Here is a 49165-nt window from a genome sequence, read left to right on the forward strand (position 1 = left end):
TCGCTTTTCCATTCAGGATCCTTTCTATCCTCTTCATTATAATCAAGAAGACACTCTTTCATTATTTTTGTATCTCTCGGTAACCTTTTTTCTAACTTGGACCATCCGTCGAAGATCATTTTGTTTGGCAAAGGACACACAAATCCTGTAATACAATCCCAAAAAACATCCCAGTTTTCCCCGTACAAATCAGGAAACTCAAGCTTCTCTTTAAGAAGTAAATGCAATTCTTTTGCATTATAAATGTTGCTTACATCTATGACAATAATTGATTCATGTTCATTACTCAATTATATATAAATCATGCTTAGTTAAATTGGGTTGATTTTATAAGGAGTAAAAACCTCTAAATGTTTATTTTATACGTGTATAAATAATCCTAACATCTCCAAAAATTGATATAATGATACAGTTATTAATAGCAATCAGGGAGATATACAGCATGAACTATACACATATGCCAAAAGAAATAGGAATGATTAAGCGGACTCCATTCGCTTCGATACCGAAGAAATCCAGCGGTATTGGTAAGATTGTTAAAAAACAAACAAAAGTGAAGCGCCCTACATTAACCCAAGACGAACAAGAAATTATTGAAAACAAGTTACTATGTTCATTTCTTTCTGAAGAGAAGATATTGATTACTTATTATAGAGATGGTCATTTGCTTACTAGATATATGACTGTAACTGACATAAATCCGATAAAGAATTTAATAACTTGCACTGATGCATCTTATAACAGAGTTTTCCTTAAATTTATAGATATAATTGATTTGAGATAAAAAACATACAGTTTTTCAAATATATCCGGGAATAAAAATGAAAGAATCTTGTATTCAAGGTTACATACAGATAGAGAAAGCTAAAGAAGCATTTAGATAATAGTTGAAGACGCCCGATTAAGGACGGCTTCAACTATTATCTAACTTTGATATATTCATACCACCATTTACCACCTGATCAAGTATCCATCCACCAAGTAATCTTATCTAACTCTGTATTAGGTAAGACATCGGTTTGGATATAACATAGTCCCCTGAATAAAATTCAATATTCCGTCAATACTGTAGACAACCGATTAAGTTACTTTCTCCTTGTTCCCCCTTGGAGAACCGAGCAGTTAGCTTTTGCTGACTGTTCTTTTGTTTGAAATTAAAATAACGTTTTTGTTCCAAATGATGCCCTCATTCATTTGGACACATTTACCAGTATTTTTACCAAAAAATTCATGATATCGTTAATTAGTCGAGTACGTCATTACTTGACGATTACCCTTAGGAGCCCCGCAGACAATCGGGGTTTCTTTTATTTAAATCCATTTTCTCTTTTAGGGTGATATAGTTCTTAAGATCTTGTTAAACCTGTGCAATTACGGTTGGAACTTCATTCTGTTTGACACATATCCCCAGGCTATCTGGACATGATAAAAGATGAGGTGACTGACATGAAGGATAAAATATTAGAATTAGTACCAGGATCGGTAAAAAAATTACTCCAGAAAAAAGTTAAAGATGGAAACCGATGCATCATTGATTTGGTCGTGGATGATGCAACTGCTTATGGATTTGAACCTGAGCAAGTAATCCCTTGTATCATGGCGGGTTATTATGTTTATGAATCTACCACCTATCCCAGTGAAATGGAGGAAGAATGGAAGCTGAACTTGGTTTTTCATGCGGCCAATCGCTCGGCAATGAAGCTTCTGTCTTATGGGAAGTATAAAGCGAAACAATCTGAAAGTGGATGGATGAGATATACAAATCCATAAGGTTTACTTGACATACACTAACTAGCTTGGTGAGCATGAGGCAACGTCACATGCCCATCGACTTGAGATTTTGAAATACCCCCAAGTATTTTGGTGAAAAAAAGCAACATTTAAGTTCCTTATGACATTTTTCTTATATAAGTTGTAACATTGCCTAAACAACAACTACCTTGTGGATTGTTTACTTCACAACCACATCGATTTTCTCTTATATTTTCGCGAATATGCTCTACTGGATTAGGAGTAAGTCCATTTTTCACATATTGTTTGATTTTTTCTTTTGTCCAATCAAAACAATAACAAATGGGTGTAGTTGCTGAGTCATCTTTTTGATTTACAGCTACCTTTATGTCAGATACAAAGTATTTTTTATTATTCGTATCAAAATAGACTACATCACAATCTTCGTTTGAACAAAAATAGTGATTTTCTTTAGCATTTAATGTTTCTAATGCAGATGGTTTAAGCAATGATTTTAGTGTAATCAACTTTACATTCTTAGCTTTATTTTTACATGATGGACAATGACCATTATTTTCAATTTTTATTCCTTTAAGGTTAATACAACAATCTTCCATTATTCTTCCGCCTTTACAATTTATTATTTTTATAAATATTCTTCTGCTTTCTTTTCTAAATCTATTAAAGTTTCGATAATAAAATATTGCATCTATCTCACCTCATATAAAGTATAAACCCTATACCATAGTACAGGGTCAAGGAAAGTATTATTTACTATATTATCGATTTACTTTCTTAAAATAAACTGTCATTATTCAATAAGCCTTTTTCAAAAATATACTCCGATTGCGAAATTCTAAAACTACATTTAGGGCGATTAACCTTTATCACCTCGTAACTCTTTACTACAACGTTTTACAAAAAACGCTTTTATTAAAATAATAATTCCTATACTCAAAACAAGTAATTGATCGAGTGCAATCACATCACGAAAAATTCAACGAAAAACAAAACCGAAGCTAGACATGCACACACATATAAAACCATGAAAAATCTTACTGAGTAGTAATAGGAAGAAATTCGTCATACCCCCTCCATATGGTAATTATTTCATAAAATATTTTAAATCTATAAATTTCCCTGTATAATTTTTGTAAGAATCTTAATCTTTAGAAACGGAGTGAAAAATATGAAAAGTTTTGGTACGTTAGTAATTTCTACCGTCCTTTCAGCAGGCTTATTATATTATAATGTCGATTCTTTTTATAAAAAGTTCACATCAGGGAATACATATTACTGGGTAAACGGTATCCTAGCTGCTGGATTCCTTATATCCTTAATTATCAACATAAAAGATATTATCAAGAAAAACTACACAACTTCTGAATCGAACTAAGGAGCCTATTATGGTTCCTTTTTCTATGCAAAATAAAAAAGCAGCTGTTAAGCCACTTTGAATTCTTCTTATCCCCAAATGAAATGATATATATATTCTCCCGTTACACGTTCATTAATTCCAGCAATCCTAGCGAATCTCATTAATTCCGCCCCTTGAAGAAAATACACCGAAATCGTAACTGGTACTTGTGACCACATGAATTGATAAAGCTCATTCACTCTCTGATTCGTCGAAACGATTAAATCATTTACAGGTCCATGATTCCATGCAGAGGTTTGAACTGAAGTGAACGGAAGGTCTTTCCCATTAACCACTATTCTTGCCACACTTTGAGTTATGTCCACAACAATCCCCTCCACCATTACAAAAATTAGACCTGTTTCTATACTCATATTCTTGATTAATAATAAATGTTTAAGGCAAACACCTATTTTCATTTCTACTCAAAAAAATTTATATAAAATAAAAAAGCAGCGGATTCGCTACTTTAAAGTAAATTAAACTATTCCCTTTTCTTTTGCTATTTCATACAAAACAGTACGGCTAACTCCAGTTTCATTACATATCTTCTTTACGGTATAACCGTTATTCTTACGATCTTTAAATAATCCCAAAGCTTGTTTCATACTTTCATTTGTCTCAGTGTATTTCTTAGGCTTTCCTTTATACACACCACTTTATAAACACTATCTTTTTCTTATATTTTCCATTAGAATTTAATAGAAATATTTCGATAACAAAGGAGCAACGTATGAAGCATAATATAAATCTATGGTCCTTTATTTTTTCATTCGTTTGCATTGCTTTTTTTCTTTTATATCTTGAATTATGCACACCTGAAATGAATGCATCTTTTATAAACGTCGTTTATTTTCACCCTTTATTTTTCGTACTCATTTTTTCAATAGGAACTTTTTTTGCTGGTATTATAGGATTCTCTAAAGTAGATAATTGGATAGCAATGCTTAGAAGCATAGTAACAGTTCTACTAACATTGTTATTATCAGTGTTTTTAACACTAACTTTGATCGTTGGCTATGCATTAAGTTAAACGTAATTCTTCACGAATAAAACTCAATATTCCGTCAATACTGTATATGACATTAGATTTTCTCCTTGTTCCCCCTTGGAGAACCGAGCAGTTAGCTTTTGCTAGCTGCTCTTTGTTTGTAAAAAGCACTCAATTAACTGGGCATACATATAATATTCTGTGTTCCTTTCTCTATATATTGAAATTGTCTTTACAAATGGATAATCTCGTCACGAGAGCACTTTATTAAGTACTCTTTTTGGGTTTTAAACTAATGAAAAATGAAATTTTTACCATGAAGGTAATTGTTAAATATTTTACTCTTATACAGTATAATGGGATAGTTATTGTGTATTGGCATTAAGAGGAGCGTCCTGATTAAGCGCTTCTCTTTTTTTATAAAATAGCTCCAAATTACTTGGACACATTCACCAATTTATTCACCTCGAAATTCATGTTAAAATCCCTTGTGAGTACGACATAACTCAACCCTATGAAGCTCTGCAATATTTGCGGGGCTTCTTTTTTTAACAAACCGTTAGTTGATTACGCTGACTACCTTGATGTACAAAATAACGATTTTGTTTGACTTTAGTTCTTAGATAAAACCGACTAGACACTAACATTTTTATGTAGTACAATTCCTATCAGAAAAATGTTAGGAGATTTATTTATGACTTTTGAAGATAATCGTAAATTAGGAATTCAACAAGGATGTATAGTATTAACAGATCAATCACAATATCTTGTTGTTAAAAAGAATGAAAATTATTCTTTATTAAACATCGCAACTGCGGAATGCATAAACTTTGAAGTTTCACTTGAACATCTTGAAGAAATGGTCCAAGTAGATTTAAAAGAAAAAATTCAAGATATCATTCCACCAGAGAATATTAAAATCGTAGCTCAAAACAGAATATAAAATGTATTTTCTAAGAGCACTTTCGATAGTGCTCTTTTTTCATGAACAGTTTCAAAACAACTATTTTGTTCGACTTTCTATTAAGTTTTTTAATAAACCTTATAAATTTGTAATGCTGATGTCACCTAAATGAATGGTCGCTTGGATAATATTTGTTTAACATGTAAATTGTTAACTTGATTAAACAAAATATCATTAGTAGGTGACACTTTATGAGAAGATCCTGAATTAAACGCAGAAGAAGATAAGATCGTATCCGAAGAAGAAAAAAATATAATGGCTTTAATCGAAAGCCTTCCAGAAGAGGAACGAAAGCTTGGGAGCAATTAGAAATGTACGTTACTTATATGAAAAATAAAAAGAATGACTAATCACAGAAGACAGCCTCACAATGGCAGTCTTCTTTTTATGTATTTTCTTTATATGACTCTTCAAGACATACCTTTAAAATTTCCTCCGCTTTTACTGAAGTCCCCAATTTCAAGCCTAATTTTATTGTTTCTCTAGCTAATTATTCTTTCGTCATCATAAATTCTCCCTGCATCCTCTTTGTAGTTTATGAATTTTCCACTTAAATTAAGTAAAAATCGGATTTCTCCAGTAAGTACGAAAATGAACATGAATTCTTTTTTTACCCATATTATACATGGATGTCTTTTCTTTATGCGTTAAAAAGCCCACCTATTTCCGTAGGTGGGCCTTATCTTTATTACACAATATCAAAGTATACTCTCTTTTTCTCATAAACTTTATGTAATTATACATATTCGTAAAAATTACACCAAATAAATATTACATGTAGTAAAATATAACTTGTGGACACGTTCTATAAAGCAGATTCTCCGATTAGAAGGCGTAACACATCTCACCCATATAGATGTGGCGTTGCTTTAATCTAGCTAGCCAAACAAACGATCTCGATTCTCTTGTATTTGTACACTAACAATCTGGTAAAAATAAATGATTCTGTTTTATAGGGCGTGTTTACTTGATGTCCAATACATATTATTAAAATTAAAGTGGTTCAAGTCAGAGAAAGGCACCTTAAGGTGTCTTTTCTTTATTTTCAAAAGGACCTGCTCAATTATTGTGTAAAAAACATAAAGTAATTTGAATCCGTTAAAATGCATGAATGTACCCTTGTTTTCCCCTCTTATTAAAGGAGGAACTATTATGGGATTTGGTGGTAGTTGTAGTAGTTGTGGCGGCGGCTTTGCTTTACTAGTTGTATTGTTTATTTTATTGATCATTGTTGGAGCTTCTTGCTTCTGCTAAAAAACTATTGGAAAAGACACTCTTATATGGGTGTCTTTTCTTTATAATAAAAAAGCTCTCCATAAAGGAAAGTTTTTAGGTTTATACATTCAAGTCATCCAAATTAGTTATTTACACAACACTTTATCACTTTCGGTCTTTAGTATGAAATACAAATAATCCTTCCGCTATACAAAGTTGCTCAACTAACTTTAATTCCTTAGATTCAAAACTTAAATAGTTAAAAAGGTCGATTAGTGTGTGTGGATTAAAGTTTCACATTATTTCTTCGCATCTTTCATGCTGTAATATCCTAAATTAATAATAATTAAGAAATACCCACCCATAATTCCAGCAGCAAATGTCCACATGAACTTATGATGTTCAATTTCATACATAATAATCGCACCGAGGATCGCGGCTGCAAACCGGTTCATCATTCCAAGCATCGGTGCTTTTTCTTTTTTACAATACTATCCCCAAACTTTTCAATACGCCTTCCTAAAATCCAGGCGCAGTACATACTAACTAGAAGGCCAATGCTTATCCCTACAAAATAGGCTGGAAAAGGTGTCATAAACCACCCCAATAACATCACGCCTAGCAAGCAATACATTTGTATGTTAAATGATCTTAGTGCCATACGAATCATGTTATGCTCCTTATCTTTCTCATTATATTTACGTATCATCAATCCCATCTTTCAGACTTCAAGCTTTCCGGCATATCTTTTTTAAAATGAGGGAATTTGATTTTACTTACCATTAAATAAGCGAGTATGCATGTGCCAAGCGCCACGGAAACTGGATTATTCGAAAAGCATAAAATGAGAAGACACATTGCTGCGAATGGAATGGGCATTCCTATAAAAGTCGGGAGTTTGCTTTGTTGTGTGTTAAATCTAGCAAGCCGCAGCATTCCGCAAATACTGTAAGCCAGCGCACATATCATCCCGATAAACTGTAAATCTTTTAAAGCGACACTATATGCAAGAATAGACGGTGCCACACCAAAGGTAACTAAATCCGCAAATGAGTCTAACTCTCCGCCAATTTCCGACACAGAATCAAGTTTCCGAGCGACCATGCCATCAAAAAAATCAAATAACATTCCTGTAATAATAAAAACTGCTCCCAAATACATATCGTGAACGAAAACAGCATAAATAGCCAAAAGCCCACATACAAAATTTGCTATCGTAATCATATTTGGTATGTAACTCATAACACGCTCCTCCTCCTCTCAACTATCCACTTCATATAGACTTTCTTACTCATTCGGATCAATGTCCTTCTGTTTTTCTTCCAATATAACTTTATTTATTTTCGTTAATGTATCAGTCATTTGCTGCAAAGCTTCGATATCAATTTTCGAGAAATATTTCTCAATTAATACGTCATCTAACTCAGACAACCGCTCTATATACTTACTACCGTTTGGACCAAGTGTAAGGAAATACTCCCGTTTATTATTAGGGTTTACTTGTTTCGAAATCATCTTCTGTTTGTCCAATTTCGATAAAACTTGGCTCACAGCACTTTTAGATATATTAAAAGTACTCGCAATGTTATTTGCTTTCGTGTTTTCATTTAAATTGATATAAAATAGCATGCTCTCTTGCTGCCCTGTAAGACCGAACTCATCCTTTAACTCCTGAAATAGTAAAATGTAGAAGTCATTGTAGGCTCGATTCATTTCATTAATTACTTCTTTATACGATCTAGTCATAGCATTCTTCCTCCAGTCATGCTGTTATTTCGTTTCGCTATATAGTTTAGTTAACTTAACTAAACTATATTACACCTTTATGTTCGTGTAAAGGGAAATATCGCTCCATACTTTTCTACACAATTTGTGTAAATTATGAAATAGGGTACGCTCCCTTACCTTGTTTACTGCTTTTAATGGATCAAATCCCAACATAATATATTATATCTATCATTCCGAATAATCGAACGTACCCATTACTTAAATTCCATATAGACCCATTATTGGTTAAAATGTTATAATTAAATCATCCTACATAGTTACTCATGTTCAGGATGAGTAACTAACGTCTTAATAAGCAATGCGCATAACTCAAATAAAAAAGACACTGCAAAGTGTCTTTTTTATTTACATTAAGTTTCCTTTTTATTCCAAAACCGATATAATAAGATGTAACATTCAATACATATAAAGAGAAATATAGATTTTCCAAATCATTATCCCCCCTGAAAGTACTTCTATTTTGGAGGAACAGAATATGAACAAAAAGTTATTAACATCATTAGTATGTAGCACATTCTTATTTGGATTATCAGCTTGCAGTTCACATGATACATCCAGCAATAACACGAAAAACGAACAAGAGACTTCTAAAAAAACAAAGAATGATGAACTTAGCAACAAGGATCCTCAAAAAGAACTTCCAACCAGTGGAGATTTTTCTGGTATATACATATCTATAGGCCCAGTAGATTCATTAGATGTTATCGGTAATGGAGAAGTTAAAGCACAAGGCGTATTTAAAGTATTAGACCTCCGAGTGCATAATGGTCAAGAGGAACCCATTACACTAAATAGCGACAACTTTACATTAATTGACGGAACCGGAAGAGAATATCACATTTCTAATGAATATCAATTAGTACTTAAAGCTGCTAATACCGCTACATTTAAATTTGGTGTTCTTAATCCTCTTGAAAATTTGGAAGGGAACATTGTATTCGATGTGCCGAAAAATACGCAAGGATTAACTTTAAAAGTTAGTGGAGATACGTTGGGTAAAGGGATCGAGTTAAAAGTGGAATAGTCAAAATAGATAAATCACCTAACATAACAAAAAGTACAGCCTTTGTATTAACTACAGTAGACTGTACTTTTTTATTTGTGATTTTGTGTAACTTACTATCACATTATCCCTTAATTCTTTTGAGAAGATGCTCTCCAATCACGAAACGATGTTGGGCGTCCAGAATAAGCTCTTTGCTTTGGAGCAGCTGGTTTTTCTTCAAGAATAGTTGATTTCTCCTCAGGAGTAGTTTGTTTTTCTTCAAGAATAGTCAAAGCTGTTTGCATTTTCTCCAACTGCTCTTTTAAAGCTTGCTGTTCAATCTTTAAATCCGTAAGTAAACGTAAAATCATTTCAGAATTAGCCATAAAGATCCTCCTTCCCCCAATACACAGAATAAAATAACATATGTAATAAGCGGAATACTCGTGACAAAAATACGCTCGTCAACTCTCTTAAAATACCGAGTACTTTTATTTTTCCAAGGGACCTGCTCAAGTTTATCCGTAAAAACATAAAGTGATATAAATCCATTAATATATGGACTTTATGGAAGGAGGAGTTAATATGGGCTATGGCGGTAGTTGTGGTGGAGGCTGTGGTTTTGGCGGTGGATTCGCTTTACTTGTTGTGCTCTTTATCTTATTAATCATCGTTGGCGCTAGCTGTTGGGGCGGCGGATTCGGCTGCTAATAAGAGGCACTCTTGAGAGTGTCTTTTTTTTATTTCTCAATATGCGACTAACCTATTTGTGTTACTATCAAAGTGCGAGATTCTCTAAGCGTAATATAGTAGTTTACCAACTATGAAAGCCACTGTCACAAGAAAACAGTAGGCTTTTATTTTGTTATTTAAAAAGATGAAAACAGGGATCACCCTTTGCACCAATCAACATTTTAAAATTGACATAGCACTTCATGCACCATATACTGTTAACAACAGTATACTGTCATTAACAGTATAAATTCTAATTCATTTTAGGAGGTATATTCATGAAACATACAGGAAGACATACAGGTGCATTTCTTTTGTTATTTTTAGCAGAAGGTGATAATTATGGCGGGCAACTACTTCAAAAATGTGAAGAAGAACTTCCGGTCAATCCAATCGATAGTGCCATTCTTTACCGCACGCTGAAGAAATTGGAAAACGAAGGTGCGATTGAATCTTACGTAAGTACATCCGTTCCAGATAAACCGAGAAAAATGTACAAAATTACTACAGTCGGCAAAGAACAATTAGCAGATTTCCAAATAGATATTGAGGAAAAAATGAAAAACTTAACCTTTTTCTTAAACAAATATAAAGACTTAAAGGAATCTAACCATGATTAATGGCGCTATTCTTTACACTTTGGCCATTATTCTTACGGGGATTTCTTTTATGAAAGATCGGAATAAAACGAAAGCTGCCCTTTTAAAATCATGGAAAATATTTCGAAACCTCCTCCCTGCCATGCTATCTATTATGCTTTTCGTTGGCTTATCGCTTTCTATCTTAACGCCGTCCTTCATCTCTTCTATCATTGGAGAACAGTCCGGATTGTTAGGTATTGTTTATTCAGCAATACTCGGCTCCGTTGCACTTATTCCAAGCTTTATCGTATTTCCTCTTGGTAATACTTTAGTCCAACACGGCGCAGGCCTTCCTCAAGTTGCGGCACTTATGTCTACACTCATGTCAGTAGGAATTACAACCTTGCCGATGGAACAAAAGTTATTCGGACGAAGCTTTGCTTACGCACGTAATGCATCTGCATTACTCATGTCACTCCTATTCTCATATATCATTTGGGTGGTGATGGTATGAAGGAACTAAAAAGATATCGCTTCTTTTTCATATTACTGCTTGGGCTCCTCTTATTAACTTTTATAAACCAATCTTTAGGATGGAGCGCATTACAACTAACAGGGAATAGTATTTTAGATATGCTATTTCTACTCCCCCCTGTCCTAATATTTGTAGGATTACTTGATCAATGGGTGAAAAAAGAAACGCTCATGAAATATATGGGGGGAAAAAGTCCGGCATATATGGAATCTTATTCTCTTTATTATTAGGCGGAATTGCAGCTGGTCCCCTCTATGTTGCCTTTCCGATTGCAGCACTACTATTAAAAAAAGGCGCAAGCATTAGGTACATCGTATTTTTCTTAGGCGTTTGGACAACTGCGAAATTACCAATTATGGTGTATGAATTTTCTTCATTTGGAGCGACTTTTACACTGATTCATATTGGCTTCGGTCTCGTATTCTTCTATATTATGGGGATTATTTTTGAGAGATTTTATGATCAGGGGCAGATGCTGCAGTATGATATTACGAAAGAAATGTAAAAAGACATCTTTAATCGTAAAGATGTCTTTTTATATAAACCTTAATTCTCGTTCTATAAAATCTGCGCTGCCTTTACTTCCTTTTTCTCTTCTTTTAAGAACAACGATACAACAAAAGCAATAACAATAAAGATTAACCCTAGTGTAAATGCACCTTGGAATCCAGATGTTAAACCGTTTAACTTCTCTACTGGATCCATTGGGTTTGCGGAGCTTTCCATATACTTAGTTGTTCCTGAAGACATTTTCGAAATAAAGATAGCCGTACCAATTGCGCCAGCTACTTGCTGCAACGTATTAAATAGTGCTGTTCCGTGTGGATATAAATCTGGTGTTAATTGATTTAAACCATATGTTTGTGCTGTCATGACAAACATGAGTCCAACCATTAATACGCTATGCATGACAATAATTTGTAGCATTGATGTTTCAGGAGTAATGCCTTTAAATAAGAACATTGCAATCCCTACTAACACAATACCGGGAACGATAACAACTTTCGGACTAAATTTATCAAATAGTTTACCTGCGATTGGTCCCATTATGGCGCTAATAATACTTCCTGGAAGCATTATTAGTCCTGATTTAAAGGCTGTAACGAGTAAAACTGTTTGCAGGAACATCGGTAATAAAGTCATCGTTGAAAATAACGACATCATCACAATGACGATTAATCCAACTGATATTGTAAACATCGGAACTTTAAATGCACGTAATTCTAAAATTGGATTATCGATTTTTAATTGTCGAACGACAAAAATACATAGTGATATAAGCCCAACAATTAAGGCGCCATACACTTTCGCATCCGACCATCCTAAATCACCTGATGCACTAAAGCTATACACAATCCCGCCGAAACCTAATGTCGATAAAAGAATAGATGGATAATCTACTTTCGGCCTTGTTAACTCTGAAACATTTTTAATGTACTTCATTCCAATCATAATTGAAATAATCACGATAGGAATAACAATGTAGAATAACCAGCGCCAATTTAGTGAATCAACGATTACTCCAGATAATGTAGGGCCAATTGCTGGAGCTGACATCATAACGAGTGCGATTAATCCCATTGTGGCACCACGTTTTTCAGGTGGACAAATAATTAAAATCGTATTCATTAATAACGGTGAAATTAACCCCGTCGCTACTGCTTGGACGATACGGCCGACTAATAAAACGGAAAATGTCGGTGCAAATCCCGCAATTAATGTTCCGACTAAAAACGTTACCATAGCGATCAAGAACATTTGTCTCGTTGTGAGCCATTGCTGAAGTAACGCTGTAATCGGGACTAAAACACCAACTACTAACATGTAAGCTGTAGAAAGCCATTGAATAGTTGAAGCTGTTACATCAAATTCTTTCATTAATACCGTTAACGCATTACCAAGTAACGTTTCGTTTAATAATGCAACCATTGCCCCTAAAAGTAACGCAATTAAAATGGGGGTATGCTTCATATTAGAAGTATCAACTTTGCCATTTGCGGGGCTCTTAGTTGTTATATTCATTTGCAAATTCTCCTTCTGTTTTTTTACTTAAAAAGCTTTAAATACACCGGAACACATGTAATATAATATACATATGTAGATTAAAAAGGGAGAATCAATTTTCATCCTTTGTATATTTAATCTACAAAAAAGGAGAATTGTAGATGAACGATAATGAAAAACAACTTGATTTACGTATTAGACGTACACATAAATTACTATGGAATTCCTTATTTGAATTAATGACGCAACCAAAACAAAAATATAGTGCCATCACCATTAACCAAATATGCGATCGCGCGATGGTACACCGAACAACCTTTTATAAACATTTTGAAGATAAAGATGCTTTATTAGCATTTGGATTTAAACGCTATGGCGAAATGATTGCTGAAATACCACTTTTAGATCGATTAAGTAAACCATTTCAAGTGATGGAACAATTCCTACATCATGAAGAAATCTGTAAAATATTTGAGGCACAAATGTCTGATGAACAATTCAATAGCCGCATGTATTATTTAAGTCACGAAACAAGAAAACAAGAAACAGAAGCGCTAAATCGCCTTTGTAAAAATCATACGATGCCAAATGATTTAATAACGGAATTTTATTCAGGAGTAATCACCTCATTAAGTGCGTGGTGGTTTCAAAACGAAAGAAAAGTTCCTGCAGCAGAAATGGATAGGCACTTCCACCAACTTCTTAATCGGGATATTTTTCAGTTTGAAAAGGAATAACTTCAACATCAAAAAAACGCCCATATGAAATGGGCGTTTTGCATACTACTTATTCTTTTTTAACTTCTCTAACTCCAGCTGTACTTCTTCTTGCAAATTTTGATCTAACACTTCTTGTTGATTAGGAGACTTCAAATTATAAAAATAGTTACTAGCAGCTGTTTCTGCTTCTAGTTTTTGCACATAAGATTCAATGCGTGCAAAGCCTTTCGCTGTACTTTCTGTATGGAAAGAATCAATTGCCGTGTTGCTCTCTTTTATCGCTCGCGCCGCATTTAACCGCGAAACAAGAACTAGTTCTTTATATTGCAACTCTCCATATTTCTTTTGCAATTTGTCAATTTGTTCATAAAGCGTCGCTGTCTGCTCTTTTGTTATTTCGTACTGCTTGCGATATAGCTCCGCTTTTTTCTCATTCACGATTTTTTCTTGCAGGGCTAACTGTGCCATTTGATCTTCTTCGCGTGATACTGCAAGCTCAGCTTGGCGAGTTCTCTTCGCAATAAGGGCATCCGTTTCTGAAATTAATGCTTCATATTTCTTCTCTAAATAATATTGATGAGCAAGTGCTTTTTGAGCTTTCGTAATTTGCTGTTCTGTTTCGCGAAGATATTGCTTTAACATGCTAACAGGATTTTCTACCTTATCTAACGTTTGATGCACATCCGCTACCACAATATTTTTAATACGTTTTAAAATACCCATTATTACTTCTCCTCCTTACGAATATTGCGTTCCCATTGATCTAAAATATCTACTTGTTGTTGTACTTGAAAATCGCTGTATAAATCTATATCAGTTGCCATTCTTTTTTCTTTAAACTTTTTATATGCCCAAACAATCATTGCAACAAATGCAAGCATCGGAAGGACCGGTAATAAACCAATAACTAGAAGCAATATGCCTGTCCACTTTTTAACCATATTCCCTTCAGACTTACGAAGCATGAACCATCCGAAAAGAACAAATCCAAACGCTAACAGGAATGGTACAAAGAATAAACCTTCAAACTCTTTTTCATGATGTTTTTCATGATGCTGATTTCGTTCAAAGTTATTAACCTTTTCTTTTTGCGCGATGAAAGCTTCTCTTTCTTTATCGTGAGAAACAGTATACGCCGCTTGCTTATGCTTCTCATGATCCCATCTTTCAAACTTCATACTATGTAATCCAAACAATAGTAATGCTAGAAGTAACGGAAGGATCAAAATCCATTTTAACCAACGCAATTTTTTACGTTTATTCTTTTTCATCTGCTCACCACCATCTATCATTCGTTTTGAAATAAGTAAAAAATGTATTACCTCCCTTTACCTTTGATACATATGAGTGTAAAACTTAGACGTGAGAAGAGAATGAAAGAAACATGATGAATATATGAGAAATATATAAGAAATTTCTCATAATCATTTCAAAACGAAAGAACCCAATCTCTCCATATAAAATAGAGAAATTGGGTTCTTTTTCATTATTTCTATTCACTTTAGAAACTTACATACCGATTTTCTTCAGGTCCGAACTTTCAATGATCGAATGGGAACATCCGTCTTTGCCAATATTTTCGCGACAGATAACGTTTAATGGTACGTAACTTTTTTATATTCATCTTCTTTCATACCTTGAGAAATAACTTTCTTTACAAATTACCCTTGTTTAATATATAGAACAGAACTTTCGAACTAATACACTTGACAGCCCCACCCAATAATGAACGAAATAATTGCAAATCTTATCACTCTAATCATATCAACATACTAAAATAGAAATTTGCCATTCAAACTAAAAAGAAAACAATAACTGAACTAAAAATAAAGCCCCCCTATGAGAAAAAGAATCCCTAATTTGTAAAATTATTGACTGTACCAGCCTCTTTCAGAATCACCATTTCTTTTCATTTGTTTAATATATAATACGAATTTATCTAGGAGGTATCTAAATGATTTCAAATCAAAAAAATGATATATCTAAAGTTAAATTATTTAATAGAGATTCTATCCCTTCGAAATCTAGGAAGTCTTCAAATGTTCTATCAAAAACATCGAAAGGTACTAAAACCATATCAAAACCCGCCAGTTTTCTTAATAATTCATTAGAAACAAATTCGTTATTTAAAGAAAAAGACTTATGTTGTAGACATATTTTAGAACATAGAATCGAGTTGGTTCCTCCCGCAAAAAAAGGAACGACTAATGTTAAGAAGCACTTATTCGCCACAATTAAAAAGGTTTGTTCGGAGGTAGTTGTCATTAGTGGTTTTCTACGTAAGACTATTACTTATACTGCTGTAATGAATGGTCAAGAAATTCCACATCACAAAATTGAAGATGATATTTCATTTGAATATCTTATAGAGTCAGAACATATTCAAGAGAACGATCAATTTGAAATTATTGAACAAAGAATATTAGGGAATGTAATATCTTATGAAACAAATTTTGGCGGAACAAATTATTACCAAGGTATTAAAAATAACCTCACTTTTAATATTCTTGAAAAAGATATTATAAAAATTAGTATAGAAATTTTACCTACTTGTTAAGAGACTAAATAAAGTATACTTGAAACTTTCATATATCCCCCAAAACCAAAATACTTCATCAATAATTATATACTCCTATTAAATTCCCAACATATACGGTGAAGCTTTGTAAACAAAGAAGAACTTTGTTCATTCTCTCTTTTTATTTCTACTTAGCATAGGGCTAAAAAAAGCCACGGTCGCTTCTATGTATGGAAAAATGCTCTCTTATACCTAAAAGATTAGTTTTATATTTCTTATTTGTATTTATAGTAGATTCGCCGTTTCACTTTCTTTCATATTGAATAACTTTAAAAGTAATAGAACTTGTAATAGTTTTTGGTATGTTACAAATCTATTTGTTCTTTCTAGTGTATTAAAGATGTATCTATTATAAAAATTAAGGAGTGAATTCATTAATGGTATGTCCCATAGCTAACCCAACAACTTGCTGTCAAGTCATGATTGAACACAAAACAGATTTAGTTCCGCCAGCACTCGAGAACACAGTTGTTGTTACACAAACCGTTGAAGCTGATATCGAAAATGTTATTCCGGAAAAAGTTGTAATTTGTGGGGTAGTGCATAAAACCTTAACTTATACGGCCGTTTTAGAAGATGATACCCAAGTTCCTAATTTTCAAGTTTTTGATGATATTCCGTTTCAGTGTGCTATTGATCGCGAAGATGCCAATGAAGGGGATCTTTTCGAAGTGACAGGTGCGATAATTCTTGGAGAAATTACTCTTCAAGAACAAAATTTCGGCTTTATTAATGATTCGCGAGTTGCATTTAACTTTAAAGAAAAGGAAATTATTAAAGTCTGTATAAAAAAAATAATTGATTCCTCTGAATTTTGCATTCCAACTGTTGAAGGTAGTAAACCCAAAACAAGTCCAGAAGAGAAAATTAATACTATTATCAAAAACAATCAAGTTCCAAGTGTATTGGCATCCTCTTTTTTTCAAATGGCTCGTCGTTATTTAAAAGGCCTTAAGCCTGTTGATTCTATTGAGACGGCTGCATTTAATGTTTTTCGAAATCTTTCCCCGGCTGTACGTAATGTACTATCATGTTCCGTGAGAAGAGTTGATGCTTTACCAAAAGAAATTCGTAATCAGCTTCTTTCTCCTGGTTTTTCAAGAAACGAGCCAGTAATTCCGGATAAATTAGCTCAACTACTCTCCCAAGAATTGCTTCAAAAAGCAAGCTTGGTAACTTTCGGTGATTCTGAAGGTTTAACTAATGAAAGGCCTGGACGGCCAAGAATTATTAGAGGACCGGATAATGAACCATTTGTACCACCAAGTGTTTGTATTGTTAACGAATATCGTACCAACTCTTTTTCAGTTGATCCCAATTTTTTTAGACCCGACGAGTTCCAACAAGTATGTCGAATTGATTCCAATAATCAAACAGTTTGCGAAATTCAACCTCCACCATGCCCTGGGAATAGCATTATTCCTGGTCTTGGACAACCCCCAATCTGTTTACGTGTACCTGATGTTTCTCCAGGTAATGCTGTAAAACTACAAGGGGTCAACTTTATTGATGTTAATGGACAAGTTCGTATCACTTCTAAATCAGGAGCCGTTGCGCCCCGCTTAGTTGATGCACATGTATGGGGAGATGTTACAACCCCTGTAACTGAGATAGTCGATGGACAAGAACGAATTATCAATGATTGTAGAGTCAAAGATGTCATTACTTTCAAAGTCCCCGAAGATCTCATTCCAGGTATTTATAGCATCGAAGTTATTATACAAAATAATACAGGTGTCGGTTTGCCTGGACAACATGTATCCGAAAAACAATATATAAATATTTTACCTCCTCCAACAGCTACTTTTCAGGTCTCTAGCGTAAGATTGGATATCCCTGAAGAAACAAGTGGCCCTGGTTCTGATGAGGTAGGCATTCGTGTTTTGTCGATTCCAATTTCCAACGATTTAACTCCTGGTGAGATTATTACAAATAACTTTAGATTTAATGATGTTGATTCAGGAGAAAGTCGTGATATGACTCGAAACCTTATTCAAGGTAGCAATCTTGGTGGAATTTCTTTGGCTATTATTGGTTATGAAATTGATAGTGAGGATGCTTACGAGGCACAAATCCAAGAATTTGCAGACGCCTTTGAACAAGTTATAAAAAGTAGCTGGAATCTAGTTGCAGATGCAGTTGGAGCAGTAGCAGGTCTTGTGGCTGGTGCACTTCTAACAGCAACTTGGGGTTCTGTTATAGGCGCTGCGATTACTTTAGCTATATTAATCTTTGCCGCATTATGGGCTCCTGCTGATCTTATTATTGAAGATTTTATCGGCTTAAGTATTCTTGATTTGGCTACTATGACAAGTGCTAATTTTCCTATTCAACCAAATCGCCAATTCACCTCACCAGGTGGGATTGATGTAAGTATTGGAACAGTTAGTAAAAATGCTACACAAACTGTTGAAAAACGTGATTATCATAGTGATGAGGAAGATAGTCATTATCAAATTACTCTTCGTTATATTCGTTTAGTTTAAATATAAATATTTTATGTAAAGAGGATACAGACCATAAACAAAATTCCCTGTCGAGGAAATATTAAATATCTTAGTTGGAGTTTGGGTACTCTGCAATTAGATAATGAATCCACTGACGACGGCAAGATTTCATCCATGTCCTCTTTATTGTTTAATACGACGTTGGGAAGTGCTTCAAATAAGTAACGAAGATAATGATAGGGACTTAAATTGTTCTCTTTTTTAGCTTCAAAGCACACTATACATGATGGCACCTCGCAGTGAATTTGAGAACATCCAATTTTTTCTCCCGATTACAAATGGTTTAATAGAACGCTCACTTCTATAGTTATCGATTTCTAAACGACCGCCTAATAAGAAATCTTCAAGATGATTCCCATTGATTCAAACAATAAGTGATGACCTTTCCTAACGCACTTTTTGGTAAAACACAATCTTTCTGTTCATGAAACCATGCTGAAAAAAGCCCAGGATGGGGCTGCTTTTTTCAAGTCTCTGCCTATATCATTCGGTAGGAGACATGTTTGAGCGTCCTTTCAATCGAATAGAGTTGATTACAGAAGTGTAAACCTTCACTCGCGTCACTTTTTTCCTCTTCTTTGAATCAGGTAAAACCTTTAAAGGTTCATCAAACTTTCGTCTGGTATGTACCCAACATCCCACAAGGATGACATCCGGTACTTGATTATCCATCTGCTTGTAAATACCCTTGAAAACCAGTTAAAAACGTTTCGGATACACTCCTGCTCTTGTAGGCTAATAGTCATAGAGGAGTGTCCTGTACGGTATAACCATAGATAAGGCGTAATTGTTGCTGTGGGTTATAAGAAGAATATAGAATAGGTATCTCATTTATTGAATAGGCACTATCTTCCCTTCTCCTAGCCAAAACTCAACTAAAGAATATCATATATAATTCCTTTTGATGGAGAAAAAAACGTCGATAAATTTCTATTTAAAATATTCAGAATTGATATTAAAATAAACGATAGGGATAGGGGTATGGAATCATAAATTATACATAACGAGGGACTAGAAATGAAAATTCAATTAAAAGCTGATTTAATGCTACTACTAGTTACATTTTTTTGGGGTGCATCCATCCTACTTACAAAGCTTGGACTTGATGGTATAGAAGAATATAATTTAATCGCATTACGATTTATTATCGCTTTTCTTTTATCAGGTTTAATATTTTACAAACATTTATTCAAAATCGATTTTAAAACTGTAAAATATGCATTTATATTGGCCTCTGTTTTATTTATCGTTTACATTTTTGCGACGTTTGGCACAAAGTATACAAGCGTTTCTAATGCTGGTTTCTTACTATGTCTCACAGTCATTTTCATTCCCATATTATCAGCTATATTTTTAAAACACATTCCTGAAAAGAAAGTTATATTAGGAATTGTGTTAACGATAATAGGAATCGGCTTATTAACATTAACTAGCGAATTCAAGATCGGTAATGGCGATATATTCTGCATATTGTCTGCTTTATTTTATGCCATTCACGTCATTATTACTGGAAGTGTAACGAAACATGTGAACTCGATTGCGCTCGGGGTCATACAACTCGGTTTCGTCGGCCTATTTAGCCTTATTTTTTCATTCATTATAGAAACGCCAAAGCTTCCTGGCACGATCGACTCATGGCTAATCATCTTAGCCTTAAGCATATTTTGCACCGCAGTCGCATTCATCGTGCAAGTTATCGCCCAGCAATACACTACGCCTACCCATACAGGACTTATTTTTTCATTAGAACCTGTCTTTTCCGCAGGATTTGCCTTTGTTTTCACAGGCGAAACGCTCACTGGGAAAGGGTATTTAGGGGCGACGCTTATATTGTTGAGTGTGTTGATTGCTGAGTTGGATTTTAAGAGTTTGTTGAGGCCTAATTATAAGAAGAATATAGAGTAAACATTTCACTATGATCAATAAACATACCCCAGAAAAATATGAGTTTATATTATTTTCATTCTCTTAACTTAAATTTTCTTTTAAATGAGCCTTTTTTTAGATGCTATCTTCGAATAAGGTAGCATCTAAAAAATGTTAAAAGAAATTTCCCCCTAGTATCTTCTTATATTTTATGTAGCCTTCATATTTGACCTTGTCTACGTTCTTTGAAGTGAAGATGTTCAAAATTACTTACTGAATATAGTCATACAGATTTTTCGCTAACAATAAACAAGTTACTGTAATGAAAAGAGCACGAACATACCCGCTTCCTTTTTTTATAGCAAATTTGGAGCCAACAATCCCTCCAGCAATTTGAGCAATCCCCATTATAAAACCATACACATAGTTTACTTGCCCTACATACATAAACATCAACAATGCACCAACATTACTTCCTAAATTAAGAAGCTTCGCATTACCTGCTGCTTTTAAAAAATCATACCCAATAAATAAAAGAGAAAACATTAAAAACGAACCTGTGCCAGGACCTAGAAATCCATCATAAAAACCAATAATAAAAATAAAAAAAGTAAAAATAATGAAGTGTCGACCGGACAATTTCTTATGAGTGGAAACACTACCCCAATCTTTTTTGAAAATCGTATAAATAGCAACCACACCAAGCATGATCAACATCAATGGCTTCAGCACTTCTGGGTTCATTAAATGAACGATCCATGCCCCTATTATGGAACCTATGAAAGTGAGTGGAAATAATTTAAACGCCGATTTCAAATCAAGATTACCAGAACGATAAAAAACAATATTACTAGTTGCACACCCCATTGTCGACGCTAGTTTATTCGTAGCTACTGCACTTGCTGGATTCAGTCCTGTAAATAATAAAGCTGGTAAAGCAATCAGTCCTCCACCACCTACAACTGAATCAATAAATGCAGCTAAAAATCCAAAAGCAATCAAAATAATTAATACTGATGGGTCTAAATAAAAATCCATACTATTAACCTCCCCTTTAGTCACTATTCGAATAGTAACTAATAATTTGCTAAATGTAAACAGTTATTGTAACGTTGAAATATAAAAGCAAACATCGGAGGACGAAAAAAGTGGACTACATAGTGCAACAGCTTAAAAAAATTGGTTTTAATGAATATGAAGCTAAATCTTATGTATCTCTTGTTAAACAGGGGCCTGTCACAGCCTACCAAGTGAGTAAGGATTCGGGTATCCCAAGAGCGCGAATTTATGAGATTTTGGGTAACCTTGTAGAAAAAGGAATTGTCATGAAGGAAGAAATAAATGACACCACTCGCTATTCACCTCTACCTGTTGAAATCTTTTTACAAAAGGCGCAATCAGAATGGCAGTCTACTTATGAAGGAATCAGTGATTCATTAAAAAAACTAGAAACTTTCGAGGAAAAAACAGATAATCGAGTGATTACTTTAAAAGACAATAAAACAATAATTAGCTACTGTCAGGCATTAATAAAAAAAGCAGAAAAGCGTATTGTCATTTCGATGTGGGATGAGATGTATGAAGCGTTAAAAGAGGAACTATCTGAGGTAGCTGATAAAGTCACGATACAAGGTATTACCCTACATGTTGAAAATCCTATTAAAAATCTAGAAACTCACCGTATAACACCTTATACAGAAACCCGGTCTACAGAACATTGGTTTATTTTATCAATAGATTCTAAAGAAATGATTTATGGCCCATCACTTGAGGAGCGTAATGTTGCTTTTTATACAGATGACCCTGTTCATATATACCTATTAGAGGATTATGTGTGGCATGATGTGTTAGTGAATCGACTTGTCCGACGTAGCCAAGACAATTTGGAACAATGGATTACTACAGAGAGAAAATCCTTCTTTATGGAAAAATAAGAAACATATTCAAAGGGTTCCGCCAGTTAATAAACATTTACAAGAGCAAATCAAAAATTTACGTATTAAACCTAATAACTTCTCCATATAAAAATAGCCGACTATTATATAGTAAACAGTCGGCTATTTTTAGTATATTGATTTATACAGACGCTACCATTTTCTCTTTGCGAAAAATCCCCATTAACCCACCGATAAGTCCTAATACAAATTCCGTTGTGCGTTTCATTATATATATCCTCCCTTTATCTCATTCCCATTTTCGCTTTACTCGTAGCAAACTTTCATCCATCTTTTCCAGCAAATGTAACGTTAAAAATTGCTCCAAGCTCACCACTATAATAGATAATTTTCGAGTATTTCCCCATAAGCTCTTTATATTTTTTTCTTGGTCTGCGTCACCGTCTAAAGTACCTTTAACAAATTTGTACATTGATAAATCGCTATAATAAAAAGAGCTAGTGGAAAATTAGCCCTTTTTATGTATTTTAGGATTAAAAAATCTGCTTAACTACTTGTCCAGACAGATATTTAAACCATTCTCCTCCCATAAAGTTTCCATCATTAATTATTATATATTTATTTTGAGGATCATTTTTATAATAAAATTCAATTTTATAAGAATGATCTGGTGATTGTTCTTTTAAATCTTTAGCATCTTGAAGAAAAGGTGTTAATACATCCTCTGTAGCTTTCTTTCCCATATCATTGGGGTTTTGCATTCTAAATTGAGATTCTGCTTTAACTGTTTTTGTTTCTTTGTCATAAATAATTTCAACAGTTTCACCTAGCTCTTTTTGCATTCTATTAATTACAAATTTAGCCTTATTTTCAGCATCATCTAAAATTTTATTCTTTTTATTAAGTTCTTCTTCTTCTTTCTTCTTTTTTTCTAGTTCGAGTTTTTCGTGAGCAACTTGACTTTGATGCTTTTTCCACATATCTATCATAGAATACGTAAATAGCAAAATTAAAATAGTTGATACTATAATAATTTGTTTCTTAAAACCTGGTATATCTTTATTAGATATAATTACAGGTTCATTCTTGATCGATTTGACATTTTCATTTTGATTTATTAACTCTTGGATTTTATTACTAAAAGCCTCACCACAATTACCGCAAAATTTACTGTTTTCATTACTAGAACTACCACATTTTGAACAATATTTCATTAAGTATCCCCCTAAAATTAATATCTAAAAATATTAATTTTAGATATTGTAAATTGTTTTAAAATAATTTGACGAATACAATTATACATTATAAGGTATAAAAGGGAAATAAATAGAAAACGAGGGATATTTATGAAGAAAAGTATAGTTATATCACTTCTCGCTGCATCAGCACTACTTTTACAAGGTTGTAATAACACTTCAAGTAAAGCTAGTGAAAATAAACCTTCAGATGCTGAATTACAGTCTGTAAAAAAAGAGCGAGATTCATTAGAAAAAACGAATAACGAGTTAACAAAAAAGATTGCAGATTTAGAATCAAAAACAAATAAGGAACAAAAGACTTATAAACTGGATGAAAAATTAGCCAAGAAAATTTATAGCATTTATAAAGGATCTCCTTGGAATGATGATTTTTATAAAGGCGGTTGGACTTTTACTAAAGAATCCGATACAAAAGGTATAATTACTGCTGATCGTGGAGGTGGACAACCTATCTATTTACTATCAAATTATGCTGTTATTTTTGAAACTGGGTTAGAAGATAGTATGGGCCAATTGAAAATAATCGATTTAAATACTGAAAAGATAATTGATCAATATCCAAAAGAAAGTAATAGCGATAGTAAAGAGAATAACAAGGAAACTGCACAAAAATCATCAGCAAATACTGATAAAGAAAAGTTAAAAAAACAATTAACTGACAAAACATTTATAGCTCCAAAATCAAATGCAGAAGGACGTTTAAGTATTTCAGAATTAGAAATGTCGCTAAAAGAATATTTAATGCCTAAAAATGCAAAACATGAAGATTATGAATTAGAAAAAAATGATGGTTTACCTTCTGATAACAAAATATTATATGCCTTAAGGAAAGATAATCATATAGGAAACATGGCTGTTGTTGGATACTACGCTTTAGATGAAAATGGCTATGTTTATAAATACAATTTTGCCGAGCAAAAAGTCGAAGACACTCCATTAACAAATTTATACATTGCAGGTGTATTGGATAAATAATAAATTGCTAATTTTTCATTTGTATTAACAAAAAAGCGATGTTTTTATGGCCTTATCCCTATCAGGGAGACAATATTAAAAAGACTAAGCAACCATCGAGATTCGATATTCTATCGGAGCTCGATAGTTGAGTCGTTTTTGGAACCGTTTATAGTTATCAAAATAAATATATTCCTCAATTGCTTATATTAAATCTGCTTCTGTTTTAAAATGATTCAAATACAATATCTCCGATTTTAAATGGGAGAAAAATGACTCGATACAGGCATTATCATGGCAGTTTCCTTTGCGAGAGTGGCTACCAATGATAGCTAAATCTAAAAGTCGTTTGTTGTTGTATTGGAATCCCTGATTTGAATGGAGAATCCTGAATGGTTCCATGCACATCTCTTTTTTGTGCCATTTCAATTATATCTAATACCAGTTCATTTTCATTACACCTTTTAAACTGACTTATCATCGTTCGTTAAATAAGAAACTTTCGCTTCGCTTCGCTTATTCAACATCCGCATCATCCAAACGAATACGCACTACCTCCCCTTCCCCTAACCAAAACTCAATTGTTGTATGCAGTTTATGGTCAGCATAACCGATAATAGTTGCCCCCTGTTCCGTCCGTTCATAATAATTCGAACCATACGAACTGATAACATCCTGCTTCGTACTACCAAGTCCAATCCCTTTTTCCGTCTTAAGATCTGTACTTTCTCGGATTATTAAACGAACAATCTTTCCTTTCTCTTTTCCTTCCATAATTGAAGCCGTTTCTACTCCGTTTTTCCAATAGTAATAATCATATAATTCGTGTTCTTTTTTACTAAGAGGTTCACCATATTCTTTTCTAAATGCCTCTCTATCAATATTGTCGTGCAGTCTCATCTTTCCAATCGATTCATTGGAAAGATCCGTAAAATTAGCGTGTTTATAATAATAACTTCGCCCCTCTATAAACGGACCTAGTAATCTATAACCAATCATGCCTAACACAATAACGAAAACGAGTAGTATAATAATCCATAACTTTTTACTAGACACAAACTTCCCCTCCAGCTAATTCCCATTCTCCACAAACCGCCCAAACTCCTTCAAAAATCGCAGCTTAAAACTACCAACAGGTCCATTCCGATGCTTCGCCACATGGATCTCTGTCATCTCTTTCTGCATCGTTTCCTTATCGTAATAATCCTCACGATACATAAGCATAATGACATCCGCATCTTGCTCAATTTGTCCCGTCTCTCTTAAATCAGATAAAAGCGGGCGCTTATCTTGACGTGACTCTACTGAACGAGACAATTGCGACAACGCTACTACACAAACATTCAAATCACGCGCTAATAACTTAAGCTTACGCGAAATTTCACTAATCTCCTGAAATCGATTGCCCTTATGCTTCGGATCCCCCGTAATAAGCTGCAAATAATCTACAATAACTAAAAGCTTTTTATCACCGTGCTTCCTCTTTAACTTACGAGTTTGCATCCAAATATCTTGCACTGTAACGCCTGCATTATCATAAATCTCAAGAGGCAGTTCACCAATCTCCGCAAACGCCTTACTCACCTTTTCCCAATCTTCCATCGCAAAACGGTGCTTCGGATTTTTCAGCCTACCTCCTGACACTTCACCTACGCAAGAAGCCAGCCTTTTTAACAATTGCTTACTACTCATCTCTAATGAAAACAATCCAACTGCCGCTCCAGACTTCGCCGCATGCAGTCCAACATTTAACGCAAACGCAGTTTTCCCCATAGAAGGACGTGCACCAAGAACGACAAAATCACCTTCCTGCAATCCGCACGTCATTTTATTTAGCGATGTATAACCAGTCTCAATACCAGTATTCTCTTTCGTATCTTGATGAAGCTCTTCATACAAACCAACTAACGCATCCTTCAAATCAAACTCACATACGCAGTCCTTTTCCTCTAACTCACAAAGTTCCGTAATCGTCTCACCAATAATTTTCTCATTCTTCTCTGCAATAAGGCGCTCTCCCATCTTGTGCCCAAGAACGCCAGCCTGATACATTTTCCATGCACCTCGAACAAGCCCCTCATAATAAGAGACGTTGCTAGTCGCAGGCACACCATTCATTAACCCTATAAAATACTCCATTCCCCCGATCCCCTTCAAAAAATTTGGATCTACTCTAGAAATGAATGTCACAAGATCAATCGGTTGCCCTTCCTCTTCCATTTTTCGCATTAACTGAAATATAGACTTGTGCACTGGCATAGAAAAATACTGATCCGTCAAACGGCACTCCTTAATAAGCTCTCCATCAAGTAATAGAGAACCTAACACCGTCTTCTCCGCCTCCACATTTTGAATGCTCATGGACGCCACCCGCGCTCCGCTAAAAAGCGCTGCAACTCTTCCTCAGACGGCACATTCTTCTCCCACTCCTCACACTTCGCCAAAAATTTCTCCGTCTCCCCAGTACTAACAGACGACTCCTTCTTTCGAAACCTTTCCGTATCCGCCTCAACCTCAGACACTTTCGTAAATCCTTTCCCGTGCCACCCCCGCAAAATCCCCTTCACATAAGCCATCTTCCGGTTTTTATTCTCATACGAAATTTGAAGAGCCTTCAGCACAAGCTCCTCTGACAAATCATTCATCCACGCATTCAATTCCTCTACCGTATAAGGAGACAAACTACCAAAATGTTGCTCGTAAAAAGAAAACACGCGACTCCCCGTCTCTTCCTCTCTAACCTCTTCTTCCGCCTCATCACAGACCGGATCAACATCATGAACGGCCAAATCACTAGGCATACCGAAATGTGCTAAAAGCATCGGAACATTCAGCTCCTCCTCTACGCACTTCTGAAGAAACATACGTACAAACTCCTTATTCTTCACACTCTTAAGCTCACGAAGCACGCACTTCTCCACATTCGTATTCGTCACAGGATTATAACGAATCCAATTTAAAATAAATAACTCCCTCGTCTCCGCATCATAAAGAATCTTTCCATAATCAATAAAACGCTGCAAGAGCTTATCAACCGTCTCCCTGTTATAACCCGTCTCCATCTCAGCTAACCGCTTGGGAAACGGAAAAATCCCGCACTGCGTCGTCTTCGAACAAGTTAACAAATAAACATAAAAATACCGCTCCTCCGGCGTCAAATCCAAAACAAAATCATCCTGCCAAAAATTCACCTGCACATTACGATACACCGCCATCAAAGTTCCTCCCGTCTTCATTCAAAAATGAAAATTTCCTCTTTGTACTATATATAGGAAGGAGGGCTGGGTTTTTGGCATGTTATTTCAAATTTTTTTGACTACTACTACGGTGTTTGTTGGTGTTTTTGTTTTGTTGTGTTTTTTCTTAGTGATTTATTACTTGGTAGGGGCTTATGAGGGGCTAGTTGTCGGTTACTTCGATTAGGAAGACTCGATCTGAAAAGCCATCTCGTTCTTCTGCTTTCTTTTTACGGATGTTGTTGATTTCTTCTAGTGTTGTGCCTTCGTGTTCGGCTAGGGCGTTTATTAGTTCTAGTAAGTCGGATAGTTCTTCTAGTTTATGTTCTTTTGTATTTGCTTCTAAATACTCAGCTAGTTCTTCTTCTGTTTTTTTGCAGATTTCTTTTATGTATTCATCTTCGGGTAGGATTCTTGTTGTGGGTGTTTTTCCGTTGGTTTTTATTATTTGCGGGATTTTGTTTCTGATTAGTTTGTTGTAGGTTGGCATAGGATTTTCCTCCGTTTGGTTTTTCTTCTATTATAATGGAAAAGCAGTTTAACTAGTTGTTAAACTGCTGGATTGCTTCTTTTATGTAGTTTTCTTCTTCAGTTGTGAAGAGAGCTGGAAATTCGGATAGTGGGAGGTTTGATTTTTTGGATTATATCCTCTATATCACTTTGAGGTATATCAAGATAGTTCATTACCCCTTCTATTACATTGAAAAATCCCTTCAAAGTAACTTGAACGGCATGATGACCTGGATCCTTCTCTTCTTCCTTATACTTTTTCAACTTCCCTATCACATCCATAAAACGCCGATCAAACTTTTCTTTTAATTCCTTATTATTATAAAACGTTTGAACACTCTCTTTTGAAAAATGTTCCTCTAACCATTCTTTATTTTCTTTTTCCCATATGAAAGTTTGCAAAAACGAAGAAAACAAAGCGACATCCACTTGTTCTTCCCTTTGAAACTTTTTCGTCATCTCATCCATATGCGAAAGTACCTTCGCAATTCTTTCTTGCTCTACCAAAAGCAATTCCCTTTGAAAATGCATTTGTCTTAAAAAGTCTTTAGTCTCTATATCACGCTGCAATATAATATTTTGAATTTCTCCAAGCGAAAAACCAAGATGCTTAAACGATTGAATTTGCTGCAGCACATACAAATCATCTTTCGTATATAACCGATGCCCACCCTCAGTATAATCGCTTGGCTTTAATAAATTAATCTTGTCATAATAACGAAGCGTCCGCACCGTAACATCCCCAACCCTTGCAAACTCACTAATCATCCACGCCATATCATCACCTACTCCGCTAACTTCTCTTTCACATACTGAAACATATGAGAAAAACTCATCTCATTCTGCCTACAATATTGAAACAAACTTACAACAAGCAACAAAAAAGGAGCACTCCCTCTATAACGATTTTCATACTCACTAATACCATCATAAAAGTACTCATACTTTCTTTTTCGTAGAATGATATAAACCGCAATAAACAACACTGCAGTCATAATAAAAATTCGCTTTCCCCTTATCTCCACTTCTTGTTTCATTACTTATTCTCCTTCCAATCCATACTTATCTTCTTTAAATAAAGGAATTCGAATGAAATAACGATACGGTTCATCGCGTATTACTTTCCACGCAACAATGATCACTTGAACGACCTCAAAGGTAAATACGATCCAAAATAAAACATCACTAATGCGCGAACTAATATTAAATAGAAAAAAGATTAACAAATGAAAATTGAATACTTTTCGGCAATGGTATTTGTACACCTCATTTTTACGTGCCAGTGTGATGTACATGAGGAGTGGTGAAAAGATTCCTATTGCAGCTGAGAGTAGTAGCATGATGATGGTGTTCCTTTTTTCTTTTGTGGTGGTTTTCATGAGTGGTTTTGTCCCCCCTTTTTGATTTGTCTTCTTTAGGTTAGGGGGTGACGTTGGGGGAGATGCAAGGGGATTGTATAGAAAAATTTAGTAACATTAATATAGATAAAACACCTTCACCTTGACAGGGTGGAGGTCATCATTTAGAGTTTCACATCCATGTTATTTACAAATAAAAGAAGAGCATATACCCCATATGCTCTTCTTCCCATAGTTAACAATACACTTTATCCAACTAATATTTATCTATTATATTTAAAAACTTGGCCCTTATTCATGACTTAATCAACCTTGTATCTAAGTGCTATTCCCTAACATTTAGTACTTCTATAACTTCTTTAAACAACACCGATCCCCGCCCAACAACCAACTCCAAAGGCACCTCTTTAACTCGTCCATCTCTCCCAACCATAACAACCTCATTCTCATAATCAACCCAAATCTGAACATCTTGCACATAATAACTCTTAATAGAAGATGCTTCATCCAAATTGCGATGATCCAACTCAACCTTAACTTGCTTCGTAAAACGACGCAGCGTTTTCCAAAGAGTTCGTTCTTCTTTTGATTTCATGAAGAGTTCTGGGAGTTCTTGTACTTCTTTTAATAACGACATAGTTGTTATGGTGTATGTTTGAATGCCATATCCTACTGGACGAATGAGATGGTCTAGTTTTTTCCATGGTTCTAGTTCGAAATGTACATATTCATCGGCTTGTTGCATTTGAATGTGTTTGATTTTTGCAACGTATTGAATTCCGCCTTTTTCTCCGTGCCATTTTTCCGGTGCATATAATGCTATGTACTTCGCTTCTTGCCATCCTGGTTTTAACTGCGTGACCGGTAGCTGATATAGGCCTTCTTTCCTATATATTTCATAGTCACTTTCAGTTTTTACGCTGCCTACTAATACTTTTTCTTCTAGTGAAGAGTGCCATTCTTCTTTTGTTCCTCTTGGAAGAATACCTTCACTTATAATTTCTTCTGGGCTTTTTTCAATGAGATGATCTAAAAATTGTTCGACTAATCTTGTTGCGTTCGGTAAGAATGGGAAGCCACCGATATTTACTTTTTCAATACTTTTATAAAACGGATGGTTCTCATATGCTTCCTCTTGGTTCCACGGAAATAATACGTACGCTCCGTAAGCTGTTCGCTCAAAAGGCCCCTCTTGTTCTACTACTAGTGCATCTCTGTAACGATGCATTGTGTTAATGTCTTCTTCCATTGGGCCAGGGGCGCCATACTTCCTTTTATAATGAGAGCTTTCAGCAAAATCAATTCGATATTTCGCATCAAAAATGTATTGATATTGATAGCTCTTTCCCTTTTTCTCAATAGCAAGCATTGTATCTGGCTTTTGTGTAACTGTTGGCAGTCCGCCATTTCTTTTCTGGAAGTAAAGTTCTATTACCTCATCTGTTTCTGGATGTTTGAACGTTCTTTTTGCAGTTTTACTTTCATCTAACGTTACGTATAAACCATCTTGTTTAACTTGAATAACATCTTGATGCAGCGGTATATATTTTTTGGATAAAATTTGTCCAAGTTTTAAATATGTCCAGTATTCGTATAACCTTGCGACATCTTTTACCGACATTTTGAAAATTTGTCCCCGTAATGTTAACCCCCGCGATAGCATTAAGAAGATTTGATACGCATCTCTATAGCCCGCTGCCATTTGAATAACGAGTGAAAAGACTGAGCGATCTAATTTTCCGATTCCTTTCCAAAATGGATCGTTCCATTCATTTTTCATTCGATACTTCATATTTTTTACACGCTCTATCAAATCTTCATCATTTACACCACGTGTATATCCAGACTTTTGCTCTAGTGCTTTAAGTAAATCATCTATTTTATGTACGACTCTTTGAATCATCCATTTAATAAATCGATTTTCTAACGTATCATAAGACACTTCCTTATAAGCTGTAATACCTTTAGTCGGTATACTGTTTTCTCCTTGCAGCAAGTGTGGTCGCTTTCGCAAATAATTCATTCCGACAGAATCCAATTTACGAATTTTTTCTCCTCGTACAAGTTGATGTCTAGTCATAAGCGTATGATGCGGTTGTCTTTTAATGTGAGATATAGACTTCATAAATAGCTCAAAGGAATCATTTAAAATACGATAAAACTCACTCTTTGATGGATTTGTAGCGTAAATTGCAGATGCTCCTAAGTAAGTTCTTTTCAATAGATGAAACGCTAAATTATAAATTTCATCATTTACTTCATTTAATAAAGCTCTGTAATCATCCTTATAATCCAGTTTTGACGGAAAAACTTCAAATGTAACTGTTAATAAAGTTTCTTTCTCATCTTTAATTTCAAATGTTGTATTTCCTACTTCATTTGGAAACGAAAGATTCCCCATTAACACATGAAGTGATCCCATTTGAATGGAATTAACTTGCTTTCGAAATCCCGGATGTTCATGATAAAAAGACAGCTGTTGACTCTTTTTCGGAACAACAACAAGCTGATAACTTCTATTCTCAAAAAAGATTGGCGGATGTTCGTTCCATTCATCTAGCCGCTGCAATCTCGCATCAAATACAGAAACGGATTCCGTCTTCTCATCTACATGAAAATACATCATTTCATCTGCGTTCATAGCGTGATATTCTTTTAGACTCTCGTATTTTTCATGATAAGGATTTCCCTTAATCGTCAATGATAGCTCCTCTGTTTCAATCTTAACTAGCTCTATCTCATTATTAGATCCAGAAAGAGGTGAAACCATCATACTCGAACCTCCTTAACATATGAGACAACTTGTTAGCTGAACGAGGATACTTAGCATATGAAGCGTCATTATTACCACTATCATATTCTTCATTTGCACATAAGACATACAACTGCTTTAATACCTCTTCTGTTCTTCCATCGCTCCCTGCAAGACGCGGTAATATCTTTTGATATATTTGATAATCAAGTGCTTCATCGAATGATAATAACTTTCCTTTTTCGTTGTATGCCATATAGAAACAAATTTCATCTCGTATACGATATCCAACTTGAGCGCCAACTGATTCAAGTGTTTTATTTATTTCTATTAAAATGGTTGATATATTTCTCACAAGATCTTCGTTTTCTTTAAAGCATTCTTTTAAATGAAGATACTTCGTTTCTAAAGAACCAGTAGAAACAATTTCAGCTTCCTTCTCTTCTACATCCATTAAGAAATTAAAATAATCTAAGTTAACGGTATTAAATTCAATTGTATTCGCACGATCTAACACTTTTTTACTTAACGGATGTGTCGTTTCATCCATGTTTACCGTTCCGATAATATATACATTTGATGGAATTGTAATATGCTTATTCGTAATGGATTCTGGAAGAACTGGTGACGTAACAATTTTCCCATTTTTCCATTTACGACTCTCAATTACACTTAAAAAATCACTAAAGTAGTATTCCACTCGAGCTAAATTCATCTCGTCCAACACTACAAAGTACGGCCTATTTGGATTTGCATCTGCATTTTCAAGAACTTTAATTAACGGTCTTTCTTGGAATTCTCCTTGAAGGTTCACATAACCAAGTAAATCAGAGCTATCACTCCAATCAGGTCGAACCGGAATAAGCGTAAATTGTCCATTCTCTTCCGTAGCCCCTAAACTCTCTGCAACCACTGAACAATTTTCGTTTTCCCTGTACCCGAAATGCCTGATAAAATTACAAACGGCTTCGTCTTTAATGAAAGGAAGAAATTAATAAGATCCTTTTTCTCATAAAAAAAACCTTTACTTTGAATATAAGAAGACACATGATCGATAATTGATTGCTGATCTAAATACACTTCTTTCCTCTCATAAATCATTTCATATTTCGTTCCTTCCTCTTTGTAAGCAATAAATCCCTCATAATAGCGAAGCATTTCTTCCAAGTCTTCAACTAATTCTGTTTCGCTAGGCATTTCATTAACATCGTATGCAATATAAGCCGCAGTTGAATTCGAATATCCCTTTGCTTTCGGACTTGTACCTAGGAAAATATCATCGTCTTTTTTCACCTTTTGGGACATATGTATTTGTTCACGAATCTCTTCTTTAATTTTTTGCATCTCTTCTTTAGTCGTTTCCGTCACACCTTGCGCCAGCGTTAAATATAATCGCTCCATATCTTCACTAAATAAATAAACGATATAATAACCTCTCTGCGTGGATGTCGTAATTTCTTTATTCATAATCGCAAGCCACGGCACAGCAGCCCAATTTCCTTGACCAACAGATCCTGTGACAACATACTGATTATGATTAATAAATGGTAACCTCGTTATTTCCGTTGTCATTTCATGTCTAACGACCGATCCCATTTTATGGCCCGCAAATCTTTCTGTTCTTGCCTTTAAATACTCATTCATAACCATTAAAAACTTTTCACGTAAATTACTGTTCATACTACCGCCCTTTTCTCTATCGTCTTTTACGTATTGTTCAATAGGAATCCATTCATCATTAATTAGTCCTACTTGTTCAAGCCAATCCAGTAAATTATTCGTACGCTTCCTCGCCACCGATTCAACCATCAAGTTATTCCCTAATGAATTTCGAACCATCGTCATTCCCAAACCAACTAGAGCTTCTTTCTTTTCACCTTTTGAATAGTTCTCTAACAAGCCAAGAACGAATAAAGCATGACGGAAATATTCCTGCTTTAAAACTAACTGGGCAATGTAGACATTTTTATCTTCCGATTGAACATATTCATTTAATAGCAGCTTATTTATTTCATGAGATTCATTCAAAAATCCCAATAACCTCAAATCCTGGCGTGCACTAGATTTCACTCTATATAAATTTTCATCCGTTTGTTCACGTAACGTACTTGGATTATATGTACCATTCATTGTCTCTTCTAAAAAGAGTATAACTTTATCATATTTTTCACTTGGTAGGTTATCTGTTTTGAATTCTTTAAATTTAATAGCTCCTGCTTCCATTACATTCACAAATGGAAGCTGTGAAAAGAAAGCTACCAAGAAAGTATTACATTCACTTGCTTGTCCGAAATCTTCATTCTTTACCGTGCGCATATCAATAATTTTTTGCCAAGCATCCTTAAGAAGTTCAAAGCCCACGTTAAAATAAGACGGTGCTTCTTCTTTTTCATATCGCTCACGTGAAAATTTAATTTCAATTTCTAATTCTCCATTATCCTTATTTCTAACCAAATAAGTTTTATCACCATTTATATCTTCAACCCGATTTGTTGATTTAGCCAATTCAATTATGAGTTGCTCTAACATTTTCATCCCCACCGTTACAATAAATTACAATTACTACTATTTTACCAAACTATGTATAAAAGAAAAATCATACGCCATACCGTATGATTTAATAATTTCTATTATTCCCCACTAGCTCCCCATACTCCTGACTACTCTCCTCAAGAAAAATCCTACTCTCCTCACTATTCTTATAAAAAGAATTCCAACCCCTCTCCCTCAAAATCCCCTTCCAACTCTCACTCTCAACCATCTTCTTAATAACACCATCCCAATAAGCAACCTCTTCCTCTGTCATATCTTTCGGGCCCATGATCCCTTTCCAGTGTTGGAATATGACGTCGATCCCTTGTTCTTTCCATGTTGGGATTTCTGGTAGTCGGTCTAGTCGTTTTGGTGCGGATACGGCTAGTATTTTTATTTTACCGGCTTTGTATTGTTTTTCGGCTTCGGATAGGGTCATGGTTGCGGCGCCTATTTGTTTGTTCGTTAGGGCGTTGATGATTTTTTCTTTGTTTTCGTAGACGAAGAATTCTAGTTCGGCAGGGTTTATGCCGAATGCTTTGCTTACTTGTACGAAGGATAGGTGATCGTCGTTTCCTAGGCCTGGGGCAACGCCGATTTTGAAGTTTTTCTTGTCTTGTTTTAGTTGTTCCATTAGTTCGTTTGCGTTTTCTATGTTTGAGTCTTTTGATACGACAACGACTTCCCAGTCTGATGCAAGTAGCGCGAGTGGTGTGAAGTCTTTATATGTTAGTTTACTGTGGCCTAGTAGGTTGTTCGTTATGAGTAAGCTTGAGTTAATCGCAAGTACGTGACCGCCTTTTTGTTTCGTATATTTCCATCCGACATCACCGCTGCCGCCTATTTTGTTTGTGACAGTGATTGGTTTTGTGAAGATTTTCTCTTCTGTCAGTGTTTTCTGCATCGCCCGTGCCGTTAAGTCCCATCCCGCTCCTTGAACGTTTGGTGCAACGATTTCTACTTTGTCTATGTTTACTGTATTCGTTTGAGATTTTTCTGAAGAACAACCAGCTAGTACTCCTGTTATGATCCATATACATAGTAATAATCGTTTTTTCATAGTCCTCGTCCTATTCGATACTTTCGTTCTGGTCGTCCGATAATGCCGTATGTGTATTCTACTGTACATTCATTTGTCGCTACTAAGTATTCTAAGTATCTTCTGGCGGTTGTTCTAGAGGCCCCCATTTGTTCTCCCATTTCTTCTATTGTAATTCCCTCTTCGAATCCTTTTATAATGTCTTTCACTTTTTGCAGTGTTAATGGATCAACACCAGTCGGTAAGTTTTTCATGTCTTGTGTTTGCGAAGTGCCGAAGAAGTTATCGATGAGTGCTTGATTCACTTCATTGTTACTATGTAATAATTGCTTCTTTCTTTTATAGTCTTCAATTGTGCGAACAAATTTTTCTAACGTGACCGGTTTTATAAGGTAGTTGCTTACGCCGTTTCGAATTGCTTTTTCTAGCATATGGTTTTCATTCGCCGCAGTAACCATGATGACGTCAACGTTTGGAAAATCCGCATGAATTTTCGGCAATAAGTCTGTTCCAATTCCATCTGGTAAATAATTATCTAATAGAAGTAAATCGATTTCTTCCTTTTGTAGTAGTTCCATCGTTTCTTTTGCGTTCAATGCTTTTCCGATCACTTTTACGTCCTTTATTTTTGATAAAAACTCCTCTTGAATTTGCGCTACGCGGAAATCATCTTCTGCAATTGCAACCTTCAACATATGCCCATCCCCCTGTTTGTCATGTACTTTCTCTCAATGTTTTCGGAAGGTAAATTGTAAAAATAGCTCCCCCATTTTTCTCGTTTTGAATCTCAATTGTTCCCTCTAGTAGATCTACCATTTCTTTCACGTTTGCTAGCCCGTAACCACGATCATTTCCTTTCGTTGAAAACCCTTTTTGAAAAATTGTCGTGATTTTTTCTGCCGGTATCCCTGCTCCACTATCTATCACTTCAAACACAATGTCGTGTCCAATATCCGTAACAAAGAAGGAAACGCTCTTTTCCTCTTGTCCACTCACCGCATCAAATGCATTGTCGATTATGTTTCCAATGATCGTAATAAGGTGCGAAACTTTTATATGGTCTGGTAACGGTTGAAGCGCACTATCTCCTTCAATATGAAAATCAATTTTCTTCTCAGATGCTGTTCCGATTTTCCCTAATAAAATAGCTTGTACTTTCGCATCATGAATTTGATGGAATAAAATATGGTTTTGGCTTTGATGAATATTAGATTCTTGCTGGATAAATTCAATCGCTTCTCTGTAATGTCCTAACTGAAGTAATCCTGATAAGACGAAAAGCTTATTTGTAAATTCATGCGTTTGAGCACGTAAGTCCTCTGAATATTTTCTTACCTCAGATATTGTGTTCACAAGATTTTGCAGTTCTGTTTTATCCCTAAAACTGCATACAACTCCTACCGTACTGTTGTTTTCAAGTATCGGTGTCATGTTTAAAATAAACACTTTATCTTGAAATGCGATTTCTTGATCGTTTTCTAGTACTCTCTCCATATGAAATTCCGGTAAAACTTTTGAAATGTGCCGTTGCATATAATCGCCATTTACATGAAGCATCTCTTCTGCTGATATGTTCATCATCGTAATACAACCGTTTTGATCAATGGCGATAATCCCTTCTTTTATAGATAATAGTATCGCGCTTCTTTCCCGGTATAACGCTGCGATTTCATTCGGCTCTAAACCGAGTGTATCTTTACGAATGCTACGTGCTAAAAGAATGCCGCCAACAATTCCGGCTAATAATACCGCTACGGAAAAGAGGATAATTTCTTTCGTTCTGCTCAGTATGTTAGATTCAATACCCTTTATTAAAAACTCTACCGTCACAACGCCTACGACTTGATCGTAGTCTCCGTTCTGAACAATAATTGGTGCTTTCGCCATTAAAGCCGGACCACTTGCACCATTTCCTTCGAGCGTATAATAACCACCAAAAGTGAGTGCTTCATAGTTATATGGATTGTTACTCTTTGTACCAATTAACTCCGAATTAGAATGCGAATACATAACCCCATAACGATCTTCTATAATGACATAATCTGCACCAGCTTGCTCGCGAACTTGTTCCGCAATGGATTGAATGGTACTTTTATGCTCGTTATATTGAAAAGCATCTTTTATAGCTGGCATAAAAGAAAGTGACTTCGCCGTTTGCAGAGCTAATTGTTCCACTTGGCGCTTCGTATCAACGGACTGAATGTAAACAAATATTCCGGCTAATAGGAGAACGACAAATAAAATTAACGTAATAATTAAGCTTACTATTTTCGTTTGTAATGACACTTTGCGTGATTTCTTCATACTCCATATCCTTTGATAAAATATTCAAAACTATCAATCTCCTTTTTCTATTATTATGACAAAACTAATAATGAAGCAACTATTAAAACTCTCCATGTACATAAAGTACAAAAAGAATAAAATTGTCATAATATTGAGATTACAATTCAAGAACAGTACAATTCAACTATATTGAACGCGCTTTCATAATTATCATTTTATTTATAAGCAAGAGGAGGAATTAGTATGGCTCAAGTAAAATCAAACCGAGTCGCCGGCAATATTTTCAAAGGTTCAGTCGGTAATTTAATTGAATGGTACGACTGGTACGTTTACTCTGCTTTTGCTGTGTATTTTTCAGCAGAGTTCTTTCCTAAAGGAGACCCAACGAGTCAATTATTGAACACAGCGGCTATTTTCGCAGTTGGATTTTTAATGCGCCCTATCGGAAGTTTATTAATGGGACGTTATGCGGATCGGCACGGACGCCGGGCAGCATTAACGCTTTCCATTACGGTTATGGCCGGTGGTTCTTTAATTATTGCCTGTACACCGAGTTACGAAAGCATCGGTATTATGGCGCCAATTATTTTAGTTCTTGCCCGTTTACTGCAAGGGTTGTCACTCGGCGGAGAGTATGGAACTTCCGCAACGTATTTATCTGAAATGGCTAGTAGTGGTCGCCGTGGTTTTTATTCAAGTTTTCAATATGTAACGCTCGTTGCTGGACAGATGGTTGCGTTAGGCGTTCAAATTGTTCTTCAGCAATTACTAAGCGAACCAGATATGAAAGCTTGGGGATGGCGTATTCCATTCATTATTGGAGCAATGGGCGCAGTAGCTGTATTATGGCTTCGCCGTACGATGGATGAATCGGAGCAGTTCTCAAACATGGAATCTAAAAATCGCGAAAGCGCAGGAACCGTTCGCGCTCTTATGAAACATCCGAAAGCAGTATTAACAGTAGTCGGCCTAACTTTAGGAGGCACTGTCGCATTCTATACGTACACAACATATTTACAAAAGTTCATGGTAAACACAGTCGGTCTCCCGAAAGAAGTTGTAAGCTGGATTAACTTTGTCGCACTACTTATATTTGTAGTACTTCAACCAATTGCAGGGCTATTATCTGATAAAATCGGACGCCGCCCACTATTAATGGCTTTCGGTATTCTCGGAACTTTACTCACAGCACCAATCTTCTTCTTTATGGAAAAAACGACAGAACCAATTGTAGCATTTTTACTCATGATGGTCGGTCTTATTATCGTTACTGGTTACACTTCCATTAACGCAATTGTAAAAGCCGAACTCTTCCCAACTGAAATTCGCGCACTAGGCGTAGGTTTACCGTATGCACTAACTGTTGCGATATTTGGCGGAACAGCCGAGTTCATCGCATTATGGCTAAAGAGTATCGGAATGGAATCACTATTCTATTTCTACGTAGCTGGATGTATCGCGATAAGCTTTATTACGTATTGGCGTATGGATGAGTCATCGAAGACTTCGCAGATTGAGGCGGAGCTTGGTGGTGGAGATAAACTAGCTAATAATAAATCTAGTTAAAATTACGTATCCTATGTTCTTCGTTTACCTGAACTCGATTTACTTTATCTAAAAAAGCATAATTCATTAATATACAATTTAAAAACCTCTACTTATATGTAGAGGTTTTTGTATGACGAAAAAACACGTAGTTCCATTGTTATTTTACAAACCCCAAATTCTTCCTCATCTTAAAGTGGAACAAATTTATTACTTAGAGTGTCTAATAAGTGTATTTCTAATATTAGTTGTCCAGATTGGATACAACATATCCCGTTTGACATCTATTTTTATGTATTACCAAAAAAAAGAAAGGACTTATTATTCCCAAAAGTAAAAAATATGTATTGTAATACTTTCACAGGTGAACCATTACAAGTGAAAACAAAAAAGAAATAACCCAAACCGTGACTTATCAATCATATAAAGTGAAACTTTAATCAGTGGGGGTTTTGTTCATCCCCCACTGATTATTAGTTGAACCAATCGGGCCTTTACGGGCAGCCCGACCCCCACCTAACTTCTTTGCTTCCGCTGAATTTTGAGGTGGGGGTCTTACTGCCCGGCAAATAGCGGGATAAACGTTTTGGATGTCATTTAACCTGTGAAATTTTAGCTGCAGTAGTATTGTTACCCAATGCCATCTTTAATTGCATTGGTATTTAAAATACCTAGACAAAATCCATATATTCTTGAAAGAGGTTGAAAATTTATGTTCGTTTTAAACAAGTTCTTTAACATTTTACATTACAAAAAGATTGTGCCTGTAGTATTACTTTCATGTGTATCACTTATAGGCTGTTCCAATAGTAACACTCAATCTGAACCACCTAAACAAACGAATCAAGCTAATCAAATTAAACAAGAAAATACAGGTAATCAATCTTTCGCTAAACTTGAAAAAGAATATGATGCTAAGCTTGGTATTTATGCACTGGACACAGGTACGAATCAAACTGTTGCTTATCATTCAGATGATCGTTTTGCATTTGCATCTACATCTAAATCATTAGCTGTGGGCGCTCTTTTACGCAAGAACTCATTAGAAGCTCTTGATCAAAGGATTACGTATACTCATGAAGATCTTTCTAATTATAATCCAATTACTGAAAAGCATGTTGATACAGGAATGACGTTAAAAGAACTTGCAGATGCTTCTGTTCGATATAGTGACAGCACAGCACATAATTTGATTCTTAAACAGTTAGGGGGCCCCTCTGAATTTGAAAAAATCTTGAGAGAAATGGGAGATACTGTTACTACTTCAGAACGATTTGAACCTGAATTAAATGAAGTGCATCCAGGAGAAACACATGATACCAGTACACCAGAAGCGATAGCTAAGACACTTCAATCATTTACATTAGGAACTGCACTTCCAATAGAAAAACGTGAACTATTAGTAGATTGGATGAAGAGAAATACAACTGGAGATAAATTGATTCGTGCGGGCGTACCAAAAGGATGGGAAGTAGCTGATAAAACAGGCGCGGGATCTTACGGAACAAGAAATGATATCGCAATTATTTGGCCACCAAATAAAAAGCCGATTGTTCTTGCTATACTTTCTAATCATGATAAAGAAGATGCTAAATACGATGATAAACTTATTGCAGACGCAACCAAAGTCGTGTTAAATACCTTAAAAGCTACGGAATAAATGATAATAGGTTAAAAGTTTTCTATTTTAGGCGGGTGTTTTCATCAACTAAAAATTTAATAGTGTCCCTAAAACATCTGGACTTTAATAGCCAACTAAAAAATGCAAACAAAAAGACCTTTAATCAGTCGTTTTGTTTGCATTTCCTTTTTCTAAAACTACAGAAAAGATAAGTACTATAGTTAACACCATAATAAACCTTACTTCACTTCCATCACTTACAAAAAATGAATACAAAGTATAAATTAAAATTAATATTCCATAAATAACTTTGTGCAATGAACTCCCCCCTTTTTGCCGTATATATTTTAGTGCAAAAATTTAATTCAAGCCCTATATCAAAATGAAAAGCACCTGTGATATACACAAAGTGCTTTTCTCTTGTCAATTTATCTATTTTCTTTTTATAACTCAAATTTCTTCGAATCGTACTTTTCTAGAGTTTGCTGTAATTCATTTTGTTCATATGGAATATGTTTATCTGTCTGTACATCTTCAACATTTTCTCCACCTGTTAATAATCTCCTGTACTTAAAAGAGTGCCTGTTAATACTGTTGTAATCATTTTGTATTGCCCTCCTTTTGTTTGATTACTTGTATCATAAAACAAGTATCTGAAGTTGATATGTAGTCTATCTAGAGTGTATGTAAATTTAAAAAATCTCTAATAAAATGTTTATGTTGTAACGTTACCACCAAAACTAGTGCTTCAAACACCATGATTTGAAGAGACAGTAACCCATATTCTAGCTTGAATTCCCGCTACAGTTCTATATTGAGTAAAACTAGTTAATCCCTATAATATAAAAAGAGCACCACTTTTTGGATGCTCTTCGTTATAACTATATATTATTTAATTTCCTTCTTTTGTTGGTACCATTTTTCCTTCTTGAGAGTCTGTGCCCTCTGTTCTTTCAACAGTTTTTGCATGCTCTGGTTTTTCAGGGGCTCCCATTTCAAATCCAGATTGAGAATCTGCACCTTCTTTTGCTGGTACCATTTTTCCTTCCTGAGAACCTGTACCTTCTGTTCTTTCAACAGTTTTTACGTCTCCTTTAGGAGTTGCTGGCACTGCATCTTTAGGTAAATCAAAGTTTTGTGAGAAAGACGTTGTTCCATCTGCACTCTGTATAATTACTTGATTGGAACTATTTTCATTTGACTTTAAATTGTCCATTTTCGCATCATCTGCACCTACTGCACCTCCCGCTACCAATCCTGTACTTAAAAGTGCTCCTGCTAATAATGTTTTAATCATTTTTCATTACCTCCTGTTTATTTGTAATATTCATCAAAAAAGTATCTAGAGTTAATGTTTTAGTCATTATCTTTATCTACTTGCTTTTTGATTACATTTAGCATAAGACAAGAATCTATAGTTGATATGGACTGTATCTGGAGATTATGTAAAGAAAAATGGATGATCAATTGTATATCCTAATGGATGCTTAGACAAGATTGAAACTTTATATGAGTTTGAACAATTGAGTTCCCCTTTGCTTTTGGGTGTGAGGTTTTTAGCTGGAGTGAAGTGAGGGACTAACCTTTTCTAATTTGAAAGCAAACTTTTTATTATTAGTTTACATTCAAAACACTGTAAATAAAGATGTTAAAAATCCGTGAACAAAAAAATCCATCAGAAGTATGGAAGGGAATTAAATATAATCCTTCCCTGTCTTTATGCATTAAGATAGGGAAGGATTATAAATATAGACTTAAATATTCTTTGAAAGGATATTGTTTAACAAACATAAAAAAGAGCTAAGGCTGTATGAGAACCTTAGCTCTTTTTTTTATGTTTATTGTTTATTATATAAATTATTTAACGCTACAAGCCATACCAACTATCATATTACCAACTGAAATACCACCAGGTCCCCCGATGCTCTCCCTCTAAAACAAATGACAAGCCACCTCATGCCCTTTCGCAATCTCCACCATCTTCGGTACTTCTTGTGCACATTTTTCAGTGGCGAATTTGCAGCGCGTTCTGAATTTGCAGCCGGATGGTGAGTTTAGTGGGCTTGGTACTTCCCCTTGCAGGATGATCCGTTCTTTGCCTGTGTTGGTTGGATCTGGCTCTGGCATGGATGAGAGTAGTGCTTGTGTGTATGGATGTGCCGGTTTTGTGTATAGGTCTTCGCTGTCGGCAATTTCTACTATGTTTCCTAAGTACATGACTCCGATTCGGTCTGATATGTGTCTTACCATGGATAGGTCATGGGCGATGAATAAGTATGTGACGCCTGTTTCTTCTTGGATGTCCTGCAGCATGTTTACGACTTGTGCTTGGACTGAGACATCGAGTGCTGAGATTGGTTCGTCACATAGGATGAAGTCTGGTTTTACAGATAGCGCGCGCGCGATGCTGATGCGCTGTCTTTGGCCTCCGCTAAATTCGTGCGGATAGCGATATAGGTGTTCTTCTTTTAGGCCTACTTTTTTGAGAAGGTCTAGAATGATTTCTTTTCTTTCCTCCGCTGTATGGGATCCGTGAATATTCATCGGTTCGCTAATAATTTGGAATACATTCATTGTCGGGTTTAATGATGCGTACGGGTCTTGGAAAATGATTTGCATTCTTTTTCGATATTCTTTTAGTTCACTTTCCTTTAGATCCGCGATATCTTTTCCGTCGAATAGAATATTACCTGAAGTGACGTCGTGTAAGCGAATGATACTTCTTCCTGTCGTTGATTTTCCGCAGCCTGATTCTCCTACTAATCCGAATGTTTCACCCTTTTTAATTGTGAAGCTTAGGTCATCGACTGCTTTTAATTGCTCTGTTTTTCTGCCGAATAGTCCTTTTTTAATAGGAAAATACTTTTTTAAGTTCCGAACTTCAATTAAGTTTTCATGCATGGGAATCACCTACCGCCCTATCATTTAGCCAGCACATAGAACGCCTTCCGTTTCCAATTTCAAAATATGGCGGACGTTCTTTTTCACAAATGTCTATTTTATGTGGGCAACGCTCTGCGAACGGGCAACCTTTCGGCGGATGTAGTAAGTTTGGCGTTACACCTTGAATCGGAGCTAGTCTTTCTTTTACGCCGTTCGATATTTTCGGCAGAGAGTTTAATAGCCCTTTCGTATATGGATGGTTCGGCGATTGGAAAATATTAAGTACAGGTCCTTCTTCCATAATAAGTCCGCCGTACATTACGATAACTCGTGTACAGTTTTGCGCGACAATTCCAAGATCATGCGTAATAAGAAGCAACGACATATTCGTTTCGTTTTTTAAGTTTTTCATTAAATCTAGTATTTGTGCTTGTATCGTTACGTCAAGCGCTGTCGTCGGTTCGTCCGCAATGAGAAGGTCTGGGTTACAAGACATCGCCATTGCGATCATAACCCGCTGCTTCATACCACCGCTTAGTTCATGCGGATATTGTTTTACCCTTTCTTCCGGTGAAGAAAGACCAACTTGTTTTAACAAGTTGACCGCAATCTGCTCTGCTTCTTTCTTTTTCACTTTTTGATGCCGTATAATTACTTCCGTCATTTGCTTCCCAATTTTCACAACTGGATTTAATGCCGACATTGGATCTTGAGATATAAGTGAAATTTGATTTCCTCTAATAGAACGCAATGCTTTTTCAGATTTTGAAAGTATGTTTTCATTGTGAAAAAGAATCTCTCCTTCTTTCACTTTCCCTGGCGACGTAACGAGAGCCATAACTGATTTCGCCATAACACTCTTTCCGCTTCCCGATTCGCCAACAATCCCGACGACTTCACCCTTTTTCAAACTAAATGAAACGCCGCGAACCGCTTCAACTTCTCCGTCTTCTATGAAAAAAGAAGTCTTTAAATTTTTCACTTCTAATAGTTTTTCAGACACGTTCCTCACTCCTCTCGCTTAACGACTTAGTTTTCATGTCCGGCCCCTTTTGGTGCGAAAGCTTTCTTAAGCGCTTCACCAATTACGTTAAAACTCAACACTGTTAATAGAATAAGGAACCCTGGGAAGAGTGTTAAATACCAAGCTTCACCGATATATCCTTGCGCATTGTTAAGCATGCTGCCCCAAGAAGAATCTGGTTCTCTAATACCTAATCCTAAGAAGCTAAGTGATGATTCCATTAAAATAGATGTCGCAATTGTTAATGTCGCTGCGATTATAATGGTTGATAAAATGTTCGGAATGATGTGTCTTACAATAATCATGAGTGATTTTTGTCCGGATACTTTTGCATATAAAACGTACTCACGCTCTTTTACAGATAACGTTTCTGCCCTTACGATACGGGCCGTGTCCATCCACGTTAATAATCCGATAATAAGAACAAGCGTTGTAATTCCTGGTTTTAAATAAGCATTTAATAACAGCATTAAAAAGAATGAAGGAATTGACATTAAAACTTCAACAATTCGCATTAAGAAGTTGTCTAACTTTCCGCCATAATATCCGCTAATGGTTCCAACTGCGGTCCCTATTGTAATGGAAACGACCATCGCTAGAAAACCAACTGCAAGAGAAACTCTTCCGCCATATAACGCTCTCGTTAAGTAATCTCGTCCGTAATCATCCGTGCCGAAAGGATGACTCATACTCGGTTCTTGTAAGCGATCTGGAATCGACATTTTACTAGGATCGTACGGTGATATGAATGCGAAAAGAGACGCTATTGTTAAAACACTAAGTATAATAACTCCCATTAATACAAACTTATTTTTCGTAAAACTATTTTTTATCGTTTGAAATCTCCTATTGTTCATTCCAAATCACCCCCTCATTCGAATGCGCGGATCTACTACGCCATATAAAATATCAGCAATTAAATTACCGAGAATTAACATGAACGATGATAATAATGTGATTGCCATAATAATTGGATAATCAAATCTAAAAATAGCATTCACCCCGAGCGAACCAAGTCCCGGCCATGAGAATACTGTTTCCGTAATGAACGCTCCGCCTACTAAACTTGGAATGGATAATCCGAAAATTGTAATGATTGGTATTAATACGTTTCGAAGTACGTGATTAAATAAAACTGTTTTCTTTGAAGCGCCGTACGCATATTGAATTTGTACGTAATCTTCTTCTAATTGCTGGATGGTACTTGAACGAATATATCTCATATAAACAGAGACGTTTTGGAACGCTAGCACCATGCAAGGTAAAATGCCGTGCTGGACAATATCCCAGAAGGAATCTTGACCGACTGTGCGCATACCCATACTCGGAAGAAGGTTCAACTTTAAAGAGAATAAGTAGATTAATAGTAACGCGAACCAAAAGACTGGCATTGAAATTCCCACATAGGAGATAAAGTTCACGATGCGATCAAAGATAGAATTCTTTTTCACACCTGTAAATAGTCCAAGCGGTATTGCGATTACAAATGAGACGAGTAAAGATGATCCCATTAATCCGATTGTTGCGGGTAATCTTTCTGTAATAAGTTCTAAAACAGGACGGTGATTTTGAAGTGAGTATCCAAAATTCCCTGTTAAAATATTTTTTAGCCATAAAATATATTGCACGTAAATCGGTTGATCTAGTCCTAAACTTTTGCGAATACGTTCGACATCAATTGGACTCATATTCGGCGTTACAAAGTTTCGAACGGGATCGCCCGGCGCTAGTTTTATTAATAGAAAAGAGATAATAGAAATAACAAATAAAAGCGGAATTGCATTTAAAAGCCTCTTTGCAATTACTTTATACACAAACTTCCCCCCTCAAGATAAAGTGAAACTTTAATCAGTGGGTTTTTGTCCATCCCCCACTGATTATCAGCCCGTTAAAGCGGGATAAAGAAGCTGATTTCCACCAGCTTCTTCATAGTTTCTTATTTCACTTCATAAATTTTCGATAGATCTTCAAACATTGTGACAGGAATTGCTTTTGCTTCTTTTAATCCATCAAACTTTTTATCTACTGCAATAACTGCTTTCGGATATGCGATTGGAAGATAAGGTAAGTCTTCTCTAGCTGTATCTTGGATTTTATGGTATAGCTCTGCGCGTTTCGTTTTATCTGTTTCAACCGCAGCTTCTTCCCATAACTTATCGAAGTCAGCATTTTTATAACGTGCATAATTGTATTCTGCATTACTTAAGAATAAGCTCTTATATGAATCTGGCTCTGGTCCCATTATGTAACCACCAAATGTAATATCATATTCTTTATTCTCTTTATCCAAGCCTTTTTCACTTGCCGCACTAGCATCTAATGCATTTAGCTCGACTTGTAAGCCAACTTCTTGTAATTTTTGCTGTGTATAAAGTGCTAAACTTTCCATAATTTTATTATTCGTTACATACATAACGCGTACTTTTTCTTTATCTTTCACACCAGCTTTTGCTAATAAATCTTTCGCTTCTTTTTGATCATACTTATACTCTTTAATATCTTTCGCATAATACATAGCGTCTGGCGTTAAGATTGAATTTGCTGGTTCCGCAAATTGACTAGAAACGAACGCTGAGTTAATCATTTCTTTCTTATCTAATGCATGCGCAATTGCTTGGCGCACTTCTTTTTTCTTCATAAGGTCTGTATTAAAGTTATAAGCTAAGTAGAATAATCTACCTTCAGGGAAAGTCACCATTGAGAAGTTCCCCGTGCTATCTAATTTCTTAAAGTCTTGCGGCTCAATCATCTTCATATTGATTTGACCATTTTGTAGTGAAACATTTGCTGTATTACGGTCTTTTACAACGCGGTACACGATAGAATCTAATTTCGCTTTACCAGCAAAATAATCATCGAATCGCTCTAAAGCAACATATTCATCTGACTTAAACTCTTTTAATTTAAATGGACCTGATCCAACAGGTTGTAAGTTTTTCTTACTCTTCACTAAATCTGCTTCACCTTCAAATACATGTTTCGGAATTGGGAAGAAATCGTTCATAACCCCTTCGAAAGATGCACTTACTTGTGGTAATACAAATTGAGTCGTTAGCTCATCCACTTTTTTCACCTCAAGCGGCTTTCCTTTAAAAATAAAGTTTTCACGGCTTGAACTATTTTGCTTCTCATCTAAAATAGATTGGAATGTAAATACAATATCGTCTGATGTAATTTTCTTACCATCATGCCATTTCAAATTATCTTTTAGTTTTAAAGTCCATGTTAATTGATCCTCTGAAGGCGTAAAGCTCTCCGCAAGAACAAATTTTTTCTTACCGTCTTCCATATGATACAGCGGTGCATATAAAGCTTGCTGTATCGTTAACGACACACGATCATTCGCATAAAGCGGATTCATCGTATCAGGATTGTCGCTAACACCAACTGTTAACGTCCCTCCATCTTTCGGAGTCCCTGATTTACTAGTGTTTGCTTGCTTCGAAGAATCTTTCTCTCCTGAGCAAGCCGCTAATGCAATAAGTAATAGTAGGACAAATGGTAATGCAAACAACTTCTTCTTCATATTTCGACCCCTCTCGACTATTTACACCTATAAGAAAACTCGACGTAATACCGACGTTACGTTACTAGTTTAAGTTTAACTACTACCGTACTCGTATTAGTTCTAACTTTACGTTCTAACGTAGAAAGTTAG

46 protein-coding genes and 9 pseudogenes are annotated in these 49165 nt (G+C 35.3%); 20 read left to right on the forward strand and 35 right to left on the reverse strand.

What is annotated here, in order from left to right; genetic code table 11:
- The coding region (locus CDB3_RS19365; protein WP_128855617.1) for a barstar family protein at positions 1 to 290 on the reverse strand (290 nt) is incomplete at its 3' end.
- A gap of 152 nt (positions 291 to 442) precedes the next feature.
- On the opposite strand from CDB3_RS19365, the gene CDB3_RS19370 reads away from it, so the two are divergent.
- Positions 443 to 784, forward strand: a complete 342-nt coding sequence (locus CDB3_RS19370; protein WP_128855618.1) for a YolD-like family protein — start codon at positions 443 to 445, stop codon at positions 782 to 784.
- Between the two features lie 178 nt (positions 785 to 962).
- Here the strand turns inward: CDB3_RS19370 and CDB3_RS19375 are convergent.
- Positions 963 to 1037: pseudogene (locus CDB3_RS19375) on the reverse strand (N-acetylmuramoyl-L-alanine amidase C-terminal domain-containing protein); the annotation flags it as partial.
- Positions 1038 to 1446: 409 nt separating this feature from the next.
- On the opposite strand from CDB3_RS19375, the gene CDB3_RS19380 reads away from it, so the two are divergent.
- Entirely contained in the window at positions 1447 to 1770 is a 324-nt protein-coding gene (locus CDB3_RS19380) for a hypothetical protein (RefSeq protein WP_002110670.1), read from the forward strand.
- A gap of 119 nt (positions 1771 to 1889) precedes the next feature.
- Here the strand turns inward: CDB3_RS19380 and CDB3_RS19385 are convergent, their stop codons facing one another.
- Positions 1890 to 2348 (reverse strand): putative iron-sulfur cluster-binding metallochaperone, encoded by a 459-nt coding sequence (locus tag CDB3_RS19385; protein ID WP_128855619.1) that lies wholly within the window; start codon positions 2346 to 2348, stop codon positions 1890 to 1892.
- Positions 2349 to 2920: 572 nt separating this feature from the next.
- Between CDB3_RS19385 and CDB3_RS19390 the strand changes: the two genes are divergently transcribed.
- Positions 2921 to 3127, forward strand: coding sequence for a hypothetical protein (locus CDB3_RS19390; protein WP_128855620.1), 207 nt, complete (start codon positions 2921 to 2923; stop codon positions 3125 to 3127).
- Positions 3128 to 3195: 68 nt separating this feature from the next.
- On the opposite strand, the gene CDB3_RS19395 is transcribed toward CDB3_RS19390, so the two are convergent.
- Both CDB3_RS19395 and CDB3_RS33255 read right to left on the reverse strand, forming a co-directional pair.
- Positions 3196 to 3567: a hypothetical protein gene (locus CDB3_RS19395; RefSeq protein ID WP_128855621.1), complete on the reverse strand. Its 372-nt coding sequence runs from the start codon at positions 3565 to 3567 to the stop codon at positions 3196 to 3198.
- Between the two features lie 60 nt (positions 3568 to 3627).
- Positions 3628 to 3804, reverse strand: a pseudogene (locus CDB3_RS33255) (HNH endonuclease); the annotation flags it as partial.
- Between the two features lie 77 nt (positions 3805 to 3881).
- Between CDB3_RS33255 and CDB3_RS32460 the strand changes: the two are divergent.
- From CDB3_RS32460 to CDB3_RS19415, 4 genes and pseudogenes are all read left to right on the forward strand, one after another.
- Positions 3882 to 4181: a hypothetical protein gene (locus CDB3_RS32460; protein WP_097829870.1), complete on the forward strand. Its 300-nt coding sequence runs from the start codon at positions 3882 to 3884 to the stop codon at positions 4179 to 4181.
- Between the two features lie 652 nt (positions 4182 to 4833).
- The gene (locus tag CDB3_RS19410; RefSeq protein WP_097829869.1) at positions 4834 to 5082 is read left to right on the forward strand and encodes a hypothetical protein; all 249 of its coding nucleotides are present in this window, start codon (positions 4834 to 4836) and stop codon (positions 5080 to 5082) included.
- Between the two features lie 216 nt (positions 5083 to 5298).
- A pseudogene (locus CDB3_RS33135) lies at positions 5299 to 5453 on the forward strand (helix-turn-helix domain-containing protein); the annotation flags it as partial.
- Positions 5454 to 6255: 802 nt separating this feature from the next.
- Complete coding sequence (locus tag CDB3_RS19415; RefSeq protein WP_000505688.1) at positions 6256 to 6357, forward strand: YjcZ family sporulation protein; 102 nt, start codon at positions 6256 to 6258, stop codon at positions 6355 to 6357.
- 260 nt (positions 6358 to 6617) lie between these two features.
- Here the strand turns inward: CDB3_RS19415 and CDB3_RS19420 are convergent.
- From CDB3_RS19420 to CDB3_RS19430, 3 genes and pseudogenes are all read right to left on the reverse strand, one after another.
- Positions 6618 to 6988 (reverse strand): annotated as a pseudogene (locus tag CDB3_RS19420) (ATP synthase subunit I).
- A 38-nt stretch (positions 6989 to 7026) separates the two neighbouring features.
- Positions 7027 to 7560, reverse strand: a complete 534-nt coding sequence (pssA, locus tag CDB3_RS19425; RefSeq protein ID WP_128855622.1) for a CDP-diacylglycerol--serine O-phosphatidyltransferase — start codon at positions 7558 to 7560, stop codon at positions 7027 to 7029.
- A gap of 45 nt (positions 7561 to 7605) precedes the next feature.
- Positions 7606 to 8064 carry a MarR family winged helix-turn-helix transcriptional regulator gene (locus tag CDB3_RS19430; RefSeq protein WP_128855623.1) on the reverse strand — a complete coding sequence of 153 codons (459 nt, stop codon included), beginning with the start codon at positions 8062 to 8064 and terminating at the stop codon, positions 7606 to 7608.
- Positions 8065 to 8581: 517 nt separating this feature from the next.
- Between CDB3_RS19430 and CDB3_RS19435 the strand changes: the two genes are divergently transcribed.
- The gene (locus CDB3_RS19435) at positions 8582 to 9130 is read left to right on the forward strand and encodes a DUF4352 domain-containing protein (protein WP_128855624.1); all 549 of its coding nucleotides are present in this window, start codon (positions 8582 to 8584) and stop codon (positions 9128 to 9130) included.
- A 110-nt stretch (positions 9131 to 9240) separates the two neighbouring features.
- Here the strand turns inward: CDB3_RS19435 and CDB3_RS19440 are convergent, their stop codons facing one another.
- Entirely contained in the window at positions 9241 to 9477 is a 237-nt protein-coding gene (locus tag CDB3_RS19440; protein WP_098500804.1) for a preprotein translocase, read from the reverse strand.
- A gap of 199 nt (positions 9478 to 9676) precedes the next feature.
- On the opposite strand from CDB3_RS19440, the gene CDB3_RS19445 reads away from it, so the two are divergent.
- From CDB3_RS19445 to CDB3_RS19460, 4 genes and pseudogenes are all read left to right on the forward strand, one after another.
- Entirely contained in the window at positions 9677 to 9802 is a 126-nt protein-coding gene (locus CDB3_RS19445) for a YjcZ family sporulation protein (RefSeq protein ID WP_000540377.1), read from the forward strand.
- A gap of 299 nt (positions 9803 to 10101) precedes the next feature.
- Positions 10102 to 10443 carry a PadR family transcriptional regulator gene (locus CDB3_RS19450; protein WP_128855625.1) on the forward strand — a complete coding sequence of 114 codons (342 nt, stop codon included), beginning with the start codon at positions 10102 to 10104 and terminating at the stop codon, positions 10441 to 10443.
- Positions 10436 to 10918 (forward strand): hypothetical protein, encoded by a 483-nt coding sequence (locus CDB3_RS19455; protein WP_128855626.1) that lies wholly within the window; start codon positions 10436 to 10438, stop codon positions 10916 to 10918. Before CDB3_RS19450 ends, CDB3_RS19455 begins: the two co-directional genes overlap by 8 nt.
- Positions 10915 to 11444: pseudogene (locus CDB3_RS19460) on the forward strand (permease). The gene CDB3_RS19455 and the pseudogene CDB3_RS19460 overlap by 4 nt, the downstream one beginning before the upstream one ends.
- 53 nt (positions 11445 to 11497) lie before the next feature.
- Here the strand turns inward: CDB3_RS19460 and CDB3_RS19465 are convergent.
- Positions 11498 to 12961, reverse strand: a complete 1464-nt coding sequence (locus CDB3_RS19465; protein WP_128855627.1) for an MDR family MFS transporter — start codon at positions 12959 to 12961, stop codon at positions 11498 to 11500.
- Between the two features lie 143 nt (positions 12962 to 13104).
- On the opposite strand from CDB3_RS19465, the gene CDB3_RS19470 reads away from it, so the two are divergent.
- Positions 13105 to 13680, forward strand: a complete 576-nt coding sequence (locus tag CDB3_RS19470; protein ID WP_128855628.1) for a TetR/AcrR family transcriptional regulator — start codon at positions 13105 to 13107, stop codon at positions 13678 to 13680.
- A 45-nt stretch (positions 13681 to 13725) separates the two neighbouring features.
- Here CDB3_RS19470 and CDB3_RS19475 read toward each other — a convergent pair whose 3' ends face one another.
- Positions 13726 to 14385 carry a PspA/IM30 family protein gene (locus tag CDB3_RS19475; RefSeq protein WP_128855629.1) on the reverse strand — a complete coding sequence of 220 codons (660 nt, stop codon included), beginning with the start codon at positions 14383 to 14385 and terminating at the stop codon, positions 13726 to 13728.
- Between the two features lie 2 nt (positions 14386 to 14387).
- Positions 14388 to 14933, reverse strand: a complete 546-nt coding sequence (locus CDB3_RS19480) for a hypothetical protein (protein WP_128855630.1) — start codon at positions 14931 to 14933, stop codon at positions 14388 to 14390.
- Between the two features lie 683 nt (positions 14934 to 15616).
- Between CDB3_RS19480 and CDB3_RS19485 the strand changes: the two genes are divergently transcribed.
- Positions 15617 to 16219 (forward strand): hypothetical protein, encoded by a 603-nt coding sequence (locus CDB3_RS19485; RefSeq protein WP_128855631.1) that lies wholly within the window; start codon positions 15617 to 15619, stop codon positions 16217 to 16219.
- 440 nt (positions 16220 to 16659) lie between these two features.
- Positions 16660 to 18726 carry a hypothetical protein gene (locus CDB3_RS32465; protein ID WP_256869883.1) on the forward strand — a complete coding sequence of 689 codons (2067 nt, stop codon included), beginning with the start codon at positions 16660 to 16662 and terminating at the stop codon, positions 18724 to 18726.
- Between the two features lie 11 nt (positions 18727 to 18737).
- On the opposite strand, the pseudogene CDB3_RS33260 reads toward CDB3_RS32465, so the two are convergent.
- Positions 18738 to 19541: pseudogene (locus CDB3_RS33260) on the reverse strand (IS66 family transposase); the annotation flags it as partial.
- A 223-nt stretch (positions 19542 to 19764) separates the two neighbouring features.
- Between CDB3_RS33260 and CDB3_RS19500 the strand changes: the two are divergent.
- Positions 19765 to 20652: a DMT family transporter gene (locus CDB3_RS19500; protein ID WP_128855632.1), complete on the forward strand. Its 888-nt coding sequence runs from the start codon at positions 19765 to 19767 to the stop codon at positions 20650 to 20652.
- A 231-nt stretch (positions 20653 to 20883) separates the two neighbouring features.
- Here CDB3_RS19500 and CDB3_RS19505 read toward each other — a convergent pair whose 3' ends face one another.
- Positions 20884 to 21651, reverse strand: coding sequence for a TSUP family transporter (locus CDB3_RS19505; protein ID WP_128855633.1), 768 nt, complete (start codon positions 21649 to 21651; stop codon positions 20884 to 20886).
- Between the two features lie 110 nt (positions 21652 to 21761).
- Between CDB3_RS19505 and CDB3_RS19510 the strand changes: the two genes are divergently transcribed.
- Positions 21762 to 22547 carry a TrmB family transcriptional regulator gene (locus CDB3_RS19510; RefSeq protein ID WP_128855634.1) on the forward strand — a complete coding sequence of 262 codons (786 nt, stop codon included), beginning with the start codon at positions 21762 to 21764 and terminating at the stop codon, positions 22545 to 22547.
- Between the two features lie 494 nt (positions 22548 to 23041).
- Here CDB3_RS19510 and CDB3_RS19520 read toward each other — a convergent pair whose 3' ends face one another.
- Positions 23042 to 23722 carry a zinc ribbon domain-containing protein gene (locus CDB3_RS19520; protein WP_128855636.1) on the reverse strand — a complete coding sequence of 227 codons (681 nt, stop codon included), beginning with the start codon at positions 23720 to 23722 and terminating at the stop codon, positions 23042 to 23044.
- A gap of 132 nt (positions 23723 to 23854) precedes the next feature.
- On the opposite strand from CDB3_RS19520, the gene CDB3_RS19525 reads away from it, so the two are divergent.
- Positions 23855 to 24742 carry a hypothetical protein gene (locus tag CDB3_RS19525; protein WP_128855637.1) on the forward strand — a complete coding sequence of 296 codons (888 nt, stop codon included), beginning with the start codon at positions 23855 to 23857 and terminating at the stop codon, positions 24740 to 24742.
- 84 nt (positions 24743 to 24826) lie between these two features.
- Here the strand turns inward: CDB3_RS19525 and CDB3_RS33145 are convergent.
- The 13 genes and pseudogenes from CDB3_RS33145 to CDB3_RS19585 form a co-directional block, all read right to left on the reverse strand.
- Positions 24827 to 25135, reverse strand: a pseudogene (locus CDB3_RS33145) (transposase); the annotation flags it as partial.
- Between the two features lie 102 nt (positions 25136 to 25237).
- Positions 25238 to 25777 carry a hypothetical protein gene (locus tag CDB3_RS19530; protein WP_128855638.1) on the reverse strand — a complete coding sequence of 180 codons (540 nt, stop codon included), beginning with the start codon at positions 25775 to 25777 and terminating at the stop codon, positions 25238 to 25240.
- Positions 25778 to 25792: 15 nt separating this feature from the next.
- Complete coding sequence (gene dnaB, locus CDB3_RS19535; RefSeq protein ID WP_128855639.1) at positions 25793 to 27082, reverse strand: replicative DNA helicase; 1290 nt, start codon at positions 27080 to 27082, stop codon at positions 25793 to 25795.
- Positions 27079 to 27936, reverse strand: coding sequence for a DnaD domain-containing protein (locus CDB3_RS19540; RefSeq protein WP_128855640.1), 858 nt, complete (start codon positions 27934 to 27936; stop codon positions 27079 to 27081). The genes dnaB and CDB3_RS19540 overlap by 4 nt, the downstream gene beginning before the upstream one ends.
- Positions 27937 to 28120: 184 nt before the next feature.
- The gene (locus CDB3_RS19545) at positions 28121 to 28447 is read right to left on the reverse strand and encodes a nucleoside triphosphate pyrophosphohydrolase (RefSeq protein ID WP_128855641.1); all 327 of its coding nucleotides are present in this window, start codon (positions 28445 to 28447) and stop codon (positions 28121 to 28123) included.
- Between the two features lie 52 nt (positions 28448 to 28499).
- Positions 28500 to 29244: pseudogene (locus tag CDB3_RS19550) on the reverse strand (MerR family transcriptional regulator).
- Between the two features lie 8 nt (positions 29245 to 29252).
- A complete protein-coding gene (locus CDB3_RS19555) occupies positions 29253 to 29504 on the reverse strand; it encodes a hypothetical protein (protein WP_128855642.1) in 252 nt (83 codons plus the stop codon).
- Between the two features lie 3 nt (positions 29505 to 29507).
- Complete coding sequence (locus CDB3_RS19560; RefSeq protein WP_128855643.1) at positions 29508 to 29846, reverse strand: magnetosome magnetite crystal formation protein family; 339 nt, start codon at positions 29844 to 29846, stop codon at positions 29508 to 29510.
- 304 nt (positions 29847 to 30150) lie between these two features.
- Positions 30151 to 32595 (reverse strand): restriction endonuclease-like protein, encoded by a 2445-nt coding sequence (locus CDB3_RS19565; RefSeq protein WP_128855653.1) that lies wholly within the window; start codon positions 32593 to 32595, stop codon positions 30151 to 30153.
- Positions 32570 to 35106 (reverse strand): annotated as a pseudogene (locus CDB3_RS19570) (MrcB family domain-containing protein). Before CDB3_RS19570 ends, CDB3_RS19565 begins: the two are co-directional and overlap by 26 nt.
- 88 nt (positions 35107 to 35194) lie before the next feature.
- Complete coding sequence (locus CDB3_RS19575; RefSeq protein ID WP_128855644.1) at positions 35195 to 36169, reverse strand: tripartite tricarboxylate transporter substrate binding protein; 975 nt, start codon at positions 36167 to 36169, stop codon at positions 35195 to 35197.
- The gene (locus tag CDB3_RS19580) at positions 36166 to 36843 is read right to left on the reverse strand and encodes a response regulator (protein WP_061675272.1); all 678 of its coding nucleotides are present in this window, start codon (positions 36841 to 36843) and stop codon (positions 36166 to 36168) included. The genes CDB3_RS19575 and CDB3_RS19580 overlap by 4 nt, the downstream gene beginning before the upstream one ends.
- A 19-nt stretch (positions 36844 to 36862) precedes the next feature.
- Entirely contained in the window at positions 36863 to 38452 is a 1590-nt protein-coding gene (locus tag CDB3_RS19585) for an ATP-binding protein (protein WP_128855645.1), read from the reverse strand.
- A 225-nt stretch (positions 38453 to 38677) separates the two neighbouring features.
- On the opposite strand from CDB3_RS19585, the gene CDB3_RS19590 reads away from it, so the two are divergent.
- Together CDB3_RS19590 and blaIII are read left to right on the forward strand one after the other, a co-directional pair.
- Positions 38678 to 40000 carry an MFS transporter gene (locus CDB3_RS19590; protein ID WP_128855646.1) on the forward strand — a complete coding sequence of 441 codons (1323 nt, stop codon included), beginning with the start codon at positions 38678 to 38680 and terminating at the stop codon, positions 39998 to 40000.
- Between the two features lie 691 nt (positions 40001 to 40691).
- Entirely contained in the window at positions 40692 to 41639 is a 948-nt protein-coding gene (blaIII, locus tag CDB3_RS19600; RefSeq protein WP_002016516.1) for a class A beta-lactamase BlaIII, read from the forward strand.
- Between the two features lie 120 nt (positions 41640 to 41759).
- On the opposite strand, the gene CDB3_RS31755 is transcribed toward blaIII, so the two are convergent.
- The 7 genes from CDB3_RS31755 to CDB3_RS19630 all read right to left on the reverse strand — a co-directional run bounded on the left by CDB3_RS31755 (position 41760) and on the right by CDB3_RS19630 (position 49033).
- Entirely contained in the window at positions 41760 to 41918 is a 159-nt protein-coding gene (locus tag CDB3_RS31755; protein WP_002087303.1) for a hypothetical protein, read from the reverse strand.
- A 574-nt stretch (positions 41919 to 42492) separates the two neighbouring features.
- Positions 42493 to 42897 carry an alpha-ketoglutarate permease gene (locus tag CDB3_RS19605; protein WP_128855648.1) on the reverse strand — a complete coding sequence of 135 codons (405 nt, stop codon included), beginning with the start codon at positions 42895 to 42897 and terminating at the stop codon, positions 42493 to 42495.
- 635 nt (positions 42898 to 43532) lie between these two features.
- Positions 43533 to 44501 carry an ABC transporter ATP-binding protein gene (locus CDB3_RS19610; protein ID WP_128855654.1) on the reverse strand — a complete coding sequence of 323 codons (969 nt, stop codon included), beginning with the start codon at positions 44499 to 44501 and terminating at the stop codon, positions 43533 to 43535.
- Positions 44494 to 45486 carry an ABC transporter ATP-binding protein gene (locus CDB3_RS19615; RefSeq protein WP_128855649.1) on the reverse strand — a complete coding sequence of 331 codons (993 nt, stop codon included), beginning with the start codon at positions 45484 to 45486 and terminating at the stop codon, positions 44494 to 44496. Before CDB3_RS19615 ends, CDB3_RS19610 begins: the two co-directional genes overlap by 8 nt.
- Positions 45487 to 45512: 26 nt before the next feature.
- On the reverse strand, positions 45513 to 46364 hold the full coding sequence (locus CDB3_RS19620; RefSeq protein ID WP_128855650.1) for an ABC transporter permease: 852 nt from the start codon (positions 46362 to 46364) through the stop codon (positions 45513 to 45515).
- A gap of 6 nt (positions 46365 to 46370) precedes the next feature.
- On the reverse strand, positions 46371 to 47321 hold the full coding sequence (locus CDB3_RS19625) for an ABC transporter permease (RefSeq protein WP_097829835.1): 951 nt from the start codon (positions 47319 to 47321) through the stop codon (positions 46371 to 46373).
- A gap of 122 nt (positions 47322 to 47443) precedes the next feature.
- The gene (locus CDB3_RS19630) at positions 47444 to 49033 is read right to left on the reverse strand and encodes an ABC transporter substrate-binding protein (RefSeq protein WP_128855651.1); all 1590 of its coding nucleotides are present in this window, start codon (positions 49031 to 49033) and stop codon (positions 47444 to 47446) included.
- Positions 49034 to 49165 lie beyond the last annotated feature (132 nt).

This window comes from Bacillus sp. CDB3 (assembly GCF_002081505.1).
In the GTDB taxonomy this organism is placed as follows: Bacteria; Bacillota; Bacilli; order Bacillales; family Bacillaceae_G; genus Bacillus_A; species Bacillus_A cereus_AT.

What these genes read in the sequence shown, in the direction of transcription:
- CDB3_RS19450 (WP_128855625.1), top strand. Translation starts at nt 10,102, where the DNA reads ATGAAACATACAGGAAGACATACAGGTGCATTTCTTTTGTTATTTTTA.
- CDB3_RS19415 (WP_000505688.1), top strand. Translation starts at nt 6,256, where the DNA reads ATGGGATTTGGTGGTAGTTGTAGTAGTTGTGGCGGCGGCTTTGCTTTA.
- CDB3_RS19525 (WP_128855637.1), top strand. Translation starts at nt 23,855, where the DNA reads ATGAAGAAAAGTATAGTTATATCACTTCTCGCTGCATCAGCACTACTT.
- CDB3_RS19440 (WP_098500804.1), bottom strand. Translation starts at nt 9,477, where the DNA reads ATGGCTAATTCTGAAATGATTTTACGTTTACTTACGGATTTAAAGATT.
- blaIII (WP_002016516.1), top strand. Translation starts at nt 40,692, where the DNA reads ATGTTCGTTTTAAACAAGTTCTTTAACATTTTACATTACAAAAAGATT.
- CDB3_RS19485 (WP_128855631.1), top strand. Translation starts at nt 15,617, where the DNA reads ATGATTTCAAATCAAAAAAATGATATATCTAAAGTTAAATTATTTAAT.
- CDB3_RS32465 (WP_256869883.1), top strand. Translation starts at nt 16,660, where the DNA reads ATGATTGAACACAAAACAGATTTAGTTCCGCCAGCACTCGAGAACACA.
- CDB3_RS19430 (WP_128855623.1), bottom strand. Translation starts at nt 8,064, where the DNA reads ATGACTAGATCGTATAAAGAAGTAATTAATGAAATGAATCGAGCCTAC.
- CDB3_RS19505 (WP_128855633.1), bottom strand. Translation starts at nt 21,651, where the DNA reads ATGGATTTTTATTTAGACCCATCAGTATTAATTATTTTGATTGCTTTT.
- CDB3_RS19480 (WP_128855630.1), bottom strand. Translation starts at nt 14,933, where the DNA reads ATGAAAAAGAATAAACGTAAAAAATTGCGTTGGTTAAAATGGATTTTG.
- CDB3_RS19475 (WP_128855629.1), bottom strand. Translation starts at nt 14,385, where the DNA reads ATGGGTATTTTAAAACGTATTAAAAATATTGTGGTAGCGGATGTGCAT.
- CDB3_RS19465 (WP_128855627.1), bottom strand. Translation starts at nt 12,961, where the DNA reads ATGAATATAACAACTAAGAGCCCCGCAAATGGCAAAGTTGATACTTCT.
- CDB3_RS19500 (WP_128855632.1), top strand. Translation starts at nt 19,765, where the DNA reads ATGAAAATTCAATTAAAAGCTGATTTAATGCTACTACTAGTTACATTT.
- CDB3_RS19435 (WP_128855624.1), top strand. Translation starts at nt 8,582, where the DNA reads ATGAACAAAAAGTTATTAACATCATTAGTATGTAGCACATTCTTATTT.
- CDB3_RS19410 (WP_097829869.1), top strand. Translation starts at nt 4,834, where the DNA reads ATGACTTTTGAAGATAATCGTAAATTAGGAATTCAACAAGGATGTATA.
- CDB3_RS19445 (WP_000540377.1), top strand. Translation starts at nt 9,677, where the DNA reads ATGGGCTATGGCGGTAGTTGTGGTGGAGGCTGTGGTTTTGGCGGTGGA.
- CDB3_RS19540 (WP_128855640.1), bottom strand. Translation starts at nt 27,936, where the DNA reads ATGGCGGTGTATCGTAATGTGCAGGTGAATTTTTGGCAGGATGATTTT.
- CDB3_RS19385 (WP_128855619.1), bottom strand. Translation starts at nt 2,348, where the DNA reads ATGGAAGATTGTTGTATTAACCTTAAAGGAATAAAAATTGAAAATAAT.
- dnaB (WP_128855639.1), bottom strand. Translation starts at nt 27,082, where the DNA reads ATGAGCATTCAAAATGTGGAGGCGGAGAAGACGGTGTTAGGTTCTCTA.
- CDB3_RS19580 (WP_061675272.1), bottom strand. Translation starts at nt 36,843, where the DNA reads ATGTTGAAGGTTGCAATTGCAGAAGATGATTTCCGCGTAGCGCAAATT.
- CDB3_RS19560 (WP_128855643.1), bottom strand. Translation starts at nt 29,846, where the DNA reads ATGAAAACCACCACAAAAGAAAAAAGGAACACCATCATCATGCTACTA.
- CDB3_RS19470 (WP_128855628.1), top strand. Translation starts at nt 13,105, where the DNA reads ATGAACGATAATGAAAAACAACTTGATTTACGTATTAGACGTACACAT.
- CDB3_RS32460 (WP_097829870.1), top strand. Translation starts at nt 3,882, where the DNA reads ATGAAGCATAATATAAATCTATGGTCCTTTATTTTTTCATTCGTTTGC.
- CDB3_RS19390 (WP_128855620.1), top strand. Translation starts at nt 2,921, where the DNA reads ATGAAAAGTTTTGGTACGTTAGTAATTTCTACCGTCCTTTCAGCAGGC.
- CDB3_RS19565 (WP_128855653.1), bottom strand. Translation starts at nt 32,595, where the DNA reads ATGGTTTCACCTCTTTCTGGATCTAATAATGAGATAGAGCTAGTTAAG.
- pssA (WP_128855622.1), bottom strand. Translation starts at nt 7,560, where the DNA reads ATGAGTTACATACCAAATATGATTACGATAGCAAATTTTGTATGTGGG.
- CDB3_RS19590 (WP_128855646.1), top strand. Translation starts at nt 38,678, where the DNA reads ATGGCTCAAGTAAAATCAAACCGAGTCGCCGGCAATATTTTCAAAGGT.
- CDB3_RS19545 (WP_128855641.1), bottom strand. Translation starts at nt 28,447, where the DNA reads ATGCCAACCTACAACAAACTAATCAGAAACAAAATCCCGCAAATAATA.
- CDB3_RS19610 (WP_128855654.1), bottom strand. Translation starts at nt 44,501, where the DNA reads ATGCATGAAAACTTAATTGAAGTTCGGAACTTAAAAAAGTATTTTCCT.
- CDB3_RS19370 (WP_128855618.1), top strand. Translation starts at nt 443, where the DNA reads ATGAACTATACACATATGCCAAAAGAAATAGGAATGATTAAGCGGACT.
- CDB3_RS19395 (WP_128855621.1), bottom strand. Translation starts at nt 3,567, where the DNA reads ATGAAAATAGGTGTTTGCCTTAAACATTTATTATTAATCAAGAATATG.
- CDB3_RS19585 (WP_128855645.1), bottom strand. Translation starts at nt 38,452, where the DNA reads ATGAAGAAATCACGCAAAGTGTCATTACAAACGAAAATAGTAAGCTTA.
- CDB3_RS19620 (WP_128855650.1), bottom strand. Translation starts at nt 46,364, where the DNA reads ATGAACAATAGGAGATTTCAAACGATAAAAAATAGTTTTACGAAAAAT.
- CDB3_RS19575 (WP_128855644.1), bottom strand. Translation starts at nt 36,169, where the DNA reads ATGAAAAAACGATTATTACTATGTATATGGATCATAACAGGAGTACTA.
- CDB3_RS19555 (WP_128855642.1), bottom strand. Translation starts at nt 29,504, where the DNA reads ATGAAACAAGAAGTGGAGATAAGGGGAAAGCGAATTTTTATTATGACT.
- CDB3_RS19630 (WP_128855651.1), bottom strand. Translation starts at nt 49,033, where the DNA reads ATGAAGAAGAAGTTGTTTGCATTACCATTTGTCCTACTATTACTTATT.
- CDB3_RS19455 (WP_128855626.1), top strand. Translation starts at nt 10,436, where the DNA reads ATGATTAATGGCGCTATTCTTTACACTTTGGCCATTATTCTTACGGGG.
- CDB3_RS19380 (WP_002110670.1), top strand. Translation starts at nt 1,447, where the DNA reads ATGAAGGATAAAATATTAGAATTAGTACCAGGATCGGTAAAAAAATTA.
- CDB3_RS19520 (WP_128855636.1), bottom strand. Translation starts at nt 23,722, where the DNA reads ATGAAATATTGTTCAAAATGTGGTAGTTCTAGTAATGAAAACAGTAAA.
- CDB3_RS19605 (WP_128855648.1), bottom strand. Translation starts at nt 42,897, where the DNA reads ATGATTAAAACATTATTAGCAGGAGCACTTTTAAGTACAGGATTGGTA.